This is a genomic window from Brevibacterium sp. HMSC063G07 (assembly GCF_001810665.1).
Taxonomy (GTDB): Bacteria; Actinomycetota; Actinomycetes; order Actinomycetales; family Brevibacteriaceae; genus Brevibacterium.
On record NZ_KV802333.1, the window covers coordinates 133,969 to 190,606 of the forward strand.

A 56,638-nucleotide genomic window follows, 5' to 3' on the forward strand; every position below is an offset into this window, starting at 1 on the left:
GTTGCCAATGATCAGAACGATCTGCAGAGAGATGCGTCGGGGATATGGCCTCGTCTCCAGTGGCCGGTCGATTCGTGCAAGGACTCGGGTGCCGTGGATGTATTTGATTTGTCAATTGAGATCGATTCGGATGACGCGGTATCGGTGACAGTGGATGATGGCCAGCCGGTGCAGCTGATCTATGTCGGAGTGGTCCCACAATCACTCATTTCAGGACCGATTCGAAATCTGCTGGCACTGACATCACCTTGGTCATACGCACCGCTCGATCCGTACGAGCTTGCCCCGTTGCCGCCCGTGCTGGAAGGGCCGATACTAAGGGAACGGCAGGAACGCGACGGCTTAGTGCTTTCACGCAGAACACTCATCTGCGAGGCCAGTGAGATGCCAGCTGCACTCTTCGACGGCGTAAGCTCGAACTCAGTCCTGGACTTCTGCGCCATGCTCGCCGGCTGGGGGTTCGGCGAGGAGGTCTTTGTACAGTTTGTGCCGAAGCAGCTGTCATTCGCAGCTGATCCGAAACCGTTCTGGGTTTCATGCGGATCGGTGTCATCTCTGGAGTTTCTGCGCCACAGTCTCGTGATGAGCAGAAACCAGCACCACCTGAAGATCACGGAGGCTCTGCCAGCTGTGGGTGAGGCCGTCGCATCCGGAGCAGAATTTGCAGAACAGACGATGCATCTGCTGCCGGGTGGAGGTGTTCTATGATGTTCGAGCCCTCACGGTTCGTGTATTGGCAAGTGATCCATCAGGACTTTTCCCTGGACGATGCCGCTATTACCCAGGTAGTCAAGCCCGCAGTGAGCAACTGGTGTCCAAGAGCTGAATGGCACTTCCTCCGCTACTTCGACGAACGAGGACCGCATCTGCGTTTGAGAGTCGTCCCACCTGACCCAGACAAAGTAGGAGACCTCATTAACGGTTTGACTCGCGAACTGGAAGACAGGCTGTCGGCTCTGCTCGTTGGAGCTTCCGCCTCAGACCATCGGCAGACAAGTCTGTTCGACCAGTCAGATGTTCCGTTGCCGTTGACAAGGGATTCCGGTGTTCATCTGGCTCTTTATGAGCCGGAAATATCAAAGTACGGCGGCGAGGATGGGCTGTCCAAAGCAGTGCAAATATGGGCTTCCTCGACTAAAGAAGCGCTGCGGTACCTTTCGCCTCAGTGGAAACCCGAACAGCGCCTTTCTATGGCCGCCGGACATTGCTACCTCGCTACGAAGACCTTCTTTGGTGACGACACCAACATGATGAGGAGATTCTGGACTCGTTACGCACTGTTCTGGTCTGGAGGAAACCAGGAGCGGCTTAACCAACTTTCAAGTGACAGCGTGCTCAGTGAGCTGCTATCGAGCTCGGCAGCTGCGGCGCGCGTGGACAGCAACGATTCTGAAGCTCTATGGCCTGGAAACTTGGCTGAGCTTTGTGATGGCGATGTGAACCAGCTCAATCACCAGGTGCACCTGCACAATAACCGACTGGGCTTACCGCCAGTGGACGAGGCTCCGCTAGCAGTCCTCGTGTTGTTGTTGCTTCGAGCACATGTATCGGGAGCGTTCGAATGAGAAACATCATTCAAAACAGAGGGGGCACGATGGCAAGGACTGAAGCTGCCGACATCACAGCTGTTCGTCAGTTGGTGTCGAGGCGCGGGGGCCTCATAGGACAATGTGTGCCCCTCGAAGCATTCGAGGGGTCACACGACTGGCATGTATACGCTTCGAACCTTGGTGACCTTACGGATGTGGTGCCAAGCATCGGCGTCGCAGGCGCCGCGGGGGGTGACGTCCAGCTCGGCGGGGCCGGCACATCCCAAGATGAGCTCCTCGCATCAGATATTGCAGCCGTGGAAGGTCTAGAGCGCTACTCGTCATGCGTGTGGGAGGACCTGCCTGTTCGGTGGGCAACCGAACGGCAGATGCGAGAGAAGGGTGAGCCTCATCTTGACATCATGACGTTGCCCACCATCGGCAAAATGGAACAGGAGCAGAGCTCGAAGTACCTTGCGCGCCCTCACCTAGACCGACCTCTGCGCTGGATCCGTGGGGTGGACCTAGACGGATTCACCCCGGCGTGGGTCCCGCTCATCTGCACGTATCTGTTTGTTTCCCCAGTGGCTCTCGGGGAGCGGATCTGGAATCCAATCTCCACCGGCTGCGCAAGTCATACGAGCAAAGACGCGGCGTTGCTGGCAGGAGTCCTGGAATGCATCGAGCGCGAGTCGATTGCAGTGGTGTGGTTACAGCGGCTCTCCCTCCCAGTCATCGATCCGGACAGCTTGCCGGCAGCGCACCATGCCTACGTCAATGACTTTGAGCAGCACGGTGCACAGGTGTCCCTCATCGATGCCACGACTGACCTCCGGGTCCCCACGGTGTACTGCCTTGTTCGTCGGCCTGGTCGACTTGTGGCACAGCTGGTGACTTGTGCGTCTGACACCAGCGGTGAAGGGGCGGCGCTGAAGGCGTTGCGCGAAGCGCAGTCAACGCTTGTCGCTTTGGAAACGAACACTGCAGCGCTCCCGGAAAATGTCATGGATTTTCACGATACTATCCACGGGGCCGTCTACATGGCCGACCCCGAGCGTACAACAGCTTTTGACTTCGTGGATGCCTCCAACGACAGAGTCAGTCTGTCCAGTTTGCCGGACCTGGGTGAAGATCCGACAGAAGCGCTCTTTTCCACTCTGGCAGTTTTACGGGAACGTGGGCTCAAAGCGTACGCGGTCGATATGACGACTGACGAAGGAGCGCGGAGTGGTTTCATCTCAGTCAAGGCGATAATTCCCGGACTCGTGCCTCTCTCATTCATCCACTCCAGCCGATTTCTGGGAACGTCGCGACTATATGAGCTGCCGGAGTTTTTCAATCAGCCAACCTCACCCGAGGAGGAAATAAATCCATGGCCACAGCCTTTCGCTTGAGCTCAGGGGTCTTTCTATCGGCACTCGATTCGAATGCGAAGCACATCGCAGACGAATTCGAAGCAAAGCTGGCGGAACTGCCACATTCTATTCCTGTGACCAGATCAGATGCTATCGGGCGGCACGGCGGGCCGACGTGGGCCGAAAGTGGAGTTGCCAACATTCTGATTGCGACGTCCCCGCGGCCCCAACTGGAAGCGCGCGCACACCGAATGTCACGGATTGACGGATCTGTCACCGTCCCGATTACCATCGATCATCCGTTTGTCAGATTCGGCCCGATCGCAGATGGCATTGGAGGATGTTCTGAGTGCTTGCGCGTCAGGTTGAAACAACACGGACTGAGCGATGATTTCGAACGAATGCGCATATCTGCATTCGGCGATCAACATGGAGGGCCCAATCTCCTGCTTCCCCACGAGACTGAGCATCTTTTCGCACGTGCTCTTGCTGTTCTGGAGCAATTGGAGCACGGCAACCATAGTCACGATCCGGGCCGCGTGATCTGGTTCGATCTGATGAACATTTCCTCCACCTCAGGCACCGTGTCCGGTATTCACGGCTGCAGTATTTGCGGCGGACAGGCAGGATCGCCAGAAACCCGAACATGGAAATATCTTGCGGAAAGGGAGGTTTGAGCAATGGTCAAACAGTCCACGCCAGATGATCGAGGAAAAATGAGCGCCGCCGATATTCGGATTGCGGCGATCAATGACATCACAATGCAGCCTCCAGAGAACCCCTGTGCTGTTGATGGCCTTCTGATATCTCGTGTCGATAATGGGGTCTTGATTGTTGGTGGACCGAAACCGGTGTTCCTCACAGGTGAGTTCGCCAGGTCACGCCTGATACCGTTGTTGGACCAGCTCGACGGTCAGCGAGATTCTGCAGACCTCAGCCAGGCGACCGGATTGACGATTCCGGAGCTGAGTTCAGCCTTAGCTCTTCTCCACGCCAAGAGATTGTTGCAGTGGGGGCCAACGTTCACCGGAAGCGAAGCTCCCGAGACGGCTGCCGCGCTTTCTTCGCGACTGGCGAACTCCCGATACTTCAAAAACCCGGCAGAAGCCATGGCTCACGCAACGCGCAATCCCGTTCGGATCATGGGTGATGATCCGGCGATCGATTGTTCCGCGCTGTCGGAACAGATGAGTCTACTGGGCATCAACCTGGCGGACCGAGAAGAGGATCTCGGGCCGCGGTCCCTTACTCTCATTCTCGGCGCAACGGTACCGCAGGAAGCACTGGAGTCGGATACTGCCGGTGCGGTGATACACGCTTATACCCTCCAGGGCCATCTCGTGGTCTCATCACTCCTTCGCGACGACCTCCCCTGCCATTCATGTTTCGAATATGCGATCGCCGAGTATCGAGATTCCGAGCTCTATGATTCCTCCGGAGCTCAGTGGTCTGCTGACTCTGCGTACGCCGGTAGGCTGGCAACGTCTGCGCTTGCAGGCAATATTGCGTCAATCGTCCTTCGGACCGCACAGATCAAACTGATCAGGCGGGCACTAGTTGTCCGACTGCATGACGGCGAAGAATTTGCTGTTCAAGTGTATTCACAGCCGAGCTGCTCCACCTGCGGAATCGGCGAGGCGTTCAGTGACGACAGTGTGCTGATGTATGAGGATCAAATTGCGTTCCCACCCGCAGACCTGCTGGACCCTGCTACCCACCTAGCGCACTACCAACCGGCGAATGTCGAGTTGCAGAAACCGGTGACCGCTTGGGACAGCCAGCAGTTTTCAATTGGGCCCGGCGATGTTGACGACGAGAATGTCTTGCGACTGCTTCAGACCCTCCACAAGACGTTCGGATTCAAAACCGACGCTGGCAACGGACAGTATCAGCGGTATGCGGCCACCGGCGGAAATCTGGGCTCGCCACAATGCGACGTGCTTGTCGGCAAAGGTGCCCCCGGTGTGCCCCCGGGGCATTATCGCTATGACGGTGTCAACCAGCGTCTCGTGAGCTTCTCGGAGTCAGTCCTTGAGATCCCTGATGGTGCGGTGCAGGTGGTGCTCAGCGCTGGAATGTCACGTATGGCTTCGAAATATGGAACCAGCGCGCTGCGACTCGTGCATCTTGACGCGGGAGTTACACGCTGTCACCTGATAGCAGCCGCGATCGGTGAGGGTCTCCGACCGCGTCTGCATCTGCGAAGTGACAGTGAGGAGCTCCAACGCCAGATCAACCGACCGCGTATGAGCGACCCCGTCACATGTTCGATCACTTTCGACCTCGTGCAGGGGCACGATTCCGACGACGCCGGTCGGTACCCCGAATCTGTTGCGGGAAGTCGACCGTCTCGCAGAGTTCAAGAGGGCGTCGGCAGTGAGTTGCGGACTAACTCTAAGGGCACACTAAAAACGTTTCTCGGCTTTGCCGATAGCAACGCCGACCTCGCTGCCTCGCGGACGATCGGCTCCTCATTTGCGAATCTCCATGAGGGAATCACTGGCAGAGTCTCTCACCGAGCGTGGGACGACCGGCCCGTTTCACTTGACACGGTCCAGCAAGTCGCCGCACGAATCGTCACTGTTCTTGCAGACGTCTCGAGCGGACTGTTCGGGGTGACCACTGACTTCTCCATCGTTGGACAGAACATCGAAGGTCTCAGTCCTCGCAGTTGGAACATCGGACCGGGAGGGGAACTGGATCCCCTGACGACTCTGGAAGAGAAACCGCTTTCCCACGCGGTCATTCAGCCCGAGTACGTGCTTGCACCGGTTCTCGCTGTTGCCACGGTTCGTATGGCAGATATCGCACGTACTGGGAAGCCCCGGGCATATTTGGATGCACTCATGGATGCAGGTACGGGTCTCTATGCAGGATGGCTGGAGATGCGGAGAATCGGCCTTGAAGGCGGTGTGTTCGCCGGAATCCTTCCCGACAAATCCGTGCCGAAGCTTCTGCAGGGCACGCTGTGGGACCGGAGGCCAGTGCTCGCTCTCGCGATGGGGCATCCGCTCAAGGACCAACCGCTAGATGTTCCGGAGGTGCACTGATGGGTGAGTTGGCGGTTGTTGCGCAATCTCTGAAGAAAACCTACCAACGGGGAGGAGAACCGTTCTGGGCCGTTGACGACATCAGCTTCGAAATCCCCGCTGCCGGGATCTATGGCCTGCTGGGTCCGAACGGGGCTGGCAAATCGACCACGCTAGAGATGATCGCCGGGTTGCGCAAGCCCGACGGGGGCGCGGTTCGCGTGCATGGCCTGGATCCATTCCGCGACCGGGCGGCGATTACTCATCGTCTGTCCATTCAGCCGCAGAAAGCCGCCGTGTTTCAACATCAGACGGTGATTGAGCTCCTCAGTACCTGGGCGTCGTTCTATCCGCAGGCTCGGACTGCCCGCGACATCATCGATGCCCTCGCATTGGGTCCGTCGGCCTCTGCTCGGGTCGCGAAGCTGTCCGGTGGCCAGCTTCAGCGATTGCTGATCGGGACTGCCATCATTTCGTCGCCCGATGTGCTGATTTTAGACGAGCCGTCTGCCGGACTGGATCCGAACTCCCGAGACGATCTCTGGAGCGCGATCCGCGCGGAAGGCGAACGCGGGGCAACAGTGATCCTCTCCACCCATTCGATGGAAGAGGCTGAAGCGCTCTGTGAGTCACTCGCCATACTCAACGAGGGCAAGATCGTGGCGAATGGCTCTCCGCATGCACTGATCAGCGAACATGCGTCGGGTAATGTGATCTCCTTCGATATGTCCAGCTCTCGGCTAGACGCTTTCGAAGCCAACACGGAGTTGCGCGAACTAATGGCCTCCTGCTCTCGGAAGGATCAGGGGGCTTTCTCCGAGGTTACTGTCGAGACGACACAGGCGGAGCGTTTCCTGAAATGCCTTATGAGCTCGAACTTGGCCGCGGACGTGCAGAACCTTACGACCACCAATGCCGGGCTCGACAGCGTGTTTAAGAAAGTTACCGGAAGGGCGCTAGAAGATGACTGACACTGCTGTGCGCACCCGTCAAAAAGTATCCTGGTCGCGCATGCGCGCCCTCTTGGTCCTTCAGCGGCGCGAGCTGCTGAGGGACAAACGGAACTTCTGGTTCGCATTCCTTTTTCCCTTCGCGATTCTGGGCATGTTCCTGGTCATCTTCGGAGCGGTGGGCTCGTATGCAGACGGCACGAGCGCAACCGATCAGGTGATCGCCATGACACTGTTCATGGGAGTCACATCAGTTGCCTTTCTCGCCACCGCATCTCCGCTGGCGACCGTTCGCCGTGATGGTGTCCTCCGACTGCTGAGCACGACGCCTGTCACGAGACTGGAGTTTCTTCTCACGCACATGCCGGTCCGCCTGGCGGTCGTCGTCGTTCAGGTGCTGATTATCCTGGCGATTGGCGCTGCGCTGGGCGCCGTTGAGGTGAGCCAGATCTTGCCCGCTTTGGGCGTCAGCCTGTTGGGGCTGTCAATGTTCGGGGCGCTGGGCTACCTTTTGGGTGGCGTGATGCCCGGCCCTGATTCTGCATCCAATGTGGGAACCTTTGTTCAGCTTGCCGCTTTCTTCCTCTCGGGTCTGGTATTCCCACTCGAAGTCTTCCCGGACGCTGTCGAAGTGTTCCTCACCTATATGCCCTTCACCTTCTTCGCCGAGCTCCTATCTGGAGTTCTGATGAATGTGGATACTAGCCATGCTTGGTGGTTGTCGGCGATTGTGATCGTGGTGACTGCGATCGTGATCAGTATGATTGCAGCGCGGGTCTTCAAATGGGAAGAATGACCATTTGAACTTGTGGGTATTCCTCGCTAGAGCCGTGCCGATGTGGCTGAGCTTCGGGCGGTGCCGGTTCTACTGTTGCAGGCGATGAAGAACGGCGTGCTGGAAGAAATGCTGCAGTTGGGTTTTTGGTGCCAGGCATTCTGCGCGGCTGAATCTCCGCGGCGGGCTGGCTGAACTCACGCGGAGGTCGGGCCAAAGTTGCGCGCAAATGCAGATGCACGCTTTAATGCAGCGCATTTGCGCGCAAAGCTGCATTAAAGCGTGGATCTGCGTTTGAACGGCGGCGCAGTGACAGCGCTGAGCAGCACATTAAAGCGTGAAACTGCGTTTGGAGCGCGGCAGAGAGCCGAGGCGGCAGGGCTCGCAGCGCGCCTCCGCCCGCAATCGCAGGCTTGGAGCCCTTACAGGACGACGCGGCCGTTCGGTGTGGAGAACGTGACGGACATGATGCCCGGTTCGCCGTGCGGGGCCACCCAGTCAATGCCGATTTCAGGAATGGGCTTGTGGGCGTCGGTGCCCAGCCAGTCGCGCACGCGGTCGCGGCTGCCTGCAATCTGCAGCGATTCGATGGCCACGGCGTCTTCGCCGGTGAGTTCGCCGCTGCCGTCGAGTTTGCGCTGTGGGCGGGCCGACGGGTGCATTTCAGCCGGGGAGATCCAGTGGATGAAGTACGGCAGCTGGCCGTCGGCAATGACGCCCTTCACACCGATCTGCTTCCAGTGGATTTCCTCTGACCCCTCCGGGGTGCGGTTGCCGTCGACGGCTTTGCGCTCTAAGCGCTCTTCGACTTTGGCGAGGTTGTTGACGCTTATGCACCACGCCATCCAGCCGCCGCCCTTGGCGGACCGTGCCCTTGCCGCCTGCCCGAAGGGGGTTGCAAGCGCTGCCGGGTGTTCGAGGGCTTCGACCACTTCGAGGTAGTGCCCGTTTGCCAGCGGGAAGATCAGGTTCCGCGTTCCGAACCGCGGGTGGATTCCGCCGTCATAGTAGGTGATTCCGAGTTGCTCCGCCAGGCGGTCGGCCGTGGCCTGCAGGCCGTCTTGCTGAGCGGCGAACGAAACATGGTCCAGATTCATACTTCCGAGCGTGGCATAGATCTCATTACAGTGAGAGTTAGGCATACCTAACTTCGAATGCCTGTGCGTTTTCCCGTCGACCTCCATCTGGCGAGGCGCCGCTCGGCATCGCGTTCGTCTTCCGATGTCCGCCGGGTGGGGAGGGCATGAAAAAGCGGGTGGGCGCGGCAGTCCGCTCCCACCCGCTTTCAGCTGTGTGCGTGAAGACAGCTGTCAGGCTTCGGCCTTGAACCGGTCAATCGATTCCTGAACGATCTTTTCGGCGACTTCGCGGCCAGCCCATTCGGAGCCCTTGACGAACTTGTTCGGTTCGAGGTCCTTGTAGTGGACGAAGAAGTGCTCGATCGCGTCCAGCTGGAACTTGTCGACGTCCTTGACGTCCTGAATGGCGTCAAAGCGCGGGTCGTCAGCGAGGACTGCGAGGACCTTGTCGTCACCGCCGGCTTCGTCTTCCATGCGGAAAACGCCGATGGGGCGTGCATCCAGCTGGCAGCCGGGGAACACGGATTCGTGCAGCAGGACAAGAACGTCGAGCGGGTCGCCGTCTTCGCCGAGCGTGTCCTCGAAGAAGCCGTAGTCAGTGGGGTAGGCCATCGAGGTGAACAGGTAGCGGTCAAGTTTGACGCGTCCGGTTTCGTGGTCCACTTCGTACTTGTTGCGCGAACCCTGCGGGATTTCGATGGTGGCGAGAAGTTCCAAGAGATTTCCTCCTGCGGATGGATGATTCGGAAAGGATTCCGTGATTTGTAGGCGTCACAATTAGCATAGTGAAGGCCAGAAAGAGGTGAGTAATCGGTGAGCAGTTCAGGTGCCCCCAAAGACGAGCAGGGCGGTGCGCGCGGGCGTCTCAAAGTCACCGCAGGTGTCGCCTCTATTCTTGCTGCACTGCTGACCGGATACGCCGCGCTCGATGCCCTGGACGCGGTTCCCGGCGTGCTCACCGTTGTGCCGACCTCCGGCGGCACCCCGCCTCCGTCGCTTTCGGGAACTGCGCCTCGGGCACTTGACATTTCGGGACTCGACACGAGAGCGCCCGTGCCGAAGAAGATCGCACCGGTTGTCGACAAGGCGTTCAAGGACAGCGGCTTCAAGGGAAAGATCGGCACTGACATTCGGGATGCCGCCACGGGTGAAGTCCTCTACGCCAAAGGCGAAAACACCGGCCGCACACCGGCTTCGGTGACGAAGGTGCTGACATCGGCGGCGGCACTCGGCGCCCTCGGGGCTGATCACACGTTCACAACCGCTGCTCGCCTGGACTCTGCCGAAGACGGCAGCGGGTCGCTGGCGCTTGTGGGCGGCGGTGATGTCATGCTCGGCAAGGGCGAATCCAAGCCCGGTGCCGTCAACGGGCGCGCAGGCCTTGGCACGCTGGCTGAGAACACCGCGCGGGAACTTAAGCACCGTGGTGTCGAAAAGGTCGAGGTCTACGCCGATGTGTCCCGCTACACCGGCCCGCGGTTCAGCAAAGACTGGGATCGCTCCGACATCGAGCTGGGCTTCATCACGAATCTCGACCCCCTCATGGTGCACATGGGTTCGAAGACCGGTGAACTCAAAGCGCCTCGCACACCTGAGCCTGCCCGCGATGCACTTCGCGACTTTGCAGATGCGCTGACCAAGAACGGCATCGAAGTCAGTGTCCGAAACCCGGACGCGCAGACCGAGCAGCCGCAAGAAGAAGCCGCGCCGCTGCATCCGGAAGACGCCGAAGGCGACGGCGCTGAACAGCAGGATCAGACCCCGGCAGTGCTTGCCGAAGTTCAGTCAGCACCCGTGTCCAGTCTGGTTCGGCACGCCCTGCAGCACTCGGACAACATCGTGTCTGAAGTGCTCGGGCGCGAAGTTGCGCTGGCCCGGGGTGCGGAAGCCTCCGAAAGCTCTGCACCGGCCGAGGTGCTGCGCCAGTTGGGCGACATGGACATCGACACCGGGGACATCCGCCTGTTCGACACATCCGGCCTGTCGTACAAGAACCGCATTTCACCGCACGACCTGACCGGGGTCATTGTAGCTGCCGCACAGTCCGACGACAGCCTGTCGCAGCTCATCCCCGGCATGCCGGTGGGCGGACTCAACGGCACGCTCATCCACCGCTACGGCGAAGGGGGTGCGGCGGGCAGCGTCTCGGCAAAGACCGGCACGCTGGCAACTGTCGCAAGCCTCTCAGGAACCGTCGTCACGGCTGATGGTCGCCTGCTGGCATTTTCGATGATGACCGAAGGCGCAGTGGGCGGGGCGCGTGAGGCAATCGATGCCGCCGTTACCGGTCTGGCCAAGTGCGGGTGCCGTTGACCGTGCGCATTCACGTCCCATCCGCACTGGCCGCAGCCCGCGAATCGACTCCTGCCGGTCCGAAGGTGACCGCAGCTGAGGGCGAAGACCTCGTTCTGGAAATGCGCGATGCGGCCGAAACCTCGTTCGACTTGCTGCTGGACGCCATGTGCCTAAGCCGCGAGGTTGAGGATGGCGCCCGGCAGCGCGCGGCCTCTGACCGAGTGCTCGTAGTCGATCGGATGGGCTGGGTGAAGGCCAACGCGCTCATGCTCACAGAGCTGCTGGAACACCTCGATGGCCCAGGAAGCGGCACGGACGGTGACCGCAGGACACACTCCCGAGGCGGACTCGGCACAGTTCTCGGTGCAGCTCGACGAAAACTCAGCTCGGCACGTTCCGGTGCCGAAGCACGGTCTGCCGGAGTGCAGCTGGGCACGGTTCTTGGGATCCTGTCGCGCAGGGTGCTCGGGCAGTACGAACCCATGCGCAGGCCCGGTGCGCTGATCCTCAACGCCCCGACCATCCTCGCGATGGAGCAGCGCCTGCAGCTCAATTCCCGCGACTTCCGGCTGTGGGTTGCCTTCCACGAAACAACACACCGCGTGCAGCTGGCGCTGGCACCGTGGATCCGCGGCGAGGTGGTCGACCGCATCGGCCGTCTTCTCAACACAGAAGAATCGCTGGGCGACCTCCTGGCGCAGCTTCCGGCAGCCCTGCGCGGTGAAGTATCCTTGGCGCACGCCGCACTCAGCGTCGAGGGTCAGCGGGCAATGGAAGACATCACCGCAATCATGACACTGTTAGAAGGGCACGCCGACGTCATGATGGACCGGGCGGGCAAGCGGGTCATTCCCAGTGTCAGCCGTATTCGGCGCGTGTTCGATGCCAGCCGCAGGTCGGACACCGGGCTGCGGGCGGCCGCTATGCGGCTAATAGGTTCAGAAGAGAAACTCGCTCAGTACGATGACGGCGCGCAGTTTGTGCGAACTGTCATCAGACAGGCGGGAATGGACGGATTCAACAGGGTGTGGTCATCACCGAGTGCACTGCCGAGCAGCTCGGAACTCCAGCACCCAGAAAGCTGGGTGTCCAGGGTTGTGCCAGACACCCCGGGCACAGTGTAGGAGCTATGGGAACCAGTAAGGACAGGAAAGTGAAACGCGCCAGCGGCGGCAGAGCGCGGGCAGCTGGAAACAGCCCCGCGCCGCAGCACCGTCGGCCGAGCCTTGACCCTGATTCAGCTGCCATTCGCCAGGCCGTGGTCGACTGCCTGCCCGCCAAGCCGGGCCGGTTCATCGTCGCCGTCTCCGGAGGGCCGGACTCTGCTGCGTTGGCGGCAGCGTGCGCGTATCTGAACGTGAAGACGGAACACTCATTCACCGCCGTCGTTGTAGACCACGGCCTGCAGTCGGGGTCGGCGCACACGGCCGTGCGCGCAGCCGGAATGGTGCTGGGTCTTGGCCTGCCGGCAGTCGTGCGCACTGTCAACGTTGAGCGCACCGCCAGCGGACTGGAAGCCGATGCCCGCAAAGCCCGCTACCGGGTTCTTGAAAAAGCGCGCATCGCAGCTGGCGCACAGGCTGTTCTCACCGGTCACACGCGCGATGACCAGGCCGAAACTGTGCTGCTGGGACTGCTGCGCGGCTCGGGAAGTCGAGCAGTTGCCGGTATGCGCTCTAAGAAGGGCACGCTGTGGCGGCCCCTGCTCGGCATTGAGCGCAGACAGACCGTGAACTCCGCTTATGCACAGCGGATCCCCGCGTGGCACGATCCCATGAACACCGACCCCGACTACACGCGGGTGCGAGTGAGACAGGAGGTGCTGCCCGCCCTGGCCGACCACCTGGGCGAGGGTGTGAAGGGCAACCTCGCCCGCACGGCCGAACTGGCGGCCTTCGACGCCGACTACCTGGACGAACGGGCAGCCCGCATGGCAGAAAGCCTGATAGAGGCCGATCAGCTCAGCGCACGGACCGCAATGCTGCCGCCGGCGCTGGGCACCCGGGTCGCGCGGACGTGGCTTGCAGCTCAGCTGAAAGAACCGGACCAGCTCACAGCAGAACACATCCTCGGGGCGTGGCGGGCGCTGACCGGCGGAGCCCAGCCGCTGTCCATGCCCGGTGGCATGAGCCTTGTGCGAAACGACCGAGGTGACCTCCACCTCGTGCGCGGTGACGGCAAAACGCCCTGATCTGGCAAAGGTTTCACACACCGGTCGGATGGTCAGCGGGTATGCTGATGGGCGTCTCGGCTGGTGCGAGCAGAAAGGACACCGAGTGGACCAGAACGACCTCGGATCTGATATCGAGAAGATCCTCGTGACGGAAGAGCAGATCAAAACCCGGCTGCGGGAAATGGCTGCCGAAATCGACCGCGACTACGAGGGCAAGGACCTGCTGATCGTCGGTGTCCTCAAAGGCGCTGTCATGGTCATGGCAGACCTGGCGCGCGCTCTGCACTCCCACGTTTCCATGGACTGGATGGCGGTGTCCTCCTACGGATCCGGCACCAAGTCCTCCGGCGTTGTGCGCATCCTCAAAGACCTCGACGAAGACCTCACGGGCCGTCACGTGCTCATTGTCGAAGACATCATCGACTCCGGCCTGACCCTGTCGTGGCTGCTGTCAAACCTGAAATCCCGCGGTGCTGCGAGCGTGGAGATCTGCACCATGCTGCGCAAGCCCGAAGCGATCAAGGTCGACATCGACGTCCGCTACACCGGCTTCGATGTGCCCAATGAGTTCGTCATCGGATACGGCCTCGACTACGCGGAGAAATACCGCAACCTGCCGTTCGTCGCCACACTGGCGCCGCACGTCTACAGCTGACCCGAACCACCCGACCACCGCGACTGAAACCGCACAGAGAAGAGCCAATGGCAGACAAGAAAACGAGCAAGCCCACCGTCAGAAAATGGGCCCGCGGCCCGTTTGTATGGGTTGTTCTTGCCCTCATCATCGTGTCGATCGGAGCTTCGCTCCTGGCTGGCGGCGGCTTCAAGCGCATCGACACCAACCAGGGGCTGCAGCTTCTCAAAGACAAAAAGGTCGAACAGGTCAAGGTCGTCGACGGTGACCAGCGCGTCGACATGGTCCTGAAGGACGACTTCAAGGTCGACGACCGCGAATACGGCAAGCGGGTGCAGTTCTTCTACGTTGAGCCTCGCGGCGAACAGGTGGTCAAAGCCGTTGACTCCGCTGATGCTTCCAAGGGCTTCACGGACGAGGTTCCCAAGCGGTCGTTCCTGACCACCCTGCTGCTGAACCTGGTTCCGTTCATTCTGATCGGACTGGTGTTCTGGTTCCTGCTCACGCGCATGTCTGCCGGTGCGGGCGGAATCATGAACTTCGGCAAGTCCAAGGCGAAGATGATTCAGAAGGAAGAACCTGATGTCACCTTCGCCGATGTTGCCGGTGTTGACGAAGCCCTTGAAGAACTTGAGGAAATCAAGGAATTCCTGTCTGAACCGAAGAAGTTCACAGATGTCGGGGCGAAGATCCCCAAGGGCGTGCTCCTGTACGGTTCGCCCGGCACCGGTAAGACTCTGCTTGCCCGTGCCGTAGCGGGCGAGGCGGGGGTTCCGTTCTTCTCGATGTCCGGTTCGGACTTTGTGGAGATGTATGTGGGTGTGGGCGCCAGCCGTGTGCGCGACCTCTTCGAACAGGCGAAGGACAATTCGCCCTGCATCATCTTCATCGACGAAATCGACGCCGTCGGCCGTCAGCGCGGTGCCGGCATGGGCGGCGGCAATGACGAACGCGAACAGACGCTTAACCAGCTGCTGGTCGAAATGGACGGCTTCGACCCCACGAAGAACATCATTCTCATGGCGGCTACCAACCGTCCGGACGTCCTTGACCCCGCTCTGCTGCGACCGGGCCGTTTCGACCGGCAGATCGCCGTCGAAGTTCCCGACATGAAGGGCCGCGAACACATTCTGAGGGTCCACGCACAGGGCAAGCCCCTGGCCGAAGAAGTCGACCTGGGTGCGGTGGCCAAGCGCACGCCGGGATTCTCCGGCGCTGACCTTGCCAACGTCATGAACGAAGCCGCGCTGCTGACGGCGCGTTCGAACCAGACCGTCATCGACAACACGATCATGGACGAAGCCATCGACCGTGTCATTGCCGGCCCGCAGAAGCGCACCCGGCTGATGAACGACAAGGAGCGCATGGTCACCGCCTATCACGAAGGCGGGCACGCTCTCGTCGCCGCGGCCATGAACCACACTGACCCGGTCACGAAGATCACCATTCTTCCCCGCGGCAAGGCTCTCGGCTACACCATGGTCATGCCGACAGAAGACAAGTACTCGGTCACCCGCAACGAACTTCTGGACCAGCTGGCCTACGCCATCGGCGGCCGTGCAGCAGAGGAGATCGTCTTTCACGATCCTTCGACCGGTGCGTCCAACGACATCGAAAAGGCCACGAGCACAGCTCGCAAAATGGTCACCCAGTACGGCATGAGCGACAAGATCGGCATGGTCAAGCTCGGCGATGAAGGCGGCGACCCCTTTGCCGGCCGCGCGGGCACGGGTGAGGTCGGCACGGCCGAAGCCACCAAGCTCATCATCGACGAAGAAGTGCGCACGCTCATCGACGCCGCGCACGCCGATGCCCACTGGGCGCTCAACACCAACCGTTCGATCCTCGACCAGCTGGCCTATGAGCTGCTGGAACGCGAAACCCTGGACGAAGCTGACCTCAAGCGCATCTTCGCGGACGTGCAGAAAGCCCCGAAGCGCGAAGTGTGGCTGACCAGCCAAGACCGTCCTGTCTCTGACATCCCACCGGTCACACCGCCGGAGCGCCGCGACAACACGGGTGATTGGCGTGACGCGATTGCCCGCCGGGCAGAAGAGCTCAAGCACCACGAGGACGCTTCGCAGGAATCGGCTGAAGCGACCAGCCAGCCTGAACAGTCCAGCCAGCCTGAACAGTCTGGTCCAGAGCCCAGCCGGGATGAGCCCGAACAGCCCGGGCCCGGCCGGGAAGAGCCGCCGTACGGCACCGAGGGCGACCGCTGATGGCGGACCTGCCGAAAATTGAGGCTGCCGTGCGCAGCATCCTCGAAGCCATTGGCGAAGACCCCGACCGCGACGGTCTGAAAGACACACCGCAGCGAGTGGCGAAATCCTACGCCGATCTGTGCAGGGGCCTGCACCAGAGCGCAGACGAACTGCTCGAAGTCAGCTTCGACATCGGCTATGACGAAATGGTGCTCGTCAAAGACATTGAAATGTTCTCCATGTGCGAGCACCACCTGCTGCCCTTTCACGGCAAAGCGCACGTCGGCTACATCCCGGGACCGGAAGGCCGGGTGACGGGCCTGTCGAAACTCGCCCGCCTGGTAGAGGTCTACGCGCGCCGCCCACAGGTGCAAGAACGGCTCACCACTCAGATAGCGGACGCGCTGGTGGACAACCTCAATCCGCGCGGCGTGATCGTCGTAGTGGAAGCGGAGCACCTGTGCATGTCCATGCGCGGGGTGCACAAGCCGGGTGCGAAGACCATGACCTCGGCGGTGCGCGGACAGCTGCGCGATCCCGCCAGCCGCGCAGAGGCCATCAGCCTCATTCAGGGAAGGTGACACATATGCGCACCAAAATCATGGGCGTGCTCAATGTGACTGCCGATTCCTTTTCCGATGGCGGTCGCTATCTGGACTACACAGCAGCGGTCGAACACGCACTGGACCTCGTTGAACAGGGTGCCGACATCATCGATGTCGGCGGTGAATCCACCCGGCCCGGTTCCACCAGGGTGCCGGAAGACGAAGAGATTGCACGAGTAGTGCCGGTCGTCGACAAGCTCGTTTCCGAAGGCGTCACGGTCAGTGTCGACACTATGCGAGCTTCGACAATGGAGCGCGCGCTCGATGTCGGAGCGCACATCATCAACGATGTTTCGGCTGGAAAAATGGACAGCCGCATGTTCGACGTCGCAGCGAAATCCGATGCGGAGCTCATCGTCATGCACTGGCGGGGACTGCTGACCGATGCGCGTGCCACCCACACCTATGACGATGTTGTCGCCGAGGTTCGCGACGAACTTCTGGAACGTACGGACGCGGCTTTGGCCGCAGGGGTGAAGAACGAGCGAATCATCCTGGACCCGGGCTTGGGCTTTGCAAAAGACGCTGAGCACAACTGGCAGCTGATGGCCGGAATCGACGAGTTCAGCCAGCTGGGCTACCGGCTGCTGGTGGCCGGTTCGCGCAAGCGCTTTCTGGCCTCGCTCATCAACCCGGACAACCCGGCAGAGGCCAGCGAAGCAGATCGCGATGCCGCAACTGCCGCAATCACCGCAGTGTCTGCACGCGCTGGAGCGTGGGCGGTGCGCGTGCATGACGCCCGGACCTCCTATGTGGCAGCTGCAGTGTGCGATGCGATCGGCAGAGCAGGCCATGACTACCAGATGAAGAAGCAGCGGCAATGACGCACGAAATCCACCTGACGGGCCTGCGCGCCTACGGCCACCACGGAGTTTTTGACTTCGAAAAGGCAGACGGCCAGGAATTCAGTGTGGACGTGCTGCTGACAGGCGACTTCAGCCAAGCAGCCCAGACCGACCGTCTGGATGACACGGTGGACTACGGGGCGGTGGCCGACCTCGCCGCGAAGATTGTCAGCACCGAGCGCTTCGACCTCATAGAAGCTCTCGCTGCCCGCATTGCAGAGGCCATTGCAGGGACCATCACTATTCCCTGCACGGTCGAAGTCACGGTGCACAAGCCGTCGGCGCCGATTGCCCACGACTTCGCCGATGTCACCGTGCGGGCATCCGCCGTAAGCCACGGTGAGGCGAACACGCCCACCCGAGCGGGCGGCACCTCGTCAGAGCAGCGCATCACAGCAATCCTGTCGCTGGGAGCCAACAGAGACAATCCGCGCGGACAGCTGGAAGACGCCCTGCGCGCGATTGACCGCCTGCCGCGGGTGGAAGTTCTGCACGCTTCCGGCTTCTATTCGACAGCGCCGGTCGGGGGAGTGGAACAGGACGATTTCGTCAACTGCGCGGCCGTCGTTGAGGCTGCCTGCAGTCCGCGTGAGCTCCTGGCTGCGCTGCAGGGAATCGAAGCGGCACAGGGCCGCGTGCGCGATGTCCGCTGGGGCCCGCGCACATTGGACATCGACATCATTCGGCTGACTGCCGCCGACAGCGACATCGACAGTCCCGATGCGCAGACCACCAGCAGCGACCCTATTCTCGCCCTGCCCCACCCGCGGGCCCACGAACGCGCGTTTGTGCTGGTGCCGTGGGCAGAAATCAGGCCGCACGCCCGGATCAGCCACGGTGGGGCGCAGATTCTCGTGAGCGAAGCCGGCAGCCGCGTGCAGGCGGCTGAACCAGCGCAGACTGTTCGACGATTGGACTGATATGCGCCCAACCAAAGCATCGAACCTTCTGACCGGCGGAGCTATTGGATTCATTGTCGGATCAGCCGGGTCCTGGGTTCTGGAAAGCTGGGGCAATCCGCTTCCCGATGTTCCGTGGCCGGCGATCGTCGGCATGCTTCTGCTGGGCGGAACACTCCTTGTGCTCGGCATTCCGATCAAGAAGTGGAACGACGGCGAGCGCAAACAGCCGATCGACCCGCTGCAGGCAGCCCGAGTGGCCATGATGGCCAAAGCCTGTTCGCTGACCGGAGCGGCACTGTCCGGGTGGTACCTGGGTTCGGGCGGCTACATTCTGCTGTCTGCAGGATTCCTTCGCACTGGCTCGGCAATGGCCATGTTCGGTACTTTTATTGTGGCCGCGGGACTGATGACGGTTGGAATCGTGGTCGAACGCTTCTGTCAACTGCCGCCAGACGATCCTTCAGGAGCCGCCGCATGAGCATCCCCCTGCGCGAACCCGAACTCATCCCCGTTGACAAGCGGCTTGCCGTCGTGCGGCTGCTGAGTACGTTCATCAGCGCAGTGTTGAGCACGGTGATCGTCATCGTGATCTACACCGCATTCGACTTCGCCAAGCCGTGGATGCTCGTGATCGCCCTGCTGTTGACACTGGGCATCCCCCTTCTGCGGTGCATCTTCATCTTCCGTCAGGTCAGTGCTCTGGGCTATAAGGTCAGGCCCACAGACCTGCTGATCGAACGCGGCATCATGTACCGGGAAACCGTCGTAGTGCCCTATGCGCGCATGCAGTACGTCGATGTCACCGCCGGCCCCCTCGAACGGGTCTTCGGGATTGCCACCGTCACGCTGCACACCGCTTCAGCAGGATCGGATGCAACCGTTCCCGGCCTGAAGCGCGCTGACGCTGACCGTCTGCGCGAACTGCTATCTGAACGCGGCCAGAGCGGCCTGGCTGGTCTGTGATGACTGCTGCGAGAAAACGCCTGGAGCCCGGAGTCTGGCACAGGGTTCACCCGATCACGCCGGTCATGCAGATGGGCGGCGCTCTGGTTGCGGCGGTTATTGCGGTCATCGTCTTCGGCGCCAATCTGCTGCAGGGGATGTTCGGCGAAATCCTCAGAGGCGGAGCCGATCTTCGCAAGGGTTCCGAACTGACCGACGATGTGCCGGTGATGTTCGTTCTGCTGCTGTTGCTGGCCGCCTTCGTCGTCATTGCCGCAGGCGTCGGTCTGCTGTTTTGGCAGTGGAAGATGACCGCCTACCGCTATGACGGTCGAGTGGTGGAGTTCAAACACGGCATAGTGTCCAAAGCACACCGCCACGCGAATTTCCTCCGCATTCAGTCAGTCGATGTCCAGCAGCCGTTCCTGGCGCGCATCTTCGGTTTGGCAACACTTGTTTTCGATGTTGCCGGCGGCAGCGATTCCAACATCACCATCCTGTACCTGAAAAAGACACAGGCCGAACAGCTGCGCGATATCATCCTGGCAAATGTCCGCCGGGCCAAGGCCGCCGCAGCGCCGACCGGCGCCGCCCCGGAGGCCGCACCGACGGGTCCCAACCCGACCGGCCCCACAGCCGACGGGGGCAGCGAGCAGTTCAGCGGCGCCTCGGCAGAGGTTGGTCAGCCGGGACTGCAGAACCAGGCGGGTCGGCCAGGCCGTGACGCCAGCGGCACCCAGCACAATCCCAACGCACCGGGTATGCCGGCCGGAGCCCGGATCGTGTCGGCGCTCAGCGGGCGCGGCGCAGGCGTCGGAAGTGATCTGGCGGGGTCGTTTCAGGAGCTCATTGCGCCGTACACGCGCAGCGGCCGAATCAAGCCCGATGGCGAACTCGTCCGCGTGCCGCTGCACCGGACCATCCTGTCGGCTTTTCTTACGACCGGCGTTGTCGTATCATTCGCCCTGATCCTGCTTGCTATTGCTGCTGTCGGCGTGTGCATCGGATTGGCTGCGGCTGGCTACATGGACTTCGGGGCCCTCGGGGCGGTGCTCACCACAATGGCGCCCATGGCGTTCGGCTTTGTGGTTGCGGCCTTTCAAACGTTCACCAGCAACTTCACGTACGGGAACTTCTCCGCCAAGCTCACCGGCGATGGCGTGCAGATCAGCCAGGGTGTTTTCTCCACTGAGCGGGTGCTGGTGCCGCTTGACCGTCTGCAGGCGGTCGAGATTCGCCAGCCGTTCATGTGGCGCATTGCCGGGTGGTACCGGGTGATGTTCAACACCGCCGGAGAATCCGGCAAGGAAGGAAAGACGCTCCTGCCGGTGGGCTCACTGACCGATGTGCAGACGCTCATGGGCTTAGTCCTGCCGGACGGTGTGGGCGAACTCAATTCGGGTCACTCTGTTGCGCCCGGCGATGTCATTCACGAGGCGGTCGCAGGCACCTTCGCCAAACCCTCCGGCCTGCCGGGCCTGTTTGCCCAGCAGCCCGAGAGAACCCGCTGGCTCGATCCGCTCAACCGGGGTCGCAGCGGGTGGGCTGTCACCCGGGCGGCTATGGCTGTGCGCACCGGCCGATTCAACCGCCGGGCAATATTCGTTCCACACGCTCGCGTGCAGTCCCTCGGGTGGAATCAGGGGCCCATTCAGAGGGCCTTCAAAGTAGCGACCGTGTACTTGCACTCCACCCGCGGGCCCGTGAAGCCGTACATCGAACACCTGGATGAGCACACCGCACGGAAGCTTCTGTTCGACTACGCGCAGCACACCCAGCGTGCGCGTGCTGCCATGGACGCCGCCTGAGAGGACCCACGTGAACCTGGACGATCAGACCCGCTTGGGAGTCGGGATCATCGGCACCGGAAAAGTCGGTGCGGTCATCGGGGCCGCCCTGCGCAGTGCCGGGCACGCGATCGTCGGCGTCACGGGAGGCTCCGAGGCCACTCTCGACCGCGCCGAGGCAATGCTGCCGGACATCCCCATTCTCGAGGTGGAGGAAATCCTCGAGCGGGCCGAACTGGTCATCTTCACGGTGCCGGACGACCAGCTAGGTGACCTGGTGTCAGGGCTTGCCGAGCTGGGGCGCTTCTCGCCGGGGCAGATCGTCATGCACTTCTCGGGCAGGTACGGGGCGGACATACTGGCTCCCGCCGCTGCCGGCGGAGCGATCACACTCGCACTGCACCCGGCCCTGTCGTTTACGGGAACCTCAATGGACCTCGAGAGGCTGCGCCGAACCTCGATCGCTGTTACCGGATCGAAGACATTCCTGGCCATCGGCCAGGCGCTCGCGGTGGAAATCGGCGGTGAGCCGTTTGTCGTAGCCGAAGCAGACCGTGCGCTCTACCACGCCGCGTGTTCGCACGCTTCAAACCACGTGGCCGTAGTCATTGCCCAGGCCATGCAGATGCTCGAATCAATCGGCATAGAAGATCCGGGACAGGTGTTGGGAGAGCTGGTGGCTGCAAGCACATCGAATGTGCTGCGCAGCGGAGTGCGCACTCTCACCGGGCCGGTATCCCGCGGTGACGCATCGACAGTGCGGGCACACCTGGCAGCACTTGACGAAACAGCCGCGGAACTGGCTGACACTGGCCACTCATACCGTGCGGTGGCACGGGCAACGGTCCAGCGGGCGCTTGCCAACGGCACTATCAGCGACAAACAGGCGCAGAACATTCTCGACCTTCTGGGCTGAGCTTTTCCGACCTGAGCCGCGGTGGTGAACGGGTGGGGACCCTAGCGCCCCTGAGTTCACTCGATGAAGCTGATTGTTCACGCCGGAGCCACCTGGCAGCCATAGATCATTCCTAGGTTGGGCTTCGTTGTCTTTCGAGTGGGCATGCATTGCCCCGCCCGACCGATGGAGGCCTGGACACGCAATGTTTCACCGTACCCTCATTAAGCTGGCTGCTTCATGTGCGCTTTTTGGTGGTGTTCTAGCCGCTGGCCCGGTTGCTGCGGCTGAAGTGCAGAACAGCGGGTCGGCTCTGCAAAGCGTCGCTCACCGCGGCGACAAGGAACACCACCCCGATAATTCACTCGCTGGGATCGAGTCAGCCGTCGCCAAGGGCGCCGACTGGGTCGAAATCGACGTCCACTACAACATCGCCAGCGACAAGTTCTATCTGTCACACGACAACCTCTGCAAGGGCCCTGGCGGCACCGCTCTCATCGACTCTGGTTCAGCTAAAAGGATCGAAGAGAATTGCCAGCTGCCGACCCTGGATGACGTCTTCGCTGCTTTCGGCAAGCAGACTGCCGTGAACTTCGTGTACGAGTTCAAGCACACGGGGCTGACAACGGTGAAAGGCGCTCGACGCCTGGCACAGGAAATAGAGGAACACGGCCAATCGAGTCGTGCCTGGGTATCAGGCTTCAGCGACTTGGGCCTGAAGACAATCAAAGACCAGAAAACCGGTATCAAACTCATGCGTGTTCGTACCTGGACCGGTGAAGGCCCCGTCAGCCGGGCCTGGGTTTCCTCCACCGCGAAACAGGGCTTTGACGCCATCAACATCAACCTTGACGCTCTGCGCCCGGAAACCGTCGCCTATGCGAAATCCCTGGGGCTGACCGTTTCCGCTTGGGGTTGGCCCGACGCTTTTGAGAAAGACAACCAGAAAGCAATCGACATGAACGTCGACATGTTCATGACGGACCGTCTTGATGACCTTCACCAGCGCCTCGGTCGCTGACACCACCACCGAGAACTTCACAAAGGAGAAAACATGCGTCGCTCACTTTCAGCTGCAGTTGTTGCGTCACTGTCCGCATTTGCCCTTGCCGCCTGTTCCATCGGAGGCGGCGGAGGAGATTCCGCTGCCGGCTCGGGCACCGTCGTTTCCTACAACACGCCCCAGGAATGGGCCAACTGGGACGATGTTCTGAAGCAGTTCACCGAGTCAACCGGCATCGAAGCTCCCAACGACCCGAAGAACTCAGGGCAGACGCTCGCAGCACTCACGGCTGAAAAGGAATCGCCGGCAGCAGACGTTGCGTACTACGGAATCGTATTCGGCATGCAGGCCCAGGACGAAGGGCTTATTGAACCGTACAAGCCCGAAGGCTTCGACGACATCGACGAAAACCTCAAAGACCCCGAGGGCAATTGGACAGCTGTTCACCAGGGGGCCGTGGCGATGCTGGTCAACACCAAGGAGCTTGGTGACGTCGAAGTTCCCAAGTGCTGGAACGACCTCACCGACCCTAAGTACAAAGACAAGGTCGGCTACCTGGACCCCGCCCAGGCCGCTGTTGGGTATTCGGTGCTGACAGGAGCCAACCAGGCGCTCGGCGGTTCGCTCGATGACTTCAAGCCGGGCCTCGAATGGGCCGAGAAGATGGCTGAAAACGGCGTGAAGAACCCAGCGCAGACCGCCACCTCGTCGGTGCAGCAGGGTGAAATCCCCATCCTCATCGATGCTGACTTCAACGGATACCAGCTAGCCGCGGAAGGTTCGCCGATCGAAGTCGTCTACCCGTGCGAAGGAACACTGAGCATTCCCTACACCATGAGCCTCGTGAAGAACGGGCCCAACGGCGACAACGGCAAGAAGCTCCTCGACTACGTACTGTCAGAGGAAGCCCAGAAGCTCTTTGCCGAAAGCTACCTGAAGCCCGTTAAAGACATTGAACTCCCCGAGTCTGCCAGGGAGGCGTTCCCCTCGGATGAGGAGTACAACAAGCTGGTCAAAGGCACTGACTTTGCAAAGATGAACGATGTCCAAGACGGCGTAATCGAAGAGTTCCAGAAGGTCACCGGCTGACCATGAACAGCCGGTCGAAGGCCGCAGCCGCTGTGTTGACGATTCCGCTGCTTATTGTGCTCGGGGCCGTTCTCATCTGGCCAATGCTCACACTCGGGCTGGCCAGTCTCACAGATGACGGCGGCCACCTCACGTTCAGCAACTACATCGGAGCGCTCACAAGCTCCCGCTACCAGAACGCAATGATCGTCACCGCGGTGCTGGCGCTGCTCTCAACGGTCCTTGCGCTTATCCTCTGTGTGCCTGCCGGGCTGTACATCGGAACCCAGGACACCGCGCTCACCAGGGGGATGGCAGTTGCGCTGAGCATTCCGCTGAGTCTGCCCGGCATCGTGGTCGGCTTCTTCATCATTCTGCTCGTCGGCAACACGGGAGTCGTGCCCTTGGCGTTTGAAAGTGCGCTCGGCCAACGGCACCTGCAGATTGCCTACACCTGGGCGGGCCTGACGCTCGGGTACCTGTACTTTCAGATTCCCCGCATCGTGCTGGTGGTCCGCGGGGCAGCTGCCGCAGTCCGCCCGGAAACCGTACAGGCCGCCCGAAGTTTGGGCGAAAGCACGGTCGGCGTCTACCGCCGCGTCATCATTCCCGCGCTTCGTCCGGCGATTGCCTCTGCCAGCGGGCTGGCGTTTGCCACGGCCTTCGGCGCGTACGGCACAGCAGCGACTCTGGCTCGGGGACAGCGGGTGATGCCCCTTGAGATAGCGGCCGCGTTCACAGAGAACTTTCGTCCCGAACTTGCCGCAACCCTCAGCATCATCTTGGCCGTTGTGACCACAACAGTGCTCATCGGCGTCAACTCATGGGGAAGCAAACGGATTGTGAGCGTGAGAACATGACGGCACCCACAGCAGAGCAGATGGACGCGCCCGATGGTGCGACCACGGCCTTCCGCACCGCCCGCAGCAAGAACAACTCGAAGGGTGCAAAAGACCCAGTGCAGGCCGTGGGCTTCATCTTTGCGATCGCAGCGTGCGCTGTCACCCTGTTGCCCCTGCCCGTCTTGCTCGCGGTTGCCTTCAGCAAGAACTGGGTCGACGGTCTCAGCGGAGGGGTGACGGGACAATGGCTGTCACAAGCGTGGCAGCGCATGGATCAGTCGGTCTTCATCAGCCTGCAGGTCGCCCTCATAGTCATGATCGTCGATCTTCTGGTAGCCCTGCCGGCTGCCCGATTCATCACGCGGTACAGCTTTCCCGGCAGGGGTCTGCTGCACTCGGTGTCGACGCTTCCGATTGCCATTCCCGGAATAGCCGTGGGTCTCGCCCTGATCCTGAGTTACCCGGTGCTGCGGCCGAGCGGATGGCTGATGGTAGCCGGCCACGTTCTCTACACCCTGCCGTTTCTGCTCAGCGCACTGATCCCCGCGATGAACTCCGAACGGCTCAAAGAGCAGGAACTGGTTGCCTCCTCACTGGGCATGGGGACTGCCAAAATCTTCTTCTCAGTCACGCTGCCCGCTGTCCGACGCGCTCTGATCGGCGGGCTGGTCATGGTCGTGACGATGTCGCTGGGCGAATTCAACGTCACGTTCTTTCTCTTCACACCCAGCGCACAGCCGATGCCGGTGTTCTTGTTCGACACCTACATCACCGGCCGCATCGAGCTGGCAGCGGCGCAGACCGCAATCTTCTTGGCAATGGTCATCCCGCCGGCAATCGTGCTGGAGAAGTTTCAGGTTCAGAAAGGAGGGGCGGTATGACAGCCGTCACCTTTGAACAGTCTGCCGAAGCAGCCCGTCAGGAAACCGTTGATGCTGGCCTGGTGGTGGGCAATGTCAGCTTTGCCTATCCCGGGGTGGATCGGGCAGCGCTGGAGAACATCAACATGACCCTGGGCACAGGGGACATCGCTGCTCTCGTAGGGCCTTCGGGCTGTGGGAAAACAACCCTGCTCAAGACGATCGGCGGCGTTCTCACACCGACTGCGGGAACAATCAGGTTCGGCTCTGACGACGTTACGCACCTGCCCGTCAGTCGACGGCGGGTCGGCTGGGTACCGCAGCAGTACGCACTGTTTGACCACCTGGACGTCAAAAGCAATATTGCGTTTGGACTCCGAGCACAGAAGGTGCCCAAAGAACAGCGCATCGAGCGAGTGCAGGAGATGCTGGCACTGTGCCGGATCAGCGAACTGGCCGACCGCGCCCCCGACGAACTGTCCGGCGGTCAGCGTCAGCGCGTTGCCATTGCCCGTGCGCTGGCGCCCAACCCGAAGGTGCTTCTTCTCGACGAACCGCTCGGTGCTCTCGACCCGCAGCTTCGCGGACAGCTGCGAGCGGATCTGCGAAAAATGATTCGCAGGGCCGGTGTAACCACAGTGATCGTCACCCACGATCAAGAAGAGGCGCTCGCAATGGCCGATCACCTGGTCATGATGAACAGCGGTCGCATCGAACAGGCCGGCAAACCCGAATCAGTATGGGCCCGTCCGAACTCAGCTTGGGCCGCGGAATTCCTCGGGCACGCAACCATTCTGCCGGTGGTCGAATACACCGGTCCGCAGCGGGCAGCCATCAGCGCCGGTCTGTCCGTGCCGGTCAAGTTTGAGGACGGAAACCGCGAAACAGCAGGCGACAGCATGGGCCTGGCAGTCCGGTCAGTTGACTTCGACGCGGCGCCCGCGGACGGCGAGTCCGAAGAAGCCGGGCGGCCAACTGAGAGCGAGCCGACCAGCACCTCGAACCTCGGCAAGGTCTTCGGCGTAGTGAAAGAAGTAGAGTATCGCGGCGACGGGTTCGTCGTGCGAGCAGAACTCGGAGACGGACTGCGAGTGCCTGCGGAGGCGCGGGTCCGTATGGAAGTCGGACAGCGGACGCTGATCCGAGCAAGTGAACGCAGGCACGTACCCCAGGTGGAGAAATGAAAGCAGAACTGACAGTCATCGGAGCATCGGCAACCGCGCCGACGCATCTCGGTCCGGCATCCGGCTACCTGCTCACCACACCGACCGGCTCCATCCTCATCGACTGCGGTCCCGGTGTGATCGGCGGCTTGGCCAAGGACCGCAGACTCAGCGATGTCAATGCGCTCCTTGTATCGCACTCGCACGCCGATCACAGCGCTGACCTGCCGGTACTGGCGTACCGGCGCTCTTTTCCGCAGGTGCTGCCCTCTGTGCCCCTGTATGCCCCGGAAGACCTGGTCTCCCGGCTTCCGAAACTCGACGACGTCTACGGGATCCCAACGCTGGACACGATGAAGACGCCCCTTGGCAGCCGTTTCGAAATGAATGTCCGCGAGCCCGGGGAAGACTTCGAGGTGTTGGGAAACCGGGTGCAGACAATCCTGGCAGACCACCCCGTGCCCACCATGAGCATCAAGTTTCCGGACCTCGGCTTTGTGTACACAGCTGACACGGGCCTGACAGACGAGCTTGTTGAATTCTCCCGCGGGGCTTCGCTGCTGTTGGCCGAATGCACCTACCGTGCCGCCGACAACGTCGATGTCACAGGCCACGGGCACTTGGATGGGCACACGGTCGGCCAGCTGGCTCGGCAAGCCGGGGTTGAGCACCTCGCGGTGACTCACCTGGCTGATCCCGACCATATTCGGGACATCGAGGCGGAGGTTCGGGAAGTCTTCGACGGGAAGGTCACAATGTGCGCTCCCGGGGACAGGTTTCAGCTTGGGTCTGAAAGCTGAGTTCAGCGGGGAAGGGTCGACTTCCGACGAGTGCCTCGCCGTGGTTCAAGGTCAAGCCCCTTCGCTATCCTTAGACCATGCCTGAAAATCTTGAACCGGCCACAACTGTGCCCACCAGCGGTGCAGACGCCGAAACTCCCGAGCACCTCGACCCCGAACAGCTGCGCATCCGCAAAGAAAAGCGCGCCCGTCTGCTCGAAGAGGGCCGCGAAGCCTATCCCGTGCGGGTCGACATCACCCACAGCCTCGGCGAGATCCGCGACAAGTACGCCCACCTCGAAGCCGGCGACGAAACCGACGACATCGTCGGCGTCGCCGGTCGCGTGGTCTTTCAGCGCAACACCGGAAAACTGTGCTTTGTGACCCTCATGGCCGGTGACGGCACTCAGCTGCAGGGCATGCTGTCGCTCAAAGAAGTCGGCGAAGACGCCCTCAGCCAGTGGAAGGCAGATGTCGACCTCGGCGACCACGTGTTCCTCCACGGACGCGTCATTTCATCCCGCCGCGGCGAACTTTCCGTTATGGCGGACAGCTGGCAGATGGCTTCCAAGGCCATCCGACCCCTGCCGCCCATGCACACGCAGCTCGACGAAGAGGGCCGCGTGCGCCAGCGCTACCTCGACCTCATCATGCGCCCGGCAGCCAGGGACATGGTCCGCACCCGCTCCAAGGTCATGTCCTCCCTGCGCCACACATTTGAAGACGAAGGCTTCATCGAAGTCGAAACGCCCATGCTCCAGGTCATCCCGTCCGGTGCTGCGGCACGTCCCTTCAAAACCCACATCAACGCCTACGACATGGAGCTGTTCCTGCGCATTGCCCCCGAACTGTTCCTCAAAAAAGCCGTTGTCGGCGGACTTGACAAGATCTTTGAAATCAACCGCAACTTCCGCAATGAGGGCGTTGACGCCACACACTCCCCGGAATTCGCAATGCTCGAATTCTATGAAGCGTACGGCGATTTCAAATCCGCGGCAGCACTGACCCAAAAGCTCATTCAGAACGCCGCGCTTGATGCCACCGGCTCAACCGTCGTCACTCTGCACGACGGCACCGAATACGACCTCGGCGGCGAATGGCCGTGGATTTCGATGTACGAATCGCTGGCAGCCGAATCCGGTGAGGACATTACCCCGGAAACGCCAATCGATGAGCTCGTGCGCATCGCCGACAGGCACAACGTCGACATGGAGGGCGTGTTCAAGTCCCACGGCAAATACGTGGAAGAACTGTGGGAGCACTTCCACGAAGGCAAACTCGAAGGCCCGATCTTCGTAACCGATTTTCCGGTCGACACCTCGCCGCTGGTGCGCGAACACCCGGAAAAGAAGGGGGTCGTCGAAAAGTGGGACCTTTACGTTCGCGGCTTCGAATTGGCAACCGGATATTCTGAGCTCGTGGACCCAGTCATTCAGCGTGAGCGTTTCGAAGAGCAGGCAAAGGACGCCGCCGAAGGCGATGCCGAAGCCATGCCGCTTGACGAAGAGTTCCTGCGGGCAATGGAGCACGGCATGCCTCCGTCCGGCGGTGTCGGCATCGGAATTGACCGCCTGCTTATGGCGCTGACAGGCTTGGGCATTCGCGAGACCGTGCTTTTCCCATTCGTTAAGCCTTTGGGCAGCTGAGAATATAGTCACTGTTCATTTCGGCGGCCCTGGCGGGTTTTGATCATTAAGGACTCCTGTGGAATATTTGAAGGTGCTTCTTCCTTCCATCGTGGTTGGACTTCTCTTCTGGTACGTGCTGCGCGCGATCATCAAGTCCGACAGCACCGAACGGAAGGAAATGGACCGCTACTACGCAGAAATGGAAATCCACAAGGCCCAGCGTGATAACGCTCAGCGCGAAAACGCTGCGCAGCCGCGAGAGGTTTCCGAAGAACCACGAAAGGACGAGCACGATGGCTCGCAAAGTGACGACCGTCCTCATTGATGATCTGACAGGTGAAGATGCCGACGAAACCGTCGAGTTCGGAATCGACGGCAAGTTCTACGAAATCGAACTGACCGCAGACAACGCATCCCGGCTGCGTGAACTGCTGGGCAACTACGTCAAAGTCGCCCGGCGTGCAGAAAGCCCGGCTTCGGCCGGGCGCAAGCGCGCCGGCAAGAAAGCCGGCCGTTCGGACCTGACCGAGATCCGCGACTGGGCACGCAGCCACGGCTATGACGTCTCGGACCGCGGCCGCATTCGCGCCGAGATCATCGAGGCATACGACAAAGCCCACTGATCCCAGACGGGCACCAGCAGAATTTCGCCCTCAGCCGAAACGCTTCGGCTGAGGGCGAAATCGCAATAAAACCCGCTTCCGCGTGGTTAAAGTGCTAGAAATTGCGAACCGTACAGCGACCCAGGAGGGCTAATGTTCGAACGGTTTACCGACCGTGCCCGACGAGTAGTGGTCTTGGCTCAGGAAGAAGCCAAGCTGCTCAAACACAACTACATCGGCACGGAACACATCCTGCTCGGCCTCATTCACGAAGGCGAAGGCATTGCCGCCAAGGCACTCGAAAGCCTGGACATCTCGCTCGAGCAGGTGCGCAGCCAGGTCACTGAAATCATCGGCGAAGGCCAGCAGGCCCCCTCCGGCCACATTCCCTTCACCCCGCGGGCTAAGAAAGTCCTCGAACTCTCGCTTCGCGAAGCCCTGCAGCTGGGCCACACCTATATCGGCACAGAGCACATTCTGCTGGGCCTCATTCGCGAAGGCGAGGGCGTTGCCGCGCAGGTGCTGGTCAAGCTCGGCGCCGACCTTCCGCGCGTGCGCCAGGAAGTCATCAAGCTCATCTCCGGCTACCAGGGCAAAGAGCCTGCAACCGCCGGGTCCGGGGGCCGCGAAGAGGGCCAGCCGTCCGGTTCGCTCGTCTTGGACCAGTTCGGCCGCAACCTGACACAGGCAGCCCGCGAAGGCAGCCTCGACCCCGTCATCGGTCGTCGTGAACAGCAGAACCGCGTAATGCAGGTTCTTTCCCGCCGAACCAAAAACAACCCGGTGCTCATCGGCGAACCGGGCGTCGGCAAGACCGCGGTGGTGGAAGGCCTCGCACAGGCGATCGTCGCCGGCGATGTTCCCGAACCGCTGCAGGACAAGCAGCTGTACACGCTGGACCTCGGCTCCCTCGTGGCCGGATCCCGCTACCGCGGCGACTTCGAAGAGCGCCTGAAGAAGGTGCTCAAAGAGATCCGCACCCGCGGCGACATCATCCTGTTCATTGACGAAATCCACACGCTCGTAGGAGCCGGTGCGGCAGAAGGCGCAATCGATGCCGCCTCGATCCTCAAGCCGATGCTCGCCCGCGGTGAACTGCAGACGATCGGTGCGACAACACTCGATGAGTACCGCAAGAACATCGAAAAGGACGCCGCGCTCGAACGTCGCTTCCAGCCCATCCAGGTGCCCGAACCCACACTGTCGGACGCCATCAAGATCATGAAGGGCCTGCGCGACAAGTACGAAAACCACCACAAGGTGACCATCACGGACGGAGCGCTGGCCGCGGCAGTCAACCTCTCGGACCGCTACATCAACGACAGGTTCCTGCCGGATAAGGCAATCGACCTGATTGACGAAGCCGGCGCGAAGCTGCGCATCACCCGCATGTCCCAGCCGTCTGAGCTCAAAGAGCTCGACGACAAGATCGCCGACGCCAAGAAGCGCAAAGAAGATGCGATCAGCAAGCAGGACTTCGAAACCGCCGCAAACGCCCGCCAGGAGGAAATGGACCTGACGGAGCAGCGTGACAGCGCCGAAAAGGACTGGAAGAAGAAAAACCAGGGTGCCGGGGCAATCGTCGACGAAGAGCTCATTGCGGAAGTCCTGGCACAGTCCACCGGAATTCCGGTCTTCAAGCTCACAGAAGAAGAGTCTTCGCGTCTGCTGCGCATGGAAGACGAACTGCACAAGCGGATCATCGGCCAGAAGGAAGCCGTCAAGTCGATCTCGCGTGCTATTCGCCGTACCCGCGCAGGCCTGAAAGACCCGCGCCGTCCCTCTGGTTCGTTCATCTTCGCCGGTCCCACCGGTGTCGGCAAGACCGAACTGGCCAAGGCCCTGGCCGAATTCCTGTTCGGCGATGAGTCTGCACTGATCACGCTGGACATGTCGGAATTCTCCGAGAAGCACACGGTGTCCCGCCTGTTCGGTTCGCCTCCCGGCTACGTCGGCTACGACGAGGGTGGGCAGCTGACCGAAAAGGTTCGCCGCAACCCGTTCTCGGTTGTGCTGTTCGACGAAGTCGAAAAGGCGCACGCCGATATCTTCAACTCGCTGCTGCAGATTCTGGAAGACGGTCGTCTGACAGACTCCCAGGGCCGCGAAATCGACTTCAAGAACACGATCATCATCATGACCACCAACCTGGGAACCCGCGAAATCAACCGCGGCACACCCATGGGCTTCCAGGTCGAAGGCGATGCCGACGCATCGTACGACCGCATGAAGCAGCGGGTGTCCGAAGAGCTCAAACAGCACTTCCGCCCTGAGTTCCTCAACCGTGTTGACGACACCATCGTGTTCCCGCAGCTGAACAAGGAAGACATCATCAAGATCGTCGACCTGTTCATCAACCGCCTAAGCGATCGTCTGGCCGACCAGTCCATGACGATCGAAGTGACTCAGGAAGCTCGCCAGGTGCTTGCCGATCGCGGTTTTGACCCGGTGCTCGGCGCGCGCCCGCTGCGCCGCACGATTGCACGCGAAGTCGAAGACCCGCTGTCCGAGCGGATTCTGTTCAACGAAATCCGGCCCGGACAGACCATCTACGTCGATGTCGAAGGCGAAGGCGCAGACGCCGAATTCACTTTCAAGGGCGTCAGCGAAAACCGCGTACCCGTCAAAGTCGGCGCTGATGACGAAGACGAAACCGGTGCTATCGCAGAAGCCGGACCGGCCAATGCCGCCGCTTCGCACAGCATTGACGACAGCTCGGATGGGGGCACAGCCTACGAAGCTGGGGCAGAAACCTCCACTGACACGGATCGGCTCTAGTCGACTCTGAGGAAGGACCCGCGAACGAAAAGCCGTTCGCGGGTCCTTCTACACTGAGGGCATGTCCGCCAACACCCCCGCAGACCCCATTGCCCGGCAGCTGTCACATGCGTATGCGCCGATCAGACTCGAAAGCGGCCTCTGCCTGCGCAGGGCGCGGGCAGGCGATGCTGCGAAGATCAATGCGCTGACCCAGCCGCTGGTCGATGAGCGCGTCTTGGTGGCAAAGGACATGGTCAGCTATTTTGAGGCCCTGCAGCAGTTCCGGGTGATCGTCGATATCCACGAAGACGGCACTGAAACCCTGGCCGGCTGTGCCGCCCTGCACGTTTTCTGGGATGAAATCGCCGAGGTCCGCACAGTTGCCACAAGTGCGGACTACCGACGCAGGGGAGTGGGGCGCACCCTCATCACCACGTTGCTGGAAGAGGCCCGCATCATGGGCATCAAAAAAGTCTTCTGCCTGACTTTTGAAACCGAGTTCTTCACCAGTCTGGGCTTTGAGGAGATTTCGGGCATCCCGGTTTCCCCAACCGTGTTCCAAGAGCTTCTTCACTCAACTGACGAAGGAACCGCTGAGTTTCTCGACCTTGCCCGCGTCAAGCCGAACACTCTGGGCAATAAGCGCATGATCATCGATCTGACGGAGTCTGCCCCTGCGGAAGCGTGAGAACGCTGCCGTTGTGCGCTCCCGGCTGTTCTGGCGGCTGTCGGCACAGCAGCCCATCGGCCTCAAGGTCGTCAATGAGGCGCGAAACCCTCGTGCCGTCAGCTAGGCGACGCACTTTCGCAATCCCATCCTGCACCTCGGTCGGCAGCACAAGATTCGCGTCCACATCGAAATCGGCGGTGTCTGCGACAAGCAGATCCGCACGCACGGGACATCCGTGGGCAGTGCGCAGCAGACCCATGATCGCTCCGCGCAGCTGACGGTCGGTTCCGTGCCAGGCCTGGGTTTTCGGTTTTCGCTCTGGACTGGACGGCTTGCCCGCCAACACCCAAGCGCAGCTTGAAAGCAGCGGGCAGTCTTCGCACCGCGGGCTGCGAGATGTACACACCAAAGCGCCAAGCTCCATGGTCCCGGCATTCCAGCGGACAGACTGCTGCGGTTCCTGCGGGAGCAGTTCCCGGGCCCAGGCCGCCTCGGCCTTTGTGGCGCTGCCGGGGTGCTCATGGCCGTCAACCGCCCGGGCGAGCACCCGGCGGATGTTGACGTCCAGGATCGCCGTGCGCTCCCCGAAGGCAAACCCCGCTACGGCAGCCGCCGTGTAGGCCCCGATTCCGGGCAGACTCAGCAGGGTGTCCTCATCGTTGGGCACCTGCCCGCCGTGGTCGGCGACAATCACGCGCGCGCACTCCTGCAGTCGCAGTGCGCGCCGAGGATAGCCCAGCGTGTCCCAGGCCAGAAGAACATCCGCAGTCGAGGCGGAGGCCAGGTCTGCTGGGGTGGGCCACTTGCGCATCCACTCGGTCCAGCGGGGTGCCACACGGGACATGGGTGTCTGCTGCGACATCACCTCGGACACCAGAACACCCCACGCGGATGTGCCGGGCCTGCGCCAAGGCAGTGGGCGCTCGTGCCGGGCAAACCAGTCGATCACCGCGGTGTGCAGAGCTTCCAGATCATCCGGTCGGCGGTGTGTCCCACGGACGGAAGCGGTGTGGCGACGTACGCTCAAAGGGATGACTCCTTCCAGTGCTCCGAGGCCGACGGCGCCCGTGCGCCGCCATCCTCCCGAAGTGTATCGACGCCGCCGCATGACGGTGCTGGGCTTGGCCGTGTTGATCCTGGCCCTGTTCATCGTCGGAATCGTCCTGCTTGTGCAGGCACTGTCCGGCTCTGGCGACCAGCCCGCCAAACCGGAAGAAGAACCCCAGTCGGCTGCTGGAGAAGCGGACTCCGAGCAGAAGGAAGAAGCCCCCGGGCCGCAGGGCGATGAAGCCAGCGGCGTGTGCCCCACTGATCAGGTGACCCTCACCGCGGGGATGGACAAAGACAAGTACAAGGCCGGCGACAAGGCCACCATGACTCTCAACGTCAAGAATGAGCACAGCGCTGAGTGTCAGATTGAGGTCGGCTCTGCTTCGCAGCAGTTCATCATTCAGCAGAATGACAAAACCGTGTGGGACTCAGCATGGTGTTCCAGTGAGGGACAGGACGAACAGCGGGTGTTCGCACCGGGATCTGCGAAGAAGACCTCGCTGACGTGGTCGCTCGTGCCAACGGACCAGAACTGCAACAAAACGGCTGACAGCTTCGAGCCGGGCCAATACCAGCTGGTTGTGAAGCTGGGTGACACTGCGAGCCCGCCGCATGACTTCACCGTTGTCGGAAAGCCTGATGACGGTGAAGGCAGCACTGATGAAGGCGGCAAAGACGGCTCGGACAAGAAGGACGACAAAGCAGACCAGAGCGGTAAGGAAGACAAGAAGGACAGCAAGGACTGAGGGTTGGCGGCTGGAACCACGCGGGCGCTGCTGGCTAAGATGGTGACATGGCACACATCATTCCTCTGGACAACGGCGTCCCGAAAGCTGACGACGCCGCATTTCTCGCTCCGACAGCCACTCTTTCCGGTGATGTGATCATGGCCGAAGACTCCAGTGCTTTCTACGGAGCTTCAGTCCGCGGTGACACCGCGACGATCTCGGTGGGAAAGCGCACCAACCTGCAGGACAATGTGGTTCTGCACGCCGACGAAGATTTTCCGTGCACTGTCGGCAACGACGTGACCGTCGGCCACAGTGCTGTTGTTCACGGCAGCACCATTGGCGATCGCACGCTCATCGGCATGTCCGCCACCATCATGAACGGGGCGCGAATCGGCAAGGACTGCCTTGTGGCCGCCGGTGCCCTGGTGCTGGAAGGCACAGAAGTTCCCGATGGGTCGCTTGTCGCCGGTGCACCCGCGAAAGTTCGCCGTGAACTCACTCAGGAAGAACTCGACTTCCTGCCGCAGTCAGCAGCGCACTACGTTGAAACCGCCCGCCGCCACGCAAAGGCCATCGGCTGAGCCGTGTTCTTGCTCAGGTGCCGGCTGGTCAGCGCAGAGTTCATACCCGTCGGCACCTGGCTTAACTCGGACCTCGATGTTGCGGACTTCGATCAGCTGTAGGTGATGTCGACGGCATCGCGCAGTGATGTGCACTCTGCCACGCGCATGCTCCCCGGAACCGTGATGTCGGTGAGTGACCCTTGGGCAACAATGGCGCGGCTGAAGCCCAGCCGAGATGCTTCGATCAGGCGCTGCTGAATTCCCGGAACCCGGCGGATTTCACCGGAGAGGCTGATTTCGCCGACTGCAACCAGCCTGTCTTTGGGCGGTCTGCCGGCATATGCCCCGGCCAAGGCCAGGCACACGCCCAGGTCGACTGCGGGTTCGGCCAGTTTGATGCCGCCGACGGTCGAGACGTACACGTCATTGCGCCCGCTGATGCTCTGTTCCAAACTGCGGCCGACAACGGCAATGTTCATAGCAACACGGGAAGAGTCGAGCCCGTTGACCACTCGCCGCGGTGACCCACCGCCCTCCTGTGGATCAACCAGCGCCTGGATTTCGACAATCATGGCGCGTTTGCCTTCGAGTGCAACCGTCAAACAGGTGCCCGGGGAGTTCGATGAGCCGACGAACATCTGCGCCGGGTCAACCACACTGCTGATGCCGGTTTCGTCCATGTCGAACAGGCCGACTTCGTCAGTTGTGCCATAGCGGTTCTTCAGCGCTCGCAGAATTCGCATGCGCGAATGCCTGTCGCCTTCGAAGCTGCACACGACATCCACCAGGTGTTCCAACAGCCGCGGACCTGCGACATTGCCGTCCTTGGTTATGTGGCCTACCAGGATAGTGGGAAGGCCGCGCACCTTTGCTTCGCGAATAAGCGACGCGGCGACTTCCCGAACCTGGGTGACACCGCCGGGAACCCCGGAGACCTCCGAAGACCCTATGGTCTGCACGGAATCAACGATCAGAAGGTCCGGAGAAACCGCCTCGATCTGTCCCAGCACTGTGGCGAGGTCTGTTTCGGCCGCCAGCAGAAGGTTTGACTGCACCGCCCCGATTCGCTCCGCGCGACCGCGCACCTGCCCCTGGGATTCTTCGCCCGTAACGTAGAGAACGCGCTGCCCGACCGCGGCGGCCTTGCCGGCAACATCGAGCAGCAGAGTCGACTTCCCCACACCGGGTTCACCCGCGAGCAGAACAACCCCACCGGGAACAAACCCGCCGCCGAGTACACGATCGAGTTCATCGACCTGCGTGGAGCGTGCACGAGCTGAGGCGGGATCGATTTCCGTCATGGGTTTGGCAGCAGTGAGCGCTGTCGGCTTAGTCGCTTTCGTCTTGGCAGAAGCACCCAGCTGGACGGCCTCTTCCAAAGTTCCCCATTCCCCGCACTTGGGGCAGCGGCCAAGCCACTTGGGGCTTCGGTAGCCGCAGTCGGTGCATTCGTAAGTCATATGCACAGAGTGCCATGAGGCACTGACACAGCGGCAGCAGACCAGACCGGCCTCCGCCTCGTAAGCCTTCGACAACGGCAGAACCCAGCCCCAAACGTCCACGCGGTACAGTCTGCAAACCTCCTGCGAAAACCGTGCCTGTGTAGTGTGGAGATTTGACCAGACATCAGCTGACAGAAAAGGACGAAGGATGACAGCCGACAATTCGGCCAAACGCCCCGACGCCCACACAGACCTAGAAGACAGACTCAGCCAATCTGAGGACGTCGCACTGGTCGACCCGCTCGACCCTGAGGCAGGCGAAGTCCGCCCCATCGACAATGAAGCGGCTGACCTGCGCATTACGGGGCAGCTGCGCGCGCAGGGCGTGAGAATCGGCCGGGGCTTCGTCACCCCGCGAGTCTTCTGGCCCTCGCTCATCATCACGGCGGTCCTCACGGTCGCCGCGATCGCCCTGCCCGATGTCACCGGCACTGTTCTGACCACTGCGCAGGAGTGGATCGTCAGTGCGCTCGGCTGGTGGTACATGCTCGTGGTGGCGATCTTCATCGTGTTCGCCCTGTACTTCGGGCTGAGCAAGTACGGCGGAATCAGATTGGGTCGGGACAACGAAGAACCTGAATTCGGCTTGATCCCCTGGTTCTCCATGCTGTTCGCCGCCGGTATGGGTGTGGGACTGGTGTTCTACGGTGTGGCGGAACCGCTGATCTACGCGACATCAGACCCGAAGCCCGGCTGGGAAGGCGGGCCCGAACAGCTGGCCAAACACGGCATGGCCCAAACCTTCATCCACTGGGGCCTGCACCCGTGGTCGATCTACGCCATCATCGGCCTGGCCCTGGCCTACGGCATTCACCGCCGCGGACGCCCCGTGTCGATCCGCTGGGCACTCGAACCGATCCTGGGCAAACGCGTCCACGGCTGGCTGGGCGATGCCGTTGACGTCGTCGCCGTCATGGGAACCATCTTCGGCGTCGCTACGTCGCTGGGACTGGGCGTCCAGCAGATTGCTGCCGGTGTGCAGTCGATGGGGCTGATCAGCGAGGTGAGCGAAACTCTGCTGGTCGTGCTCATCGTGGTCATCACGCTGCTTGCCACGACATCCGTGGTCAGCGGCCTGGGCAAGGGCATTAAGTGGCTCTCGACGGGAAACCTGACTCTGGCAGGCGTTCTGCTGGTGTCGATCATCATCCTGGGCCCGACTGTTTTCATCTTCCGCAATCTGGTGGAGTCCCTCGGCTTCTACCTGGCCGATTTCTTCAACATGACGATGGACACCGCCACCTACACTGGCGATGACGGCCAGACCTGGGCTTCTTCCTGGACCCTGTTCTACTGGGGCTGGTGGATTTCGTGGGCACCCTTTGTCGGCGTGTTCATCGCCCGCATTTCTCGCGGCCGCACAATTCGCGAATTCATCATGGGCGTCATTTTCGTGCCCACAGCGGTCGGCTTCCTGTGGTTCTCGGTGATGGGTTCGACCGGCATTCTGCGCCAGCTGACGGTGGGAGACCTGTGGGATAAGGCATCCGGCGAAGGCGTTGTGGCCGAAAGCGCGCTCTTCCAGGTGCTGAACACGCTTCCGCTGGGAAGTGTGCTGTCAGTCATCGCGATCATTCTGGTGACGATCTTCTTCATCACCTCCTCAGACTCCGGTTCGCTGGTGGTGTGCATGCTGTGCTCGGGCGGCCACCCCAATCCGAAGCTGTGGACACGTGTTCTGTGGGCGTTCCTCGAAGGTGCGATCGCCATCGCCCTGCTGGTGTCGGGCGGTTTGGAGTCTATTCAGGCGGGCGCACTTGCCACCGCTTTGCCGTTCAGCATCATTCTGCTGCTCATGTGCTTTGCGACTCTGCGTTCGCTCAAGCTCGACCAGAAGCTGATCGAGCGTCAGCGTCTGTTGGGCCGCGCACAGGCACTGACCGAGCACGTGCGCGAAGCTGTGGTTGACGATCTTTCCGAAGGCGGATTGGTGCCAGACGAAGACTGGTCTGACCGCATGCGCCGCGAATGGGAAGAGAGCCTGGACAACCGGATTGACTACCGCATCGAGCGCACGGCACCTGCTCTGCTGCCCAAGCGCAAAAAGAATCCGCCGCAGTCCGAGGACTGACGACAGGAGCGGAAGTCATGAGAAAAGGCACGAGGTGGAGTTCCACCTCGTGCCTTTTCGTCACCTCGAATATTTTCTGATAACACTGCTTTTCTGGGCCCGGGGCACTACAGTTGGAGCTATGAGCCTAATTGCTGATGACCTCATTGTTCTGCTGAGCAAGCCCGAAGGCCCAGTGGCCACCGGCAAAGACATCGATGCGATGCTCGCCGGGGCGGTCTTCTGTGATCTTGTGCTGGTCGGTGCTGTCGCTGTGCCGGACCTGCAGCAGAGGAGGCCTCGGGTGGGGATCACGGAAGGCACGACGCCTGCTGATCCGTTTCTGGCGACAGCGCTGGCACGTCTGAGGGATGAACAGGAGAAAAGCAAAAAACCTCTGACAACGCAGAAAGCCATAGAGGCGTTGACAGAGAATCTGCACCGCTCGCTTATGGAGCGGCTGAAAGAGCTGGGCGTTGTGCGCTCCAAGCAGAAAAAGTTTCTGTTCATTCCCGCCGGCACCGCGTGGCGGCTGGCTGAGGGAGTCACCGGTGATGAGCTGCGAAAGTCGATTGCGCGCCAGCTGGACACCGGGCCCATCAGCACAGCGCCGAAAGTGGACGAACGCACCGGCGCGCTCCTGGGGTTTCTGGCCGCGGGGAAGAAGGTGGAGCACGCGATCGACGGCTCCGCGCCGAATCGCAAGGAGCTCATCGAGCAGGCGCAGGAAGCCGCAGAAGCTTCGGCCGCTGACAGTGCGGTGCGCAAGGCCATCAAGAAAGCCGCAGACGAAGCCGCCATTATGGCAGCCAGCGCCGTCATTGCAGCCTCGACCACCGTGGTCACCAGCTCCTGACTCCCGCTGTCACTGCTCCTTGGTGCGGGCGTGCTTGATGAGGGTGCGCTCGGCTAGGCTTTCACCCGCGCCGTCCTGCAAGTGCACCACCACGTCGAGACCCAATTCGCTGAGCTCTTCGACGTCTTCGATGTACATGGCCACGGATGCGATCGTGGTGTTCTCAGTGTCAACGTGAGAAGCGTGGATTTCCTTCACGGTGTCGACATTGGCGTGCTGTGCGGGCATGGCGAGCATGATCATGTCGATCTGGTGGGCGGCTTTGACGCGCGCCCAGAAGTCGATGTCGGTAGCGTCACCTTCCACCACGTTGAAGCCCTTCTCCTGAAGTTCGCGAACGCGCACGGGGTCGTGTTCGACGCCCAGAACCTGGTCATCGCCGAGAATCCCCGTCAGCTCCGCGTAGCAGGCCTGACCCACGCGGCCCATGCCGAGGATGAGGGCGCGTGCACTGCCGAGTTCGATTGGGCGGTCTTCTGGATGAATCAGATGGGGAGGACGGGTCGGAAGACGCTGGGCCAGGTGTGTGGCCGGGGAAACCGACTGGGGGTTGAGCACTGCGGACACTATGAAGCTCAGCGACACCGCCAGTACGAGCGACAGCATCCAGCGGGTATCCAGCCAGCCGTCGTGTACGCCCATCGCCGCAATGATGAGTGAGAATTCCGAATAGTTCGCCAGCAGAAGTGCAGCCAGCACGGCCGTGCGGTTGCGCAGCCCCAAGTACCAAAGAATCGCCCAGAACAGGACTGCCTGCACGGGGATGAGCAGCAGAAGCAGGAATGCATCGACCAGGTTCTGCATGGTGGGCAGGCCCATGAAGCCCACATTGACGAAGAAAGCCACCAGCATGAGCTCTTTGAAAGTGAACAGGGCGTGAGAAAGCTGTTCCGCGCCGGGGGAGCGGGCCAATACGAGCCCCATGATGAGAGCTCCCAGGCTGCCGGACAGGCCGAAGAACTCAAACAACGCGTAACCGGGAATGAGGGCCATAGCGATGCCGAAGAGAGCGCCGAGTTCACCGTGGCCGAGCTTGTACCAGCGGCGAGTGGCGACCATGAGAAGCGGAATGATCAGCACCAGGCTGAGAGACCACGCGCTGGGTGCTTCGCCGCGCAGAATGCTGATGAACACGACGGCGGCAATGTCCTGCATGATGAGGATGCCCACACAGATATTGCCGTAGAGGGACTGCTCGTCTCCTCGGTCCTGCAGGATTTTGATGACCACTATGGTCGACGAAAACGCCAGCACCACGCCGATGCGCAGTGCAACCTGAAAATCGGTCGGCCCGAATGCGCCGAGAATATTGAGTGCGGTGATGAAAGCTGCGCTTATAGCGGTCATGATCACTATGTGAACGCCGGCTGTGAGCCACACGGCCTTGTCCGTGAGCGCTTTCAGGTCCAAGCGCAGGCCGATGGCGAAAAGCATGAGCGTGACGCCGATGTCAGCCAGGACCTCCATTGCCTGCATCTGTTCCACGCCCCGTGCGTGGAGGATGAACCCGGCGGCTAGGAAGCCGATGAGGGCAGGGAGCCGGACGGCCCAGGCGGCAAGGCCGCACAAAAACACAGTAGCCACATAGATGATGAGCAGATCCATAGTTCACAGTTAACTACGTTTTGTTCCGCCGTGGGCGAAACGCCTCCGGCTGTCTGCGCTTCTGGGGCCCAACAGCTCGGAGTGAGCGTCCGCTGGGCGGCTTTGCTGATGTAAACAGCAGTCGGCAGCCGTCATGTTCTGACAACCTCAGCGTATAGGCGGGTACAGTGTTGACCGGTATTGCTGTACAGGCACACATCACTTTTACGGAGGACAATATGGCTCAGCCGCCCAATGACCCCCACAGCAGCGTCCCGAACAGCGCAGACGGCAGCACCTCGCAGGGGCCGGATGCGGGTTCCGCACCGGAAGCTGCTCAGTCGAACCAGTCTGCAGGCTACAGCTCGTACAGCCAGCCCGGCGCGGGCTACCCGGGACAGGGGCAACAGGCCGCACCCGGTCAGCCCGGCACTTACCAGGCGGCCCCCGGACAGCCCGGTTCGCCCGGCGCGCCCTACGGCTACGACCCGGTCACGGGTCTGCCCTACAGCGAAAAGTCCAAGCTGGTTGCCGGCCTGCTCGGCATCCTCCTGGGCGGTCTCGGTGTTGGCCGGTTCTACACAGGCCACGTCGGCATCGGTGTTGCCCAGCTGATCGTCACGTTCGTGACCCTGGGCTTTGGGTCGCTGTGGGGCTTCATCGACGGCATCATCATGCTGGCAGGCAACGCCAAGGACTCCAACGGCCTGCCGCTGCGCCCCAACTGATCATCATCTGATCTGCACAGTCCGGCCTTGCGCTGGATAAGAAAACGGTTTGAGCCGCGAACACAGTGTTCGCGGCTCAAACCGTTTCTGGGTGGATTCTGCTCGTTCGGAACCTACACACCCACTGAGGTTCCCAGAAAAGCGCCCACAAGATAGGTCACCAGCAGCGCCAAGGCCCCGCCGATCACCACGCGAATGGCAGCCTTGGTTGGGGAGCCTCCGCCGAGTTTGGCCCCGAGGGCTCCCGTGAGGCCGAGTGCGACGAGAGTAGCCACGGCAGTGACGCCGATGCGCAGTTCGGGCGGCGGCAGGAGAATGGCGAGCATCGGCAGAATCGCACCGACGAGAAAGGCGAAGAACGATGCCCATGCGGCGTGCCACGGGCTGACAATATCGTCTTCGTCGAGGTTGAGCTCCATTGTCAGGTGTGCCCGCAGGGCATCCTTCGCCGTGAGTTCCTGTGCAACGGCTTCCGCTGTTTCGCGTGACAGCCCGCGCTCCTGGTAGAGGGCCGTGAGCTCTTCGAGTTCACCGTCTGGATCTTCGGCCAGTTCGCGCTTTTCGCGCGCAATCATGTCGTGCTCTGCGTCTTTTTGCGTGTACACCGACACGTATTCACCCAGCGCCATCGACACTGCCCCGCCGAGCACTGCGGCAGCACCCGCTGTGGCGATAGCGCCGAGGTTGGCGGTTGCACCGGCAACGCCGACGACAACCGCGGCAACTGACACAATGCCGTCGTTGGCGCCGAGCACACCGGCGCGCAGCCAGTTGAGTTTCTGTGCGGTGCCTGAAGCGCCGTGTGGTTCGTCTCGCTGGACGTGGTCTGCGAATGCAGCTTTCTCTGTCATGCCATAAGCGTCGTACTTTTCGATGCGGTCCGCCACGAAGGACAGGCGCTCCAAAGAAAGGCTAGGTGCGCCTTACAGCAGGGGCGTAATACCGGGAGGTGTACTGACCGGGGATGTTGATCCAGTCAAGAAGTCATCCGAACATTCAGCGGAGCTTTAAGGAGTCGAGCCCAGGGCACGAAGAGATGCGGTCTATCGTCTCCGCGTCAGCGGCTACGACGGTGAACGGCGCATCCCAATGCGAATCGAGCATCCAGGTTCTGTCATCTGCCCACATCAAGTCAGGCCACTCGATCCACCCCTGAGCTGTACGCAGCGACTCCATCAGCTCAAGACCCGTACCAGTGAACTGGTGGATGAGGAACCGTTCACTGCCGGCAGCCACGAGTTGCTGATCAGATGCGACGATCCGGCCTTCTGCGTTGCGATGCATATCGGTATGCGGTGAGGACGGGGTAACCAGAACATCCGCGCTGAAGCCAAGCAGCACAGATGTCCGAAAGGGGCACAGAATCTGCAGCAGGGTCTTCGCTTGAGTCTGCTCCAGTTCTCCGGTGGCAGGTGAGAACCGATCCCGTCCCGCTGAGAGTTCGATTGCGTCCGCACCCAGGGTCTTGTCAGCCTCCTGCCATTCGAGCGGTCGGCCGTTCTCGTCCTCGAAAGGGTGGAGAATCGCCGCAGCTGACATGTTGCCGAAATCTGGTATTCGTGTGCTCAGGGTCAGTCCGAGCACATCGACCTGCAAAGGCTCTCGGCTCGTCAACCAGGCCGTACCGTTATAGGTCATCTGGAGCTCTCCGATCGGCAGCGGCCCGCTGCGCAGAACCGCGGCTTACGGGAGCACTCCGCAGTGGGCCAGAGCGAGTTTCACAATGTTGTGCTGTCCGTGCGCCATGTCTGCGGCCACGGTGTCTGCGACTGCCTGGGCCGGGGTGTACCAGTCAACGGACAGCGCGTCCTGGCTGGGCTGGCACTCTCCGGTGACGGGAACCGTGTAGCACAGCGCGATCGCGTGCTGGCGCGGATCGTAATACTGGGATTCGCCCTCTGTTGGAAAGTACTCGGCAACGTGGAACGGGGTGAGCGATTCCGGCATGCGCGGCAGTGCGAGTGGGCCCAGATCACTTTCGAGGTGCCGCTGCAGGGCCGCTCGCAAAGGCTCGTGATACTTCACTCGCCCGCCGACCAGTTCGCGCCCCAGTCGGCCTTCCGATTGGCGCATGAGCAGTCCGATGCGCTCGACTTCGCCTGCCGTGCCCAGCAGAAGCGGAACGGCGTGCACATAGGTGATCGGCAGTCGGCGGCGCAGGTAAGCCAGTTCGTCTGCTGAGAACCAGTTGTCGTCGTAGTCCAGAGCTGTGCGCGTCATGGGGCAATCGTAGCGGCAGAAACCGTTGAGATCAGCCCCTCTCAATCAGAGTGGGCCCACGTCAGTCCAGCGCGTCGAGGCCCAGGTCGAGGTTGACGACCGAGTGGGTCAGAGCGCCAACGGAGATGACGTCGACGCCGGTGGCGGCAATGTCCGCAATCGTGCTCAGATTGACCCCTCCGCTTGCCTCCACGACAGCACGGCCTGCCACCTGCTCGACGCCTTCGCGCAGCTGTTCGGGGGTGAAGTTATCAAGCATGATGGTGTCTACGCCCGCTGCGACAACCGGCTCGATCTGCTCCCTTCGATCCACTTCGACCTCAACGTGCACAGTGTGGCCAAGCTCGGCGATGCCTTCGCGCAGTGCTTGTGTGAGCGCGTCCCCTTCGCCCAGCAGCGACAGGTGATTGTCTTTGAGCATCACGGCATCAGACAGTCCGCGGCGGTGATTGTGCCCACCGCCGCAGCGCACTGCGTACCGTTCCAGGAACCGCAGCCCCGGTGTTGTCTTGCGGGTGTCGGCCACCCGCATCGAGCCCTGCCCCCGTGAGCTGCGCGCAAAGCCGCGCTGCGCCTCGTCAGTGAACTTTTTGGTGGCAGCGGCAATCGCGCACATGCGCTGCAGCAGGTTCAGCCCCAGGCGCTCGCCCAGAAGCACCGCGCGGGCCGGCCCGGACATGCGGATCAGGTGGTCACCGGCAGCGAACTCCTGCCCATCGGCAATAAGCACCTCAACTTCAACGGGCGCAGTCCGGCTTTCCTCCGCAGCCGCCTTCATGACTTCGGCGAAAACGCCCCCGTCTGCCATCACGCCCGGTTCGCGAGCGGACACAGCACCGGTGAAAAGAGCAGACTCCGGGATGAACGTCTGTGCCGTGATGTCCCCGGCGGGTGCGTCTTCGACAAAGGAACGGTCGATCAGCCTGCGCAGTTCGAGGCGGCTGATGGCGGTGGTCGGTGTCATTCGGGCTTCCTTTCGACGCTGGCTGGCCGCTGGGCGGCGGGCGGGAATGTGCAGTCGGGGTGTTTCGGGCAACCACAGGCAGACTACGGGATCTGCTCGGAACATAAGCTCGAGCATGTCCGCAGAGTGAGACCTAGGACAAACAGTGTGGCCGGTTGCACAGTGAGCAGTCGGTCACGCTAGACTTATCTTGATATCAAGATACTTTCGGGGTGCGCGCCCGCGCACCTTCGCGACCATGGTCAACCACAGAGGAGAACCCATGATCAACCACGAAGTACGCACGTACAAGAGCACCGAAAAGCTGGCTCACGAAGACCAGATGGCCTACAAGATGGCCGAAGTTGCAGTCGACCCGGTTCCGGTCGACGCCGACGTCCAGGACATGGTCATCAACCGCGTCATCGACAACGCCGCAGTTGCCGCCGCATCGGTCCACCGCAAGGCCCCGACCTCGGCCCGCGAACAGGCAATGCCGCACAGACTGGCCCCCGGTGCCAACATCTTCGGCCTAGCAACCGACTACCGCGTGTCTCCCGAATGGGCGGCATGGGCCAACGGCGTAGCCGTGCGCGAACTCGACTTCCACGACACCTTCCTCGCGAAGGACTACTCGCACCCCGGCGACAACATCCCGGCTGTCCTCGCAGTCGCCCAGCACAAGGGAATCGGCGGCAAGGATCTCATCAACGGCATCGCGACTGCATACGAAATGCAGGTCGACCTGGTCAAGGGCATCTGCCTGCACGAACACAAGATCGACCACGTCGCACACCTCGGTGTCGCATCGGCAGCCGGCATCGGCGCCATGCTCCACCTGGACAAAGAAGTCATCTTCCAGGCCATCGGCCAGGCACTGCACGTGACCCCCGCCACCCGCCAGTCGCGCAAGGGCGAAATCTCGTCCTGGAAGGCACACGCACCCGCGTTCGCCGCAAAGATGGCCATCGAATCGGTCGACCGCGCAATGCGCGGCGAAGGCGCCCCGAACCCCATCTACGAAGGTGAAGACGGCTTCATCGCCTGGATCCTCTCCGGTCCAGAAGCCCGCTACACCGTCCCGCTGCCGGGCAAGGGCGAAGCCAAGCGCGCCATCATGGACACCTACACCAAGGAGCACTCCGCCGAATACCAGGCGCAGGCGCTCATCGACCTCGCCCGCAAGATGGGCAAGCAGATCGACGACTTCTCGAAGATCAAGAAGATCACGATCCACACCTCGCACCACACGCACAACGTGATCGGCACCGGAGCAAACGACCCGCAGAAGATGGACCCGAAGGCTTCGCGCGAAACCCTCGACCACTCGATCATGTACATCTTCGCCGTGGCCATGGAAGACCAGGGCTGGCACCACAACGACTCCTACGCACCGGAACGTGCCGCACGCCCCGAAACGGTCGAACTGTGGCACAAGATCGAAACCCGCGAAGACCCCGAGTGGACCCGCCGCTACCACTCGACCGACCCGGACGAAATGGCATTCGGCGGTCGCGTGGAAATCGAGTTCGAAGACGGTTCGACCCTGGTCGACGAACTCGCTGTCGCAGACGCCCATCCCAACGGCGCACGTCCGTTCGAGCGCGCTGACTACATCAAGAAGTTCCACACGCTCGCCGAGGGCATCGTGTCGGACTCCGAACAGAAGCGCTTCATCGACCTGGCAGAAAACCTCGCCGAGCTTGACGGCAAGGCAATCGGCGAACTGTCGTTCGTCGTCGACGGCCTGGAGAAGACCACCACATCGGGCATCTTCTGATCGCTGATCGCAGATGATGCGAGCCTGCCGCGTCCGCGCGGACGCGGCAGGCACACACCGAAGCCCACTGGAAACAATCAGAAGGGAAACACATGCTTGGAGCAACCACTCCGGCACACAAGCGCCGCGAAGAGTTCCGTCGGCTGTTGGCCGGAGACAAAATCGTTCAGTTCCCCGGAGCCATCAACCCGATCAACGCTCAGATCATCGAGCAGGAGGGCTTCGAAGGCGTCTACATCTCCGGCGGTGCTTTTTCCGCTGACCAGGGCCTGCCCGACATCGGTCTGACCACGCTGACGGAAGTCGCCGAGCACGGTCGCGCCATTTCCCGCGTGACCAACCTGCCCACTTTCATCGACGCCGACACCGGCTGGGGTGAAGCGATGAACGTCGCACGTACGGTGCAGGAAATGGAAGACGCCGGAATCGCCGGCATGCACCTGGAAGACCAGGTCAACCCCAAGCGCTGTGGCCACCTGGACGGCAAAGAGATCGTCAGCACGGAGGAAATGGTCAAGCGCATCTCGGCGGCCGTGCGCGGACGTCGTGACGAAAACTTCGTCCTGTGTGCCCGCACCGACGCCCGCGCCGGTGAGGGCCTGGACGCCGCAATCGACCGCGCCAAGGCGTACATCGACGCCGGTGCAGACCTCATCTTCCCCGAGGCAATGCGCGACCTCGGTGAATTCGAACAGTTCGCCAAGGCCGTCGACGCCCCGATCCTTGCCAATATGACCGAGTTCGGCAAGAGCGAACTGTTCACCACGCAGCAGCTCGAATCGGCAGGCGTGAAGCTCGTCATCTACCCCGTCACAACACTGCGCCTGGCAATGGGCGCCATCAAGCGCGGCCTGCAGGTCATCCGCACCGAAGGCACGCAGGAAAGCCTCGTCAGCACAATGCAGACCCGTGCTGACCTCTATGAAACGATCGACTACTCGGCGTACAACGAGTTCGACGCCCATGTCTTCAACTTCTCACAGGAGGGTCACCAGTGACCGAACAGGAAATCAAGAAGGGCCTGGCCGGTGTTGTCGTCGACACCACCGAAATCTCGAAGGTCGTTCAGCAAACCAACTCGCTGACCTACCGCGGCTACCCGGTTCAGGAACTGGCCGCCAACTGCAGCTTTGAGGAAGTCGCCTACCTCATCTGGAACGGCGAACTGCCGGCTGCCGAACAGCTCGCTGAGTTCACCAAGCGCGAACGCAGCCAGCGCGACATCGACCCCAAGCTGGTCGACCTCATCCTGGGTCTGCCGAAGGACACCCACCCCATGCACGTGGTGCAGACCGCGGTGGCCTACCTCGGTGCTGTCGACCCCCAGGCGGAAGACAACAGCCCAGAAGCCGACCGCGCGAAGGCCGAACGCCTCTACGCCCAGCTGCCGACCGTCGTGGCCATTGACCACCGCCGCCGCCACGGGCTCGACCCGATCGCCCCGAAGGAAGACCTGACCTACGCGGAGAACTTCTTCCACATGGTCTTCGGCGAAGTTCCGGCGAAGGAAGTTGTTCGCTGCTTCGACATTTCGCTCATCCTCTACGCCGAGCACTCCTTCAACGCTTCGACCTTCACCGCCCGCGTCATCACCTCGACGACCTCGGACATGCACTCCTCGGTCGCCGGTGCCATCGGCGCGTTGAAAGGTGCTCTGCACGGCGGTGCAAACGAAGCTGTCATGGCGACCCTGGCCGAAGTCGGCACGGCTGACAAGGCCTCCGAATACATTGACAACGCGCTTGCCAACAAGCAGAAGATCATGGGCTTCGGCCACCGCGTGTACAAGAACGGCGATTCGCGCGTTCCCACCATGCGCGCAGCGTTTGAAGACATGGTCAAAGTCAAGGGTGCTGACGAACTGCTCGACCTCTACAACACGTTCGAAGAAGAGTTCGTGTCCCGCAAGGGCATCTACCCGAACCTCGACTACCCGTCGGGCCCGGCCTACCACCTGATGGGCTTCGACACCGAACAGTTCACGCCCATCTTCGTCATGGCCCGCATCACCGGCTGGACGGCACACATCATGGAGCAGACCGCCAACAACGCTCTGATCCGCCCGCTGTCGGCCTACTCCGGCTACGACCAGCGCGAGGTTCCCACCGACCGCTGACATAAGCAGCACAACCGAGGCGGAGTCCGGCTTTTCTGGGCTCCGCCTCGTGTGCGTATTGGCATCTTTCGCACACACAGAACCGGCCAAACAGAGGAGAGAAATGACAGATCAGCAGCCCACCCCCGCAGATATCCCCCTGGTTGAGGGCTTTGAATACGGCGTTGAAGACGGCATTGCCACACTGACCATCTCCCGGCCGGAAAAGCGCAACGCCCTGTCGCGTGAAATGTGGTTGGCGCTGCCGGGAATCGTCTCGGCCATCGACGCCGACCCAAAGGTGTCAGTGCTCATCATCACCGGCGCCGGCGGCCATTTCTCGGCCGGTTCTGACATCAACGACCTCAACGTGCCGCTGCAGGAGTTCTGGAACACCAACGCGAATGCGGAAGCCGCTGTTGAGAACGTCGACATTCCGACGATTGCAGCGATTGAGGGCAACTGCGTGGGCGGCGGCACAGAAATCGCAGCCGCGTGCGATGTGCGGATCGCCAAACCCGGCTCGATCTACGGTGTGACGGCCGGCCGCCTGGGACTCGTCTACCCGCCTGGACCCACGCGCAGGCTCGCAGCTGTTCTGGGGGAGTCCTTTGCCCGCTACATTCTGCTGACGGCAGACATCGTCGACTTCGACCGGATGAACAACCTGGGCTTCTTCCACGAAGTCTCCGAAGACCCACTGGCCACGGCAGTTGAGAAGGCGAAGACGATTGCGGGCCGTTCGGCTCTGTCGCAGACCGCGGCCAAGCGGATTCTGCGCGGTGATCACCTCACGGCTGCCGAGGGTGGCTGGCTGGCTGAAAGCTATGCGAAGGAAATCAGCAGGGGACAGGAAGCGTTCTTCGAGCGTCGCCGCCCCGATTTCAGCATAAGCCGAACAGACTTCCCCGACTGAGCCGACAGACTCTCCCGCCCAGGGCTGCGCCGGTGTCATACTTGAAGTGAACCGGCTCTCAGGAGTCGGACGCTGGCGGGCAGCCGCCCGTCAGACAGAACTAGCTCACCAGCGGTTCTGCCGGTGGGCGAAGGGAGGCCCCATGGCGAAGAAAGATATTCTGGTCAGCTTCGGCATCGACATCGACGCTGTATCCGGTTGGCTTGGATCCTACGGTGGGCAGGATTCGCCGAACGACATTCAGCGTGGCATCTACGCCGGTGAAATCGGGGTTCCCCGCCTGCTGAAGATGCTCACTCGGCGAGAACTGCCCGCAACCTGGTTTGTGCCCGGCCATTCCGCCGAGACCTTCCCCGAACAGGTCAAAATGATCGTCGACGCCGGACACGAAATCGGTGCGCACGGCTACAGCCACGAAAACCCGGTGGACATGACCGCTCAGCAGGAACGCGACGTCATGGAGCGCTCCCTGGAGGTTCTGGCCAAGCTCGCCGGACAACAGCCGAAGGGCTATGTTGCTCCCTGGTGGGAAATGTCAGAGCGCACAGCTGAGCTGCTGCTGGAGTTCGGCCTCGACTACGACCACTCACAGAGCCACGGCGACTTCGTTCCCTATTACGCGCGGACGGGTGAGAAGTGGACGAAGATCGACTACTCCAAGCAGGCATCCGAATGGATGGTGCCCTTGGAATACGGCAAGTCGGTAGACCTCGTAGAGATTCCGGCCAACTGGTACGTTGACGACCTCCCGCCCATGATGTTCATCAAGGGCAGCCCCAATTCCCACGGCTTCGTCAACCCCAGGTCGATCGAAGAGCTGTGGAAAGACCAGTTCGACTGGATCTACCGCGAACTGGACTACGCCATCTTCCCGATCACGCTCCACCCGGACGTCGCCGGTCGCCCGCAGGTGCTGCTCATGCTCGAACGGCTGATCGACTACATCGGCGGTCACGAGGGCGTGCGCTTTGTCGACATGCAGACAATAGCCGCAGACTTCCGTGACCGCTTCCCGTACGACGGCGAGCAGCGTCCGCCCATGTGGTGATCTGAAGCTTGCGTCAGCGCCGCCGCTGGCTGCGTCTGCGGGCCCAGGCCTCGCGCAGCGAGCGGCCGGCCATGACGAGCCCGGCCAAGAAGAACGCCAGCGCGGCAATCAGAAAATACAGCCGCAGATCATGCAGCTGAGGCAGGCGGGAGAACACAACCGCAGCAACGGTCATAATGAAAGTCGCCGCAATCCACGGGGCTCGGGTGTTCTGCATACCTCCGATAATAGGACCGCGCGGTAAGATGCAGACCATGCGCTTAGCCGTTCTCGACATCGGATCCAACAGCATTCACCTGCTGGTGGTCGACGCCCACGAAGGTGCCCCGCCGCTTCCGGCCTCATCCCACAAGGAAGTTCTGCGGCTGGCCGAACATCTCAAAGACGACGGTTCGCTGTCGAAATACGGGGCCAACAGGCTGCTGCACTTCTGCCGCGAAGCCATTGTCGAAGCAGAAGAACAGGGCGCGGAGCGAATTCTGGCCTTTGCCACATCGGCCCTGCGCGAAGCCCCCAACGGGCAGAAGCTCATCGACAAGATTCACGAACAGACCGGCCTGATCCTCAACGTCATGTCCGGGCAGGACGAAGCGCGCATCACCTTCCTGGCGGTCCGCCGCTGGTTCGGATGGTCAGCTGGCAAGATCCTGATGATGGACATCGGCGGAGGATCGTTCGAACTGGCCGCCGGAACAGACGAATACCCCGATGCGGCAGTCTCGGTGCCGCTGGGTGCAGGCCGTATGCTCAACCACTACCTGAACCACGAACTTCCCAACCCCGACGAAATCGCGCAGCTGCGCAGGCACGCCCGCCACACAATCGGCAAGGTCGCCGGCCAGATCAACCGAGTGGGCAAACCCGACCAGATAGTCGGCTCATCCAAGACCTTCCGCTCCCTGGCCCGCATTGCCGGAGCGGCACCGTCGAGCCACGGCATCTACGCCCCGCGCTACCTGCACGCAAAAGACATGCCCCGGATAATCGAGGAACTTGCATCGCGCACACCCGCCCAGCGGGCCGACCTGCCAGGAGTGTCCGAGAACCGCGGCGGCCAGGTGCTTGCCGGCGCGATTGTTGCGGATGCGGCTTTCACCATCTTCGGAGTCGAGAAGATGGCGATTTCGCCTTGGGCGCTGCGCGAAGGCATCATCATGCGCCAACTGGACCTGCTGGACACCGCAGAGCCCGTCTCTGTGCGCCAAACGCTCGACGGCGACGAAACCCCCACGACTACCAACGGCAAGCACGGTGCCGATGTCTAACGGAGTGGTCTGACCGGGTCAGCCGGGTGCGCCTAAACTGAAAGCGTGACAGACAAAACACCTCGTAAGGCGTTCACGAAGAAGAACCGCGCTCGCGCAGATTCCCTGCGCCACCGCGCCTATTTTGAGAACAATCCCGTGTACGAGTACGGCGCAGTGCACACCTCTGACGGACGGATCCGCGTGGGACTTTCGTCATCCTCGGTGTACCCCATGACAGTGGAGAACACCTTCGAAACGGCGGCTGCACTGGGCTACGACGGTGTCGAGATCATGATCACCGACAATCCGGGTACGCAGAGTGCCTCGCACATCCTCGAATACGCTCAGCGCACGGGCCTGCCGGTGCTGTCGCTGCACGCTCCGACGCTTCTGCTGCTGCCGCGGGTGATGCACAAAGACAACTGGGAAAAGCTGCGCCTGACCGCGAAGCTCGCGCTCGACGTTGGGGCCGAAACGGTTGTTCTGCACCCGCCGTTTCGCTGGCAGGGAGACTATGCGCGCGGCTTCGTCGACGGAGTGCGCCGACTGTCACACGAAACCGGTGTGCGCCTGGCGGTGGAGAACATGTACCCGTGGCGAGCCGGTGTGCGCGAACTGCAGATCTACTATCCGGACTGGAACCCGCTGGACGAAGACTACGACAATATGACGTTTGACTTCTCACACGCATCGACGGCGGGAATGAACGCCCTGGAGACCCTGCAGCAGATCCACGATCGCGTGCGCGTGCTCCACGTGACCGACGGCGCGGGCTCCGTCATGGACGAACACCTGGTGCCCGGGCGCGGAAAAATGCCGGTCAAAGAGTGCCTGCAGTACTTGGCTAAGGTCAACTGGTCTGGCGAAGCGGTCATTGAAGTCAACACGCGCTTTGCGCGCAAAAAGTCCACGCGCATGGACATGCTGGCGGAATCTTTGGCTTTCACCCGGCAGCACCTGGGGCTTGGCTGCTAGGACGGCGACAGAAGAAAAGGAGCAGAAATGGCTGTGACAGTCTCCATCATCGGAGCGGGAAGCATGGGATCTTCCCTGCTGAAGGGAATGTTGAGCACAGATGCGCTCAATGCTGAGAGCGTCCGCGCAACCACACATTCGCGCGCATCGGCCGATCGGCTCACACAAGACCTCGGAATTGAGGCGAACGCGACCGAAGACAGCGAGAGCTCCAACGCCGATGCAGCCGCCGGGGCGGACTTCGTCTTCCTGGGAGTCAAGCCGTGGGCAATCCGCGAAACGGCTGCGAGCTTTGCCGAAGCTCTCGCCAAGGAGGCCGTCATTGTGTCCATGGCCGCGGGGGTTTCGCTGGACACACTGGCCGAAGCCTTCCCGAACAACCCCATTGCGCGGATTATGCCGAACACCCCTTCTGCGATCGGCAAGGGCGTCATCGCGGTGTCACCGGACAACACGATGTCGCAAGAGCAGACTGCAGCTCTTACGAGGCTCCTGTCGGGTGCCGGTGAGGTGTTCACGGTGCCCGAATCGGCAATCGGCGGCATGATCGGCATTTCAGGTTCCGGGGTGGCCTATTTCTTCCTGCTGGCAGAAAAGCTCATTGCCGCAGGTCAAGAACTCGGCCTGGATGAAGACACAGCGCGCCGCATGGCCGTCGCCACTGCAGAAGGGGCGGGTCTGCTGCTGGCAGCCGACCCTGATCCTGCGAAGCTGCGCCGGGCCGTTGCCCACCCCGGCGGCACAACTGCCGCCGCGGTTGACTCCTTTGAAGCCGACGGCTTCGAACAGAGCGTCGTCCGCGCGGCACGGGCCGCAGCTGACAAGGCCGCCGCAATGGAGCGCGAAAACAGCTGACTGGGAAGCTGCACAGGCCCACCGGCCGGTTCGCTGCCGACGGTTGCAGAGCCGTCTACGGCCGCCCGGCGAAACGGCCCAGCAGCTCGACGTGGCCTGCGACGATGAGCACATCGTGTTCGCCGATGCGCGAACTGGGTTCGGCGTAGGTGAAGTCGCGGCCGGGCGATTTGACGCCCACGACCGTGACGCCGTAGTCATCGCGGATCTTTGATTCACCCAGCGTGAAGCCCTGCACTTCTTTCGGCGGGCGCATTTTGACGACCGCAAAGTGCCCGTCGTCGAACTCGATATAGTCGAGCATGCGCGATGACACCAGGTGGGCTACGCGAGCTCCCGCCTCAGATTCCGGGTAGAGCACGTGTTCGGCGCCGATCCGGTGCAGAATCTTGCCGTGAGAATTCGAGATGGCCTTCGCCCACACCTGCCCGATTCCAATGTCGACGAGGTTAGCGGTGGTCAGCACCGACGCCTCGATCGAGGTTCCGATGCCGACCACGGCGGTTGAAAAGTCTTCGGCTCCCAGCTGGCGCAGGGCCTCGAGGTTGGTGGCATCGGCTTCGACAACGTGGGTGAGCTTGCCTGCGAATTCCGCTACCTTGCCCGGGTCTCTTTCGACAGCCAGCACCTGCCTGCCGAGCTTCATCAGGTTTTCAGCAGTCGACGCGCCGAAGCGGCCAAGACCGACCACCAGCACCGACGAGTTGTCGGTCTTCTGTTTGCGCTTAGCCAATGATCGGCCTTTCTTCCGGGTGGCGGAAATGAGTCAGCGAGTCGCGCTGTGACAGTGCGGCCGCCAGGGAGATAGTACCCAGTCGGCCCAGGAACATGAGCAGGCTCAGAATGTACAGCGCCGGTTCTGGTGCCCTCTCAGTGAACCCGGAGGACAGCCCGCACGTGCCGAAGGCAGAGATTACGTCCATGAGGGCGTCATCGAGGTCTTCGTGGGTCATGGCCAGCATCGCCATGGTTCCGCCGATCACGATGATGAACCCTGCAATCGTCACGGAGATCGCCAGGCGAACAGCCGACGGGTCGATGCGCCGCTTGAAGGCAACAGCGTCCCGGGCGCCGCGCGCTTCCGCCCAGGCGGCCAGCACGAGCACCGCAAGGGTGGTGACTTTGATGCCCCCGGCGGTAGACGAAGAGCCGCCGCCGATGAACATGAGAACGTCGAGCGCCAAGTGGCTGGCATCTGACATGGATGCGACGTCGACGGTGTTCATACCCAAAGACCGCGCGGTCAGCGACATGAAAACAGACTGGAACGCGTAGTTGACGACGCCGGTGCCCGCCAGCGTCTTTTCGTTGCCCCACTCGAAGATTGCTATGAGAACGCTGCCGACGGCCAGCAGAATGAGCGAGGTCGTGAGTGTGAGCTTGGTGTGCAGATCCCACTGGCGGGGGCGGTTCCACAGGACTCCCATGATGAGCACCACCGGGAAGCCCAGTGAGCCCACAAAAGCGGAGAACATCACTGTGGAGACGATCCAGTAGTCGTCGGAGAAGGCGATCATGCCCGAATCGTGAATGGCAAAGCCCGCATTGTTGTAGGTCGAAATGGCATAGAAAGCTGCGGAGGCCGCCGCTTGGCCCAGCTGTTCACCGCGGCGAAGAAAGCCGATGAGCAGTCCGAAGAACACGATCGTCTCGACAATGAGCACCGTGCTGATGACGGTGCGCAGTAGCGTGCCCATCTGACCGAGTTTGAACGTGTTCGTCGCCTGAGCTGCGATGAGCCGCTGGCGCACCCCGAGCTTCTTGGAGATGAGCATGCCCAGCATAGAAGCGATAGTCAGAATGCCCATACCGCCGACCTGCACGCCGGCGGCGATGATGACCAGGCCGAAGTTCGAAAAGTATTCGTGCAGGGTCACCGGGGTCAGACCCGTAACGCACACGGCCGAGGTGGCAACAAACAGGCTGTTGGCGAACGAAAAGTCCGCGGGGTCCCGGTGGGCTGCCGGCAAGCACAGAAGCGCGGTGAAGAATATGATGACGACGACGAACGCGCCCATTGCCAGCCTGGCGGGGGACTGTTCGGCAACCCTGTCGACAAAGTCGCGCGCAGCTCGCGCCGGCAGCGCTGCCGTTGCCAGCAGTTCGCGCTTGTTCTTGCCG

55 protein-coding genes (2 of these 55 running past the window's edge) are annotated in these 56,638 nt (G+C 61.6%); 43 read left to right on the forward strand and 12 right to left on the reverse strand.

Going from position 1 to position 56,638, the window contains the following annotated elements; all coding sequences use genetic code 11:
- The 7 genes in view from HMPREF2757_RS03015 to HMPREF2757_RS03045 are tightly spaced (at most 40 nt apart) and all read left to right on the forward strand, a layout consistent with a single transcriptional unit that may run on beyond the window.
- Positions 1-708, forward strand: the final stretch of a protein-coding gene (locus HMPREF2757_RS03015; protein ID WP_070573256.1) for a hypothetical protein. Its footprint begins 1,755 nt before the window's first position; 708 of the gene's 2,463 nt are visible here — the last part of the coding sequence; its start codon lies beyond the left edge, outside the window; its stop codon occupies positions 706-708.
- The gene (locus HMPREF2757_RS03020; protein WP_070573258.1) at positions 705-1,565 is read left to right on the forward strand and encodes a lantibiotic dehydratase C-terminal domain-containing protein; all 861 of its coding nucleotides are present in this window, start codon (positions 705-707) and stop codon (positions 1,563-1,565) included. Before HMPREF2757_RS03015 ends, HMPREF2757_RS03020 begins: the two co-directional genes overlap by 4 nt.
- Positions 1,562-2,923 carry a YcaO-like family protein gene (locus HMPREF2757_RS03025; protein ID WP_083304061.1) on the forward strand — a complete coding sequence of 454 codons (1,362 nt, stop codon included), beginning with the start codon at positions 1,562-1,564 and terminating at the stop codon, positions 2,921-2,923. The genes HMPREF2757_RS03020 and HMPREF2757_RS03025 overlap by 4 nt, the downstream gene beginning before the upstream one ends.
- Complete coding sequence (locus HMPREF2757_RS11630; protein WP_141750151.1) at positions 2,902-3,561, forward strand: hypothetical protein; 660 nt, start codon at positions 2,902-2,904, stop codon at positions 3,559-3,561. Before HMPREF2757_RS03025 ends, HMPREF2757_RS11630 begins: the two co-directional genes overlap by 22 nt.
- A 3-nt stretch (positions 3,562-3,564) precedes the next feature.
- Positions 3,565-5,934: a nitroreductase family protein gene (locus HMPREF2757_RS03035; protein ID WP_141750152.1), complete on the forward strand. Its 2,370-nt coding sequence runs from the start codon at positions 3,565-3,567 to the stop codon at positions 5,932-5,934.
- Positions 5,934-6,884, forward strand: a complete 951-nt coding sequence (locus tag HMPREF2757_RS03040) for an ABC transporter ATP-binding protein (RefSeq protein WP_070573265.1) — start codon at positions 5,934-5,936, stop codon at positions 6,882-6,884. The genes HMPREF2757_RS03035 and HMPREF2757_RS03040 overlap by 1 nt, the downstream gene beginning before the upstream one ends.
- A 40-nt stretch (positions 6,885-6,924) precedes the next feature.
- Entirely contained in the window at positions 6,925-7,659 is a 735-nt protein-coding gene (locus HMPREF2757_RS03045) for an ABC transporter permease (protein ID WP_070573487.1), read from the forward strand.
- 401 nt (positions 7,660-8,060) lie between these two features.
- Here HMPREF2757_RS03045 and HMPREF2757_RS03050 read toward each other — a convergent pair whose 3' ends face one another.
- Together HMPREF2757_RS03050 and HMPREF2757_RS03055 are read right to left on the reverse strand one after the other, a co-directional pair.
- On the reverse strand, positions 8,061-8,735 hold the full coding sequence (locus HMPREF2757_RS03050; RefSeq protein WP_070573267.1) for a VOC family protein: 675 nt from the start codon (positions 8,733-8,735) through the stop codon (positions 8,061-8,063).
- Positions 8,736-8,948: 213 nt separating this feature from the next.
- On the reverse strand, positions 8,949-9,434 hold the full coding sequence (locus tag HMPREF2757_RS03055; protein WP_019174538.1) for an inorganic diphosphatase: 486 nt from the start codon (positions 9,432-9,434) through the stop codon (positions 8,949-8,951).
- A 96-nt stretch (positions 9,435-9,530) separates the two neighbouring features.
- Here HMPREF2757_RS03055 and dacB point away from each other — a divergent pair, with 96 nt between their 5' ends.
- From dacB to HMPREF2757_RS03170, 23 genes are all read left to right on the forward strand, one after another.
- On the forward strand, positions 9,531-11,030 hold the full coding sequence (gene dacB, locus HMPREF2757_RS03060) for a D-alanyl-D-alanine carboxypeptidase/D-alanyl-D-alanine endopeptidase (RefSeq protein WP_070573269.1): 1,500 nt from the start codon (positions 9,531-9,533) through the stop codon (positions 11,028-11,030).
- A gap of 2 nt (positions 11,031-11,032) precedes the next feature.
- Positions 11,033-12,136 (forward strand): zinc-dependent metalloprotease, encoded by a 1,104-nt coding sequence (locus HMPREF2757_RS03065; protein WP_176745872.1) that lies wholly within the window; start codon positions 11,033-11,035, stop codon positions 12,134-12,136.
- Positions 12,137-12,165: 29 nt separating this feature from the next.
- The gene (gene tilS, locus HMPREF2757_RS03070) at positions 12,166-13,203 is read left to right on the forward strand and encodes a tRNA lysidine(34) synthetase TilS (protein WP_176745873.1); all 1,038 of its coding nucleotides are present in this window, start codon (positions 12,166-12,168) and stop codon (positions 13,201-13,203) included.
- 85 nt (positions 13,204-13,288) lie between these two features.
- Positions 13,289-13,840, forward strand: a complete 552-nt coding sequence (gene hpt / locus HMPREF2757_RS03075) for a hypoxanthine phosphoribosyltransferase (protein WP_070573273.1) — start codon at positions 13,289-13,291, stop codon at positions 13,838-13,840.
- Positions 13,841-13,887: 47 nt separating this feature from the next.
- A complete protein-coding gene (ftsH, locus tag HMPREF2757_RS03080; RefSeq protein ID WP_070573275.1) occupies positions 13,888-16,041 on the forward strand; it encodes an ATP-dependent zinc metalloprotease FtsH in 2,154 nt (717 codons plus the stop codon).
- On the forward strand, positions 16,041-16,604 hold the full coding sequence (gene folE / locus HMPREF2757_RS03085) for a GTP cyclohydrolase I FolE (RefSeq protein WP_070573277.1): 564 nt from the start codon (positions 16,041-16,043) through the stop codon (positions 16,602-16,604). Before ftsH ends, folE begins: the two co-directional genes overlap by 1 nt.
- Positions 16,605-16,609: 5 nt before the next feature.
- Entirely contained in the window at positions 16,610-17,452 is an 843-nt protein-coding gene (gene folP / locus HMPREF2757_RS03090; RefSeq protein ID WP_070573279.1) for a dihydropteroate synthase, read from the forward strand.
- Positions 17,449-18,393: a 2-amino-4-hydroxy-6-hydroxymethyldihydropteridine diphosphokinase gene (gene folK / locus HMPREF2757_RS03095; protein ID WP_070573281.1), complete on the forward strand. Its 945-nt coding sequence runs from the start codon at positions 17,449-17,451 to the stop codon at positions 18,391-18,393. The genes folP and folK overlap by 4 nt, the downstream gene beginning before the upstream one ends.
- Position 18,394: 1 nt before the next feature.
- Positions 18,395-18,853 carry a DUF3180 domain-containing protein gene (locus HMPREF2757_RS03100; protein ID WP_070573282.1) on the forward strand — a complete coding sequence of 153 codons (459 nt, stop codon included), beginning with the start codon at positions 18,395-18,397 and terminating at the stop codon, positions 18,851-18,853.
- Complete coding sequence (locus tag HMPREF2757_RS03105) at positions 18,850-19,338, forward strand: PH domain-containing protein (RefSeq protein WP_070573284.1); 489 nt, start codon at positions 18,850-18,852, stop codon at positions 19,336-19,338. The genes HMPREF2757_RS03100 and HMPREF2757_RS03105 overlap by 4 nt, the downstream gene beginning before the upstream one ends.
- The gene (locus tag HMPREF2757_RS03110) at positions 19,338-21,125 is read left to right on the forward strand and encodes a PH domain-containing protein (RefSeq protein WP_070573286.1); all 1,788 of its coding nucleotides are present in this window, start codon (positions 19,338-19,340) and stop codon (positions 21,123-21,125) included. Before HMPREF2757_RS03105 ends, HMPREF2757_RS03110 begins: the two co-directional genes overlap by 1 nt.
- Before the next feature lie 10 nt (positions 21,126-21,135).
- Positions 21,136-22,020 carry a Rossmann-like and DUF2520 domain-containing protein gene (locus HMPREF2757_RS03115; RefSeq protein ID WP_070573288.1) on the forward strand — a complete coding sequence of 295 codons (885 nt, stop codon included), beginning with the start codon at positions 21,136-21,138 and terminating at the stop codon, positions 22,018-22,020.
- A gap of 184 nt (positions 22,021-22,204) precedes the next feature.
- A complete protein-coding gene (locus HMPREF2757_RS03120) occupies positions 22,205-23,020 on the forward strand; it encodes a glycerophosphodiester phosphodiesterase (protein ID WP_070573290.1) in 816 nt (271 codons plus the stop codon).
- Between the two features lie 33 nt (positions 23,021-23,053).
- The gene (locus tag HMPREF2757_RS03125; protein WP_070573292.1) at positions 23,054-24,091 is read left to right on the forward strand and encodes an extracellular solute-binding protein; all 1,038 of its coding nucleotides are present in this window, start codon (positions 23,054-23,056) and stop codon (positions 24,089-24,091) included.
- Positions 24,092-24,093: 2 nt separating this feature from the next.
- Positions 24,094-24,930: an ABC transporter permease gene (locus HMPREF2757_RS03130; RefSeq protein ID WP_070573294.1), complete on the forward strand. Its 837-nt coding sequence runs from the start codon at positions 24,094-24,096 to the stop codon at positions 24,928-24,930.
- A complete protein-coding gene (locus HMPREF2757_RS03135; RefSeq protein WP_176745874.1) occupies positions 24,927-25,793 on the forward strand; it encodes an ABC transporter permease in 867 nt (288 codons plus the stop codon). The genes HMPREF2757_RS03130 and HMPREF2757_RS03135 overlap by 4 nt, the downstream gene beginning before the upstream one ends.
- Positions 25,790-26,956: an ABC transporter ATP-binding protein gene (locus HMPREF2757_RS03140; RefSeq protein WP_070573295.1), complete on the forward strand. Its 1,167-nt coding sequence runs from the start codon at positions 25,790-25,792 to the stop codon at positions 26,954-26,956. The genes HMPREF2757_RS03135 and HMPREF2757_RS03140 overlap by 4 nt, the downstream gene beginning before the upstream one ends.
- A complete protein-coding gene (locus HMPREF2757_RS03145; protein WP_070573297.1) occupies positions 26,953-27,735 on the forward strand; it encodes an MBL fold metallo-hydrolase in 783 nt (260 codons plus the stop codon). Before HMPREF2757_RS03140 ends, HMPREF2757_RS03145 begins: the two co-directional genes overlap by 4 nt.
- A gap of 77 nt (positions 27,736-27,812) precedes the next feature.
- Positions 27,813-29,360, forward strand: a complete 1,548-nt coding sequence (gene lysS, locus HMPREF2757_RS03150) for a lysine--tRNA ligase (RefSeq protein ID WP_070573299.1) — start codon at positions 27,813-27,815, stop codon at positions 29,358-29,360.
- Between the two features lie 58 nt (positions 29,361-29,418).
- Positions 29,419-29,667 (forward strand): hypothetical protein, encoded by a 249-nt coding sequence (locus tag HMPREF2757_RS03155; RefSeq protein ID WP_070573300.1) that lies wholly within the window; start codon positions 29,419-29,421, stop codon positions 29,665-29,667.
- Positions 29,636-29,965: a histone-like nucleoid-structuring protein Lsr2 gene (locus HMPREF2757_RS03160; protein ID WP_070573302.1), complete on the forward strand. Its 330-nt coding sequence runs from the start codon at positions 29,636-29,638 to the stop codon at positions 29,963-29,965. The genes HMPREF2757_RS03155 and HMPREF2757_RS03160 overlap by 32 nt, the downstream gene beginning before the upstream one ends.
- Positions 29,966-30,097: 132 nt before the next feature.
- Positions 30,098-32,722 carry an ATP-dependent Clp protease ATP-binding subunit gene (locus HMPREF2757_RS03165; RefSeq protein WP_070573304.1) on the forward strand — a complete coding sequence of 875 codons (2,625 nt, stop codon included), beginning with the start codon at positions 30,098-30,100 and terminating at the stop codon, positions 32,720-32,722.
- A 61-nt stretch (positions 32,723-32,783) separates the two neighbouring features.
- Positions 32,784-33,392, forward strand: coding sequence for an amino-acid N-acetyltransferase (locus HMPREF2757_RS03170; protein WP_083304066.1), 609 nt, complete (start codon positions 32,784-32,786; stop codon positions 33,390-33,392).
- Here the strand turns inward: HMPREF2757_RS03170 and HMPREF2757_RS03175 are convergent.
- Positions 33,355-34,401: an HhH-GPD family protein gene (locus HMPREF2757_RS03175; RefSeq protein WP_070573308.1), complete on the reverse strand. Its 1,047-nt coding sequence runs from the start codon at positions 34,399-34,401 to the stop codon at positions 33,355-33,357. The two genes, HMPREF2757_RS03170 and HMPREF2757_RS03175, sit on opposite strands and share 38 nt — an antisense overlap.
- A gap of 61 nt (positions 34,402-34,462) precedes the next feature.
- Here HMPREF2757_RS03175 and HMPREF2757_RS03180 point away from each other — a divergent pair, with 61 nt between their 5' ends.
- Positions 34,463-35,170, forward strand: a complete 708-nt coding sequence (locus tag HMPREF2757_RS03180) for a hypothetical protein (protein WP_141750154.1) — start codon at positions 34,463-34,465, stop codon at positions 35,168-35,170.
- Between the two features lie 47 nt (positions 35,171-35,217).
- Positions 35,218-35,736 carry a gamma carbonic anhydrase family protein gene (locus HMPREF2757_RS03185; protein ID WP_070573312.1) on the forward strand — a complete coding sequence of 173 codons (519 nt, stop codon included), beginning with the start codon at positions 35,218-35,220 and terminating at the stop codon, positions 35,734-35,736.
- A gap of 92 nt (positions 35,737-35,828) precedes the next feature.
- Here the strand turns inward: HMPREF2757_RS03185 and radA are convergent, their stop codons facing one another.
- Positions 35,829-37,178, reverse strand: coding sequence for a DNA repair protein RadA (gene radA / locus HMPREF2757_RS03190; RefSeq protein WP_070573314.1), 1,350 nt, complete (start codon positions 37,176-37,178; stop codon positions 35,829-35,831).
- Positions 37,179-37,368: 190 nt separating this feature from the next.
- Here radA and HMPREF2757_RS03195 point away from each other — a divergent pair, with 190 nt between their 5' ends.
- The gene (locus HMPREF2757_RS03195) at positions 37,369-39,291 is read left to right on the forward strand and encodes a BCCT family transporter (RefSeq protein ID WP_256278257.1); all 1,923 of its coding nucleotides are present in this window, start codon (positions 37,369-37,371) and stop codon (positions 39,289-39,291) included.
- A gap of 121 nt (positions 39,292-39,412) precedes the next feature.
- Positions 39,413-40,126, forward strand: a complete 714-nt coding sequence (locus HMPREF2757_RS03200) for a GOLPH3/VPS74 family protein (RefSeq protein WP_070573316.1) — start codon at positions 39,413-39,415, stop codon at positions 40,124-40,126.
- Between the two features lie 9 nt (positions 40,127-40,135).
- Here the strand turns inward: HMPREF2757_RS03200 and HMPREF2757_RS03205 are convergent, their stop codons facing one another.
- Positions 40,136-41,731 (reverse strand): cation:proton antiporter family protein, encoded by a 1,596-nt coding sequence (locus HMPREF2757_RS03205; protein ID WP_070573318.1) that lies wholly within the window; start codon positions 41,729-41,731, stop codon positions 40,136-40,138.
- A gap of 218 nt (positions 41,732-41,949) precedes the next feature.
- Here HMPREF2757_RS03205 and HMPREF2757_RS03210 point away from each other — a divergent pair, with 218 nt between their 5' ends.
- The gene (locus tag HMPREF2757_RS03210; RefSeq protein ID WP_070573319.1) at positions 41,950-42,438 is read left to right on the forward strand and encodes an NINE protein; all 489 of its coding nucleotides are present in this window, start codon (positions 41,950-41,952) and stop codon (positions 42,436-42,438) included.
- A 113-nt stretch (positions 42,439-42,551) separates the two neighbouring features.
- On the opposite strand, the gene HMPREF2757_RS03215 is transcribed toward HMPREF2757_RS03210, so the two are convergent.
- The 4 genes from HMPREF2757_RS03215 to nadC all read right to left on the reverse strand — a co-directional run bounded on the left by HMPREF2757_RS03215 (position 42,552) and on the right by nadC (position 45,622).
- Positions 42,552-43,289: a VIT1/CCC1 transporter family protein gene (locus HMPREF2757_RS03215; RefSeq protein WP_070573494.1), complete on the reverse strand. Its 738-nt coding sequence runs from the start codon at positions 43,287-43,289 to the stop codon at positions 42,552-42,554.
- A 145-nt stretch (positions 43,290-43,434) separates the two neighbouring features.
- Entirely contained in the window at positions 43,435-44,076 is a 642-nt protein-coding gene (locus tag HMPREF2757_RS03220) for a hypothetical protein (RefSeq protein WP_070573321.1), read from the reverse strand.
- Between the two features lie 45 nt (positions 44,077-44,121).
- Positions 44,122-44,658 carry a DUF4916 domain-containing protein gene (locus HMPREF2757_RS03225; protein WP_070573323.1) on the reverse strand — a complete coding sequence of 179 codons (537 nt, stop codon included), beginning with the start codon at positions 44,656-44,658 and terminating at the stop codon, positions 44,122-44,124.
- 61 nt (positions 44,659-44,719) lie between these two features.
- A complete protein-coding gene (gene nadC / locus HMPREF2757_RS03230; protein ID WP_070573325.1) occupies positions 44,720-45,622 on the reverse strand; it encodes a carboxylating nicotinate-nucleotide diphosphorylase in 903 nt (300 codons plus the stop codon).
- Between the two features lie 262 nt (positions 45,623-45,884).
- Between nadC and HMPREF2757_RS03235 the strand changes: the two genes are divergently transcribed.
- From HMPREF2757_RS03235 to HMPREF2757_RS03255, 5 genes are all read left to right on the forward strand, one after another.
- On the forward strand, positions 45,885-47,381 hold the full coding sequence (locus HMPREF2757_RS03235; protein WP_070573328.1) for an MmgE/PrpD family protein: 1,497 nt from the start codon (positions 45,885-45,887) through the stop codon (positions 47,379-47,381).
- Between the two features lie 92 nt (positions 47,382-47,473).
- Positions 47,474-48,379, forward strand: a complete 906-nt coding sequence (gene prpB, locus HMPREF2757_RS03240; RefSeq protein WP_070573329.1) for a methylisocitrate lyase — start codon at positions 47,474-47,476, stop codon at positions 48,377-48,379.
- Positions 48,376-49,497, forward strand: a complete 1,122-nt coding sequence (locus HMPREF2757_RS03245; protein ID WP_070573331.1) for a bifunctional 2-methylcitrate synthase/citrate synthase — start codon at positions 48,376-48,378, stop codon at positions 49,495-49,497. Before prpB ends, HMPREF2757_RS03245 begins: the two co-directional genes overlap by 4 nt.
- Positions 49,498-49,600: 103 nt before the next feature.
- Complete coding sequence (locus HMPREF2757_RS03250) at positions 49,601-50,392, forward strand: enoyl-CoA hydratase/isomerase family protein (protein WP_070573333.1); 792 nt, start codon at positions 49,601-49,603, stop codon at positions 50,390-50,392.
- A gap of 142 nt (positions 50,393-50,534) precedes the next feature.
- Entirely contained in the window at positions 50,535-51,440 is a 906-nt protein-coding gene (locus tag HMPREF2757_RS03255; protein ID WP_070573335.1) for a polysaccharide deacetylase family protein, read from the forward strand.
- Positions 51,441-51,453: 13 nt separating this feature from the next.
- On the opposite strand, the gene HMPREF2757_RS03260 is transcribed toward HMPREF2757_RS03255, so the two are convergent.
- Complete coding sequence (locus HMPREF2757_RS03260; RefSeq protein ID WP_070573337.1) at positions 51,454-51,657, reverse strand: hypothetical protein; 204 nt, start codon at positions 51,655-51,657, stop codon at positions 51,454-51,456.
- Between the two features lie 37 nt (positions 51,658-51,694).
- Between HMPREF2757_RS03260 and HMPREF2757_RS03265 the strand changes: the two genes are divergently transcribed.
- From HMPREF2757_RS03265 to proC, 3 genes are read left to right on the forward strand one after another with little or no spacing between them, the layout of a single operon-like run.
- A complete protein-coding gene (locus HMPREF2757_RS03265) occupies positions 51,695-52,705 on the forward strand; it encodes a Ppx/GppA phosphatase family protein (protein ID WP_070573496.1) in 1,011 nt (336 codons plus the stop codon).
- Positions 52,706-52,750: 45 nt separating this feature from the next.
- Positions 52,751-53,662, forward strand: coding sequence for a sugar phosphate isomerase/epimerase family protein (locus HMPREF2757_RS03270; protein WP_083304068.1), 912 nt, complete (start codon positions 52,751-52,753; stop codon positions 53,660-53,662).
- Positions 53,663-53,689: 27 nt separating this feature from the next.
- A complete protein-coding gene (gene proC, locus HMPREF2757_RS03275) occupies positions 53,690-54,517 on the forward strand; it encodes a pyrroline-5-carboxylate reductase (RefSeq protein ID WP_070573339.1) in 828 nt (275 codons plus the stop codon).
- A 55-nt stretch (positions 54,518-54,572) separates the two neighbouring features.
- Here the strand turns inward: proC and HMPREF2757_RS03280 are convergent, their stop codons facing one another.
- The gene (locus tag HMPREF2757_RS03280; RefSeq protein ID WP_070573341.1) at positions 54,573-55,250 is read right to left on the reverse strand and encodes a potassium channel family protein; all 678 of its coding nucleotides are present in this window, start codon (positions 55,248-55,250) and stop codon (positions 54,573-54,575) included.
- Positions 55,243-56,638: the 3' portion of a TrkH family potassium uptake protein gene (locus HMPREF2757_RS03285; RefSeq protein ID WP_083304069.1), read on the reverse strand. 11 nt of this gene lie beyond the right edge of the window; 1,396 of the gene's 1,407 nt are visible here — the last part of the coding sequence; its start codon lies beyond the right edge, outside the window; it ends in the stop codon at positions 55,243-55,245. The genes HMPREF2757_RS03280 and HMPREF2757_RS03285 overlap by 8 nt, the downstream gene beginning before the upstream one ends.

What these genes read in the sequence shown, in the direction of transcription:
- HMPREF2757_RS03110 (WP_070573286.1), top strand. Translation starts at nt 19,338, where the DNA reads ATGACTGCTGCGAGAAAACGCCTGGAGCCCGGAGTCTGGCACAGGGTT.
- lysS (WP_070573299.1), top strand. Translation starts at nt 27,813, where the DNA reads ATGCCTGAAAATCTTGAACCGGCCACAACTGTGCCCACCAGCGGTGCA.
- nadC (WP_070573325.1), bottom strand. Translation starts at nt 45,622, where the DNA reads ATGACACCGACCACCGCCATCAGCCGCCTCGAACTGCGCAGGCTGATC.
- prpB (WP_070573329.1), top strand. Translation starts at nt 47,474, where the DNA reads ATGCTTGGAGCAACCACTCCGGCACACAAGCGCCGCGAAGAGTTCCGT.
- HMPREF2757_RS03255 (WP_070573335.1), top strand. Translation starts at nt 50,535, where the DNA reads ATGGCGAAGAAAGATATTCTGGTCAGCTTCGGCATCGACATCGACGCT.
- HMPREF2757_RS03130 (WP_070573294.1), top strand. Translation starts at nt 24,094, where the DNA reads ATGAACAGCCGGTCGAAGGCCGCAGCCGCTGTGTTGACGATTCCGCTG.
- HMPREF2757_RS03035 (WP_141750152.1), top strand. Translation starts at nt 3,565, where the DNA reads ATGGTCAAACAGTCCACGCCAGATGATCGAGGAAAAATGAGCGCCGCC.
- HMPREF2757_RS03165 (WP_070573304.1), top strand. Translation starts at nt 30,098, where the DNA reads ATGTTCGAACGGTTTACCGACCGTGCCCGACGAGTAGTGGTCTTGGCT.
- HMPREF2757_RS03260 (WP_070573337.1), bottom strand. Translation starts at nt 51,657, where the DNA reads ATGCAGAACACCCGAGCCCCGTGGATTGCGGCGACTTTCATTATGACC.
- HMPREF2757_RS03250 (WP_070573333.1), top strand. Translation starts at nt 49,601, where the DNA reads ATGACAGATCAGCAGCCCACCCCCGCAGATATCCCCCTGGTTGAGGGC.
- ftsH (WP_070573275.1), top strand. Translation starts at nt 13,888, where the DNA reads ATGGCAGACAAGAAAACGAGCAAGCCCACCGTCAGAAAATGGGCCCGC.
- folE (WP_070573277.1), top strand. Translation starts at nt 16,041, where the DNA reads ATGGCGGACCTGCCGAAAATTGAGGCTGCCGTGCGCAGCATCCTCGAA.
- HMPREF2757_RS03045 (WP_070573487.1), top strand. Translation starts at nt 6,925, where the DNA reads ATGCGCGCCCTCTTGGTCCTTCAGCGGCGCGAGCTGCTGAGGGACAAA.
- HMPREF2757_RS03235 (WP_070573328.1), top strand. Translation starts at nt 45,885, where the DNA reads ATGATCAACCACGAAGTACGCACGTACAAGAGCACCGAAAAGCTGGCT.
- HMPREF2757_RS03220 (WP_070573321.1), bottom strand. Translation starts at nt 44,076, where the DNA reads ATGACCTATAACGGTACGGCCTGGTTGACGAGCCGAGAGCCTTTGCAG.
- HMPREF2757_RS03025 (WP_083304061.1), top strand. Translation starts at nt 1,562, where the DNA reads ATGAGAAACATCATTCAAAACAGAGGGGGCACGATGGCAAGGACTGAA.
- radA (WP_070573314.1), bottom strand. Translation starts at nt 37,178, where the DNA reads ATGACTTACGAATGCACCGACTGCGGCTACCGAAGCCCCAAGTGGCTT.
- HMPREF2757_RS03020 (WP_070573258.1), top strand. Translation starts at nt 705, where the DNA reads ATGATGTTCGAGCCCTCACGGTTCGTGTATTGGCAAGTGATCCATCAG.
- HMPREF2757_RS03100 (WP_070573282.1), top strand. Translation starts at nt 18,395, where the DNA reads ATGCGCCCAACCAAAGCATCGAACCTTCTGACCGGCGGAGCTATTGGA.
- HMPREF2757_RS03140 (WP_070573295.1), top strand. Translation starts at nt 25,790, where the DNA reads ATGACAGCCGTCACCTTTGAACAGTCTGCCGAAGCAGCCCGTCAGGAA.
- HMPREF2757_RS11630 (WP_141750151.1), top strand. Translation starts at nt 2,902, where the DNA reads ATGGCCACAGCCTTTCGCTTGAGCTCAGGGGTCTTTCTATCGGCACTC.
- HMPREF2757_RS03040 (WP_070573265.1), top strand. Translation starts at nt 5,934, where the DNA reads ATGGGTGAGTTGGCGGTTGTTGCGCAATCTCTGAAGAAAACCTACCAA.
- HMPREF2757_RS03125 (WP_070573292.1), top strand. Translation starts at nt 23,054, where the DNA reads ATGCGTCGCTCACTTTCAGCTGCAGTTGTTGCGTCACTGTCCGCATTT.
- HMPREF2757_RS03105 (WP_070573284.1), top strand. Translation starts at nt 18,850, where the DNA reads ATGAGCATCCCCCTGCGCGAACCCGAACTCATCCCCGTTGACAAGCGG.
- HMPREF2757_RS03215 (WP_070573494.1), bottom strand. Translation starts at nt 43,289, where the DNA reads ATGACAGAGAAAGCTGCATTCGCAGACCACGTCCAGCGAGACGAACCA.
- HMPREF2757_RS03225 (WP_070573323.1), bottom strand. Translation starts at nt 44,658, where the DNA reads ATGACGCGCACAGCTCTGGACTACGACGACAACTGGTTCTCAGCAGAC.
- HMPREF2757_RS03200 (WP_070573316.1), top strand. Translation starts at nt 39,413, where the DNA reads ATGAGCCTAATTGCTGATGACCTCATTGTTCTGCTGAGCAAGCCCGAA.
- HMPREF2757_RS03210 (WP_070573319.1), top strand. Translation starts at nt 41,950, where the DNA reads ATGGCTCAGCCGCCCAATGACCCCCACAGCAGCGTCCCGAACAGCGCA.
- HMPREF2757_RS03205 (WP_070573318.1), bottom strand. Translation starts at nt 41,731, where the DNA reads ATGGATCTGCTCATCATCTATGTGGCTACTGTGTTTTTGTGCGGCCTT.
- HMPREF2757_RS03185 (WP_070573312.1), top strand. Translation starts at nt 35,218, where the DNA reads ATGGCACACATCATTCCTCTGGACAACGGCGTCCCGAAAGCTGACGAC.
- HMPREF2757_RS03195 (WP_256278257.1), top strand. Translation starts at nt 37,369, where the DNA reads ATGACAGCCGACAATTCGGCCAAACGCCCCGACGCCCACACAGACCTA.
- folK (WP_070573281.1), top strand. Translation starts at nt 17,449, where the DNA reads ATGACGCACGAAATCCACCTGACGGGCCTGCGCGCCTACGGCCACCAC.
- HMPREF2757_RS03265 (WP_070573496.1), top strand. Translation starts at nt 51,695, where the DNA reads ATGCGCTTAGCCGTTCTCGACATCGGATCCAACAGCATTCACCTGCTG.
- HMPREF2757_RS03135 (WP_176745874.1), top strand. Translation starts at nt 24,927, where the DNA reads ATGACGGCACCCACAGCAGAGCAGATGGACGCGCCCGATGGTGCGACC.
- proC (WP_070573339.1), top strand. Translation starts at nt 53,690, where the DNA reads ATGGCTGTGACAGTCTCCATCATCGGAGCGGGAAGCATGGGATCTTCC.
- HMPREF2757_RS03160 (WP_070573302.1), top strand. Translation starts at nt 29,636, where the DNA reads ATGGCTCGCAAAGTGACGACCGTCCTCATTGATGATCTGACAGGTGAA.
- folP (WP_070573279.1), top strand. Translation starts at nt 16,610, where the DNA reads ATGCGCACCAAAATCATGGGCGTGCTCAATGTGACTGCCGATTCCTTT.
- HMPREF2757_RS03145 (WP_070573297.1), top strand. Translation starts at nt 26,953, where the DNA reads ATGAAAGCAGAACTGACAGTCATCGGAGCATCGGCAACCGCGCCGACG.
- HMPREF2757_RS03170 (WP_083304066.1), top strand. Translation starts at nt 32,784, where the DNA reads ATGTCCGCCAACACCCCCGCAGACCCCATTGCCCGGCAGCTGTCACAT.
- HMPREF2757_RS03050 (WP_070573267.1), bottom strand. Translation starts at nt 8,735, where the DNA reads ATGAATCTGGACCATGTTTCGTTCGCCGCTCAGCAAGACGGCCTGCAG.
- HMPREF2757_RS03120 (WP_070573290.1), top strand. Translation starts at nt 22,205, where the DNA reads ATGTTTCACCGTACCCTCATTAAGCTGGCTGCTTCATGTGCGCTTTTT.